53 protein-coding genes (1 of these 53 running past the window's edge) are annotated in these 57671 nt (G+C 31.2%); 26 read left to right on the top strand and 27 right to left on the bottom strand.

What is annotated here, in order from left to right; genetic code table 11:
- Nucleotides 1-1131 precede the first annotated feature (1131 nt).
- Nucleotides 1132-2049: a RimK family alpha-L-glutamate ligase gene (locus Q4517_RS08375; protein WP_303508076.1), complete on the top strand. Its 918-nt coding sequence runs from the start codon at nucleotides 1132-1134 to the stop codon at nucleotides 2047-2049.
- A complete protein-coding gene (locus Q4517_RS08380) occupies nucleotides 2033-2719 on the top strand; it encodes a hypothetical protein (RefSeq protein WP_303508077.1) in 687 nt (228 codons plus the stop codon). Before Q4517_RS08375 ends, Q4517_RS08380 begins: the two co-directional genes overlap by 17 nt.
- 77 nt (nucleotides 2720-2796) lie before the next feature.
- Here the strand turns inward: Q4517_RS08380 and Q4517_RS08385 are convergent, their stop codons facing one another.
- Complete coding sequence (locus Q4517_RS08385; RefSeq protein ID WP_303508078.1) at nucleotides 2797-3645, bottom strand: outer membrane beta-barrel protein; 849 nt, start codon at nucleotides 3643-3645, stop codon at nucleotides 2797-2799.
- A gap of 134 nt (nucleotides 3646-3779) precedes the next feature.
- Here Q4517_RS08385 and Q4517_RS08390 point away from each other — a divergent pair, with 134 nt between their 5' ends.
- The 5 genes from Q4517_RS08390 (at nucleotide 3780) to nhaA (ending at nucleotide 9653) form a co-directional block, all read left to right on the top strand.
- A complete protein-coding gene (locus Q4517_RS08390; RefSeq protein WP_303508079.1) occupies nucleotides 3780-4961 on the top strand; it encodes a THUMP-like domain-containing protein in 1182 nt (393 codons plus the stop codon).
- 162 nt (nucleotides 4962-5123) lie between these two features.
- Nucleotides 5124-5924 (top strand): formate dehydrogenase accessory sulfurtransferase FdhD, encoded by an 801-nt coding sequence (gene fdhD, locus Q4517_RS08395; RefSeq protein ID WP_303508080.1) that lies wholly within the window; start codon nucleotides 5124-5126, stop codon nucleotides 5922-5924.
- Between the two features lie 116 nt (nucleotides 5925-6040).
- Nucleotides 6041-6673, top strand: a complete 633-nt coding sequence (locus tag Q4517_RS08400; protein ID WP_303508081.1) for a hypothetical protein — start codon at nucleotides 6041-6043, stop codon at nucleotides 6671-6673.
- A 10-nt stretch (nucleotides 6674-6683) separates the two neighbouring features.
- Nucleotides 6684-8207 (top strand): hypothetical protein, encoded by a 1524-nt coding sequence (locus Q4517_RS08405; RefSeq protein WP_303508082.1) that lies wholly within the window; start codon nucleotides 6684-6686, stop codon nucleotides 8205-8207.
- Between the two features lie 111 nt (nucleotides 8208-8318).
- Nucleotides 8319-9653 (top strand): Na+/H+ antiporter NhaA, encoded by a 1335-nt coding sequence (nhaA, locus tag Q4517_RS08410; protein WP_303508083.1) that lies wholly within the window; start codon nucleotides 8319-8321, stop codon nucleotides 9651-9653.
- A 12-nt stretch (nucleotides 9654-9665) separates the two neighbouring features.
- Here the strand turns inward: nhaA and recG are convergent, their stop codons facing one another.
- Nucleotides 9666-11777 (bottom strand): ATP-dependent DNA helicase RecG, encoded by a 2112-nt coding sequence (gene recG / locus Q4517_RS08415; RefSeq protein ID WP_303508084.1) that lies wholly within the window; start codon nucleotides 11775-11777, stop codon nucleotides 9666-9668.
- Between the two features lie 61 nt (nucleotides 11778-11838).
- Between recG and Q4517_RS08420 the strand changes: the two genes are divergently transcribed.
- A complete protein-coding gene (locus tag Q4517_RS08420) occupies nucleotides 11839-13050 on the top strand; it encodes an RsmB/NOP family class I SAM-dependent RNA methyltransferase (protein ID WP_303508085.1) in 1212 nt (403 codons plus the stop codon).
- Nucleotides 13051-13308: 258 nt separating this feature from the next.
- Here Q4517_RS08420 and Q4517_RS08425 read toward each other — a convergent pair whose 3' ends face one another.
- Nucleotides 13309-17637 (bottom strand): glycosyl hydrolase family 18 protein, encoded by a 4329-nt coding sequence (locus Q4517_RS08425; protein WP_303508086.1) that lies wholly within the window; start codon nucleotides 17635-17637, stop codon nucleotides 13309-13311.
- 266 nt (nucleotides 17638-17903) lie between these two features.
- Between Q4517_RS08425 and Q4517_RS08430 the strand changes: the two genes are divergently transcribed.
- A complete protein-coding gene (locus Q4517_RS08430) occupies nucleotides 17904-18335 on the top strand; it encodes a hypothetical protein (RefSeq protein WP_303508087.1) in 432 nt (143 codons plus the stop codon).
- Nucleotides 18336-18387: 52 nt separating this feature from the next.
- Here the strand turns inward: Q4517_RS08430 and Q4517_RS08435 are convergent, their stop codons facing one another.
- From Q4517_RS08435 to Q4517_RS08450, 4 genes are read right to left on the bottom strand one after another with little or no spacing between them, the layout of a single operon-like run.
- Entirely contained in the window at nucleotides 18388-18849 is a 462-nt protein-coding gene (locus tag Q4517_RS08435; protein WP_303508088.1) for a MaoC family dehydratase, read from the bottom strand.
- Between the two features lie 5 nt (nucleotides 18850-18854).
- Complete coding sequence (locus tag Q4517_RS08440) at nucleotides 18855-19475, bottom strand: trimeric intracellular cation channel family protein (protein ID WP_303508089.1); 621 nt, start codon at nucleotides 19473-19475, stop codon at nucleotides 18855-18857.
- Complete coding sequence (locus Q4517_RS08445) at nucleotides 19476-20594, bottom strand: DEAD/DEAH box helicase (RefSeq protein WP_303508090.1); 1119 nt, start codon at nucleotides 20592-20594, stop codon at nucleotides 19476-19478.
- Between the two features lie 35 nt (nucleotides 20595-20629).
- A complete protein-coding gene (locus Q4517_RS08450) occupies nucleotides 20630-21016 on the bottom strand; it encodes a thioesterase family protein (protein WP_303508091.1) in 387 nt (128 codons plus the stop codon).
- An 89-nt stretch (nucleotides 21017-21105) separates the two neighbouring features.
- On the opposite strand from Q4517_RS08450, the gene Q4517_RS08455 reads away from it, so the two are divergent.
- Nucleotides 21106-22443 (top strand): MATE family efflux transporter, encoded by a 1338-nt coding sequence (locus Q4517_RS08455; protein ID WP_303508092.1) that lies wholly within the window; start codon nucleotides 21106-21108, stop codon nucleotides 22441-22443.
- On the opposite strand, the gene Q4517_RS08460 is transcribed toward Q4517_RS08455, so the two are convergent.
- Entirely contained in the window at nucleotides 22440-23114 is a 675-nt protein-coding gene (locus Q4517_RS08460; protein WP_303508093.1) for a DUF2461 domain-containing protein, read from the bottom strand. The genes Q4517_RS08455 and Q4517_RS08460 overlap by 4 nt on opposite strands.
- A gap of 84 nt (nucleotides 23115-23198) precedes the next feature.
- Complete coding sequence (gene ychF, locus Q4517_RS08465; protein WP_303508094.1) at nucleotides 23199-24290, bottom strand: redox-regulated ATPase YchF; 1092 nt, start codon at nucleotides 24288-24290, stop codon at nucleotides 23199-23201.
- Nucleotides 24291-24470: 180 nt separating this feature from the next.
- Here ychF and Q4517_RS08470 point away from each other — a divergent pair, with 180 nt between their 5' ends.
- On the top strand, nucleotides 24471-27158 hold the full coding sequence (locus Q4517_RS08470) for a TonB-dependent receptor (protein WP_303508095.1): 2688 nt from the start codon (nucleotides 24471-24473) through the stop codon (nucleotides 27156-27158).
- 79 nt (nucleotides 27159-27237) lie between these two features.
- On the opposite strand, the gene Q4517_RS08475 is transcribed toward Q4517_RS08470, so the two are convergent.
- Nucleotides 27238-27588 carry a 4Fe-4S dicluster domain-containing protein gene (locus Q4517_RS08475; RefSeq protein WP_115901653.1) on the bottom strand — a complete coding sequence of 117 codons (351 nt, stop codon included), beginning with the start codon at nucleotides 27586-27588 and terminating at the stop codon, nucleotides 27238-27240.
- A 70-nt stretch (nucleotides 27589-27658) separates the two neighbouring features.
- Between Q4517_RS08475 and Q4517_RS08480 the strand changes: the two genes are divergently transcribed.
- Genes Q4517_RS08480 through Q4517_RS08530 form a run of 11 tightly spaced genes read left to right on the top strand, consistent with a single transcriptional unit; the run spans nucleotide 27659 to nucleotide 37493 of the window.
- The gene (locus Q4517_RS08480; protein WP_303508096.1) at nucleotides 27659-28720 is read left to right on the top strand and encodes an acyl-CoA reductase; all 1062 of its coding nucleotides are present in this window, start codon (nucleotides 27659-27661) and stop codon (nucleotides 28718-28720) included.
- A gap of 52 nt (nucleotides 28721-28772) precedes the next feature.
- Nucleotides 28773-29837: a 3-phosphoserine/phosphohydroxythreonine transaminase gene (gene serC / locus Q4517_RS08485; RefSeq protein WP_303508097.1), complete on the top strand. Its 1065-nt coding sequence runs from the start codon at nucleotides 28773-28775 to the stop codon at nucleotides 29835-29837.
- Nucleotides 29838-29886: 49 nt separating this feature from the next.
- Nucleotides 29887-30840, top strand: coding sequence for an NAD(P)-dependent oxidoreductase (locus Q4517_RS08490; protein ID WP_303508098.1), 954 nt, complete (start codon nucleotides 29887-29889; stop codon nucleotides 30838-30840).
- A gap of 3 nt (nucleotides 30841-30843) precedes the next feature.
- Nucleotides 30844-32082 (top strand): DUF1015 domain-containing protein, encoded by a 1239-nt coding sequence (locus tag Q4517_RS08495; RefSeq protein ID WP_303508099.1) that lies wholly within the window; start codon nucleotides 30844-30846, stop codon nucleotides 32080-32082.
- Nucleotides 32083-32106: 24 nt separating this feature from the next.
- Nucleotides 32107-32775, top strand: a complete 669-nt coding sequence (locus tag Q4517_RS08500) for a YggS family pyridoxal phosphate-dependent enzyme (RefSeq protein ID WP_303508100.1) — start codon at nucleotides 32107-32109, stop codon at nucleotides 32773-32775.
- Between the two features lie 33 nt (nucleotides 32776-32808).
- Nucleotides 32809-33906 carry an exonuclease domain-containing protein gene (locus tag Q4517_RS08505; protein ID WP_115901647.1) on the top strand — a complete coding sequence of 366 codons (1098 nt, stop codon included), beginning with the start codon at nucleotides 32809-32811 and terminating at the stop codon, nucleotides 33904-33906.
- 31 nt (nucleotides 33907-33937) lie between these two features.
- Nucleotides 33938-34753 carry an ion transporter gene (locus tag Q4517_RS08510; RefSeq protein ID WP_303508101.1) on the top strand — a complete coding sequence of 272 codons (816 nt, stop codon included), beginning with the start codon at nucleotides 33938-33940 and terminating at the stop codon, nucleotides 34751-34753.
- Entirely contained in the window at nucleotides 34754-35662 is a 909-nt protein-coding gene (gene miaA, locus Q4517_RS08515; protein WP_303508102.1) for a tRNA (adenosine(37)-N6)-dimethylallyltransferase MiaA, read from the top strand. It begins immediately after the preceding gene.
- Between the two features lie 58 nt (nucleotides 35663-35720).
- Entirely contained in the window at nucleotides 35721-36224 is a 504-nt protein-coding gene (locus Q4517_RS08520; protein ID WP_303508103.1) for an OmpH family outer membrane protein, read from the top strand.
- A gap of 7 nt (nucleotides 36225-36231) precedes the next feature.
- Nucleotides 36232-37053 carry a DUF1853 family protein gene (locus Q4517_RS08525; protein ID WP_303508104.1) on the top strand — a complete coding sequence of 274 codons (822 nt, stop codon included), beginning with the start codon at nucleotides 36232-36234 and terminating at the stop codon, nucleotides 37051-37053.
- Between the two features lie 41 nt (nucleotides 37054-37094).
- Entirely contained in the window at nucleotides 37095-37493 is a 399-nt protein-coding gene (locus Q4517_RS08530; RefSeq protein WP_303508105.1) for a hypothetical protein, read from the top strand.
- A 71-nt stretch (nucleotides 37494-37564) separates the two neighbouring features.
- On the opposite strand, the gene yiaA is transcribed toward Q4517_RS08530, so the two are convergent.
- Nucleotides 37565-38056 (bottom strand): inner membrane protein YiaA, encoded by a 492-nt coding sequence (gene yiaA, locus Q4517_RS08535; RefSeq protein ID WP_303508106.1) that lies wholly within the window; start codon nucleotides 38054-38056, stop codon nucleotides 37565-37567.
- Between the two features lie 150 nt (nucleotides 38057-38206).
- Between yiaA and Q4517_RS08540 the strand changes: the two genes are divergently transcribed.
- Nucleotides 38207-39730 (top strand): hypothetical protein, encoded by a 1524-nt coding sequence (locus Q4517_RS08540; RefSeq protein ID WP_303508107.1) that lies wholly within the window; start codon nucleotides 38207-38209, stop codon nucleotides 39728-39730.
- A gap of 52 nt (nucleotides 39731-39782) precedes the next feature.
- Here the strand turns inward: Q4517_RS08540 and Q4517_RS08545 are convergent, their stop codons facing one another.
- From Q4517_RS08545 to Q4517_RS08560, 4 genes are all read right to left on the bottom strand, one after another.
- Nucleotides 39783-40706 (bottom strand): EamA family transporter, encoded by a 924-nt coding sequence (locus Q4517_RS08545; RefSeq protein ID WP_303508108.1) that lies wholly within the window; start codon nucleotides 40704-40706, stop codon nucleotides 39783-39785.
- A gap of 118 nt (nucleotides 40707-40824) precedes the next feature.
- The gene (locus Q4517_RS08550) at nucleotides 40825-41499 is read right to left on the bottom strand and encodes a type 1 glutamine amidotransferase domain-containing protein (protein ID WP_303508109.1); all 675 of its coding nucleotides are present in this window, start codon (nucleotides 41497-41499) and stop codon (nucleotides 40825-40827) included.
- Between the two features lie 77 nt (nucleotides 41500-41576).
- Nucleotides 41577-42146 carry a Crp/Fnr family transcriptional regulator gene (locus Q4517_RS08555; RefSeq protein ID WP_303508110.1) on the bottom strand — a complete coding sequence of 190 codons (570 nt, stop codon included), beginning with the start codon at nucleotides 42144-42146 and terminating at the stop codon, nucleotides 41577-41579.
- A gap of 10 nt (nucleotides 42147-42156) precedes the next feature.
- On the bottom strand, nucleotides 42157-43311 hold the full coding sequence (locus Q4517_RS08560) for an SAM-dependent methyltransferase (protein WP_303508111.1): 1155 nt from the start codon (nucleotides 43309-43311) through the stop codon (nucleotides 42157-42159).
- Nucleotides 43312-43545: 234 nt separating this feature from the next.
- Here Q4517_RS08560 and Q4517_RS08565 point away from each other — a divergent pair, with 234 nt between their 5' ends.
- Both Q4517_RS08565 and Q4517_RS08570 read left to right on the top strand, forming a co-directional pair.
- Nucleotides 43546-44052 carry an amidohydrolase family protein gene (locus tag Q4517_RS08565; protein WP_303508112.1) on the top strand — a complete coding sequence of 169 codons (507 nt, stop codon included), beginning with the start codon at nucleotides 43546-43548 and terminating at the stop codon, nucleotides 44050-44052.
- An 87-nt stretch (nucleotides 44053-44139) separates the two neighbouring features.
- Nucleotides 44140-44829: an amidohydrolase family protein gene (locus tag Q4517_RS08570; protein WP_303508184.1), complete on the top strand. Its 690-nt coding sequence runs from the start codon at nucleotides 44140-44142 to the stop codon at nucleotides 44827-44829.
- 78 nt (nucleotides 44830-44907) lie between these two features.
- Here the strand turns inward: Q4517_RS08570 and hisIE are convergent, their stop codons facing one another.
- The 11 genes from hisIE to Q4517_RS08625 form a co-directional block, all read right to left on the bottom strand.
- Nucleotides 44908-45492, bottom strand: coding sequence for a bifunctional phosphoribosyl-AMP cyclohydrolase/phosphoribosyl-ATP diphosphatase HisIE (gene hisIE, locus Q4517_RS08575; protein ID WP_303508113.1), 585 nt, complete (start codon nucleotides 45490-45492; stop codon nucleotides 44908-44910).
- On the bottom strand, nucleotides 45489-46241 hold the full coding sequence (hisF, locus tag Q4517_RS08580) for an imidazole glycerol phosphate synthase subunit HisF (protein ID WP_303508114.1): 753 nt from the start codon (nucleotides 46239-46241) through the stop codon (nucleotides 45489-45491). The genes hisIE and hisF overlap by 4 nt, the downstream gene beginning before the upstream one ends.
- A gap of 3 nt (nucleotides 46242-46244) precedes the next feature.
- A complete protein-coding gene (gene hisA, locus Q4517_RS08585; RefSeq protein WP_303508115.1) occupies nucleotides 46245-46961 on the bottom strand; it encodes a 1-(5-phosphoribosyl)-5-[(5-phosphoribosylamino)methylideneamino]imidazole-4-carboxamide isomerase in 717 nt (238 codons plus the stop codon).
- Nucleotides 46962-46973: 12 nt separating this feature from the next.
- Nucleotides 46974-47555: an imidazole glycerol phosphate synthase subunit HisH gene (gene hisH / locus Q4517_RS08590; RefSeq protein ID WP_303508116.1), complete on the bottom strand. Its 582-nt coding sequence runs from the start codon at nucleotides 47553-47555 to the stop codon at nucleotides 46974-46976.
- 84 nt (nucleotides 47556-47639) lie between these two features.
- The gene (gene hisB / locus Q4517_RS08595) at nucleotides 47640-48773 is read right to left on the bottom strand and encodes a bifunctional histidinol-phosphatase/imidazoleglycerol-phosphate dehydratase HisB (protein WP_303508117.1); all 1134 of its coding nucleotides are present in this window, start codon (nucleotides 48771-48773) and stop codon (nucleotides 47640-47642) included.
- A 12-nt stretch (nucleotides 48774-48785) separates the two neighbouring features.
- Complete coding sequence (gene hisC / locus Q4517_RS08600; protein WP_303508118.1) at nucleotides 48786-49850, bottom strand: histidinol-phosphate transaminase; 1065 nt, start codon at nucleotides 49848-49850, stop codon at nucleotides 48786-48788.
- 64 nt (nucleotides 49851-49914) lie between these two features.
- On the bottom strand, nucleotides 49915-51201 hold the full coding sequence (gene hisD, locus Q4517_RS08605; protein WP_303508119.1) for a histidinol dehydrogenase: 1287 nt from the start codon (nucleotides 51199-51201) through the stop codon (nucleotides 49915-49917).
- Nucleotides 51202-51287: 86 nt separating this feature from the next.
- The gene (hisG, locus tag Q4517_RS08610) at nucleotides 51288-52145 is read right to left on the bottom strand and encodes an ATP phosphoribosyltransferase (RefSeq protein WP_303508120.1); all 858 of its coding nucleotides are present in this window, start codon (nucleotides 52143-52145) and stop codon (nucleotides 51288-51290) included.
- 308 nt (nucleotides 52146-52453) lie between these two features.
- Nucleotides 52454-54223, bottom strand: a complete 1770-nt coding sequence (gene typA / locus Q4517_RS08615; protein ID WP_303508121.1) for a translational GTPase TypA — start codon at nucleotides 54221-54223, stop codon at nucleotides 52454-52456.
- 203 nt (nucleotides 54224-54426) lie between these two features.
- Nucleotides 54427-54735: an LETM1 domain-containing protein gene (locus Q4517_RS08620; RefSeq protein WP_303508122.1), complete on the bottom strand. Its 309-nt coding sequence runs from the start codon at nucleotides 54733-54735 to the stop codon at nucleotides 54427-54429.
- Nucleotides 54735-55901, bottom strand: a complete 1167-nt coding sequence (locus Q4517_RS08625; RefSeq protein ID WP_303508186.1) for a proline dehydrogenase family protein — start codon at nucleotides 55899-55901, stop codon at nucleotides 54735-54737. Before Q4517_RS08625 ends, Q4517_RS08620 begins: the two co-directional genes overlap by 1 nt.
- 102 nt (nucleotides 55902-56003) lie before the next feature.
- Between Q4517_RS08625 and aroB the strand changes: the two genes are divergently transcribed.
- Entirely contained in the window at nucleotides 56004-57062 is a 1059-nt protein-coding gene (gene aroB, locus Q4517_RS08630; RefSeq protein WP_303508123.1) for a 3-dehydroquinate synthase, read from the top strand.
- Between the two features lie 22 nt (nucleotides 57063-57084).
- On the opposite strand, the gene Q4517_RS08635 is transcribed toward aroB, so the two are convergent.
- On the bottom strand, nucleotides 57085-57671 hold the 3' portion of the coding sequence (locus Q4517_RS08635; RefSeq protein ID WP_303508124.1) for a patatin-like phospholipase family protein. Its footprint extends 208 nt past the window's final position; 587 of the gene's 795 nt are visible here — the last part of the coding sequence; its start codon lies off the right edge, out of view; it ends in the stop codon at nucleotides 57085-57087.

The following is a 57671-nucleotide window of genomic DNA, read 5'->3' on the forward strand; positions in this document are numbered from 1 at the left end:
TAAATTCTTCATCAAATCTGACCTAAATAATAATTATTTATCGAAATTAGAGGTGTCCTAAAAAGGGGAAGCCTACACATTAACATCGTAGAGGAACATTTGAGAAGAAAAAAATCAAAAGAAATTTGAGATAGAAACTTCGCTTTTACCAAAGCAAAGTTACATAACGCAGAACATTATAGTACAAATTCATTATCGTAAATTGGATAGCTATAATTCTCTATTATGTAAAATATCCCAGAAAGTCTTGAAAGCTCAATAAACATTAGTTTGGGGGTGTTTTAACATTCGTCAACAAGTGTTAATTATAATTCCATAAAATCTCGTATTTGGTATTATTCAATAATATTTTTTAAATACGTTATTCTAATAAACATTTGAACTATAATAATTTGTAGCTATAATTCGACATTATGTTAAATTGCCTCTTGCAAAAAACGCTCGATTGTTTTTTAAAAATAATTATGCTGTCGCAGTAATTTTTTTAAACACAATTTTCCAACGCTTACAGCCGCACAAAAGCTAATTTTTGGAATTCTTCAAAATTTGTAATATCAATTAAAATTGTGCTGTAATTTTTTTCCAATAACATTTTCGTCAACTTTCCACAAGAGCATAAATTTTATGAAATCGAGTTTTTACGAGATTCACGAACTCCTTTAAAATTTTAAAAATTAATTAAAAAAGTGAATAAAAATAAAATTCTATGCACTTGTTCTATCAAGAACTATTATTAAACTTCTTTTATTTTGTACTTCAAATATTATGTTAAATAGGTAACCACATTGTTACTATTAATCTTTCTTATTTTCTTTTTTTCCTTGATGAAAAAAGAAACAAAAAAATCAAGACTTACACATAATTTTGGAAACAATTACGGTTCGTTTCTCTATATTTTAGGATAGATTTGAACTTAAAAATATTATTTTTAGAAGTGTTTTATAATTGAGAAACTTAATAATAAGTATTGTTAGCTCCCTAAAATATTACGTTCCTCTCTCCTATTGTTTTGCCAAATATTCCTAATAAAAGTTTAAAAGAAGGTATACAAGCACCTAACCACATACTAGAGTATTATAATACGCATAAATAAGCAGTTTATAATTTTAAAAATAACATTACATTGCATATATGAAAAAATACGATGTTATTATCCTTACAGATAAAAGATATGTAAATCCTGAAAAACTTGATAGCTATATTCAAAATATATTAGATGAAGATAATTATGTGAAAGTAGCACTTGAAAACCAAGGCTTAAAAGCAATTCGCCTCTCATGGGATGATGCCATTTTTGATTGGTCTACAACAAAGTATGTTTTATTTAGAAGCACATGGGATTACTTTGATCGGTTTCCTGAGTTTTCAACATGGTTAAATACTGTTAGCAATCAAACAACATTGTTAAACTCAGAAAAAATTATCCGTTGGAATATTGATAAGCATTATTTACAAGATTTACAGCAAAATGGGGTACATATTTGCGAATCCTACTTTATAGAAAAAGAGACTCAATTCACATTAGAAGAACTTTCACAAAAGTATAACTTAACAGAGTTTGTTTTAAAACCTTGTGTTTCTGGAGCAGCGAGACACACTTATAAAATTAATTCAAAAAATATTACTGAATACGAAACCGTATTTTCAGATTTAATAACCAATGAAGCTATGATTATACAGCCTTTTCAGTATAAAATTGTTGAAAAGGGAGAAATTTCGTTGATGGTTATGAATGGTAAATTTACACATGCAGTTTTAAAAGTAGCAAAGCCAGGAGACTTTAGAGTACAAGATGATTTTGGAGGTTCAGTTTATAACTACATACCTACTAAAGAAGAAATCGCTTTTGCCGAAAATGCCGTTAAAGCTTGTGTAGAACTTCCTATTTATGCACGTGTTGATATTTTTACTGATAATAATGGTAAATTAGCTATTGCTGAATTAGAGCTAATTGAGCCAGAGCTTTGGTTTAGAAATTATCCTGCTGCTGCAGATGAACTAGCTAAAGGAATTAAACAATTAATCAACAAAAATGAAAAAGTTATTTAAAATACTAGGTATATTATTACTAATTGGAGCTATTGTATTAGCAATTTTTTATTTTAGAAATAACGAAAATTTACCTAAAGGAGAACAAGGACCTAAAGCAGATGCTTTAGCCACTAAAATGCTTAAAGCATTAAATTATGAAGCCTATAAAAACACACGATTTATAGAGTGGAGCTTTAGAGGGAAACATTTTTATAAGTGGAATAAGAAAGAAGATATTGTAGAAGTATCTTGGGATGTTAATAAAGTAACACTATACACTAAGGAACCAGAAAAAAGTATTGTTTTAGTTGATGGGAAAAAAGTAAAAAATAAAGAAATACTTCAAAAAGCCATAGACTACTTTAACAATGATAGTTTTTGGTTAATAGCTCCTTACAAAGTTTTTGAAAACGGAATTGAACGTAGAATTGTACAATATAAAGGCAAAGACGCTTTATTAGTTACTTATACCACAGGAGGCTCAACACCAGGTGATTCCTATTTATGGGTTTTAGATGAGAATGGTAAACCTACTAGCTATAAAATGTGGGTTTCTATAATTCCTACTGGCGGCATGGAGGCTACATGGAGTGATTGGGTAACAACTGAATCTGGAGCAATACTACCAACAAAACATGAAATGCCAGTTGGTACTCTAGATATGGGAGATGTAAAGGCTTATAATTAGAGTTACCATAACTTTTTTATAAACAATAAAAAAGAGCAGCAATTTTGCTGCTCTTTTGATTCTATATAAAATAAAAATTATTTACCGAAATAGAAAGTTGCTCCAATATTAATTCCAAAAGAAGAATAAGGAACTTTTTGTGATAATTGCTTTTCTCCAGCTGGATTTGCACCTAAAGGTAACTCATCAACATACTCTATATTCTTGTTAAATACAGCAGCTAAAGGATTATATTGAGCGTTAGGGTGATTAGCGAAAATAGCTTTTACTTGCTCTATAGATCTTGCTTCTCCATTAACATTTGCTGAAAATTCAGTAATTTCTGAAGTATCTCTAGTAACACTAATTCCCATGTATTCTAATTCTGCAAAAAGAGACACTTTATCACTTAAATCATACTTGTATCCAACAGCACCAATAAACCCTAAAGGTAAACGCCCTTTATAATCTTGTGTATAATCAACGTTAAGCATTTCTGTTTGAGATAATGCCATGTTTATTTTTCCATCAGATTCAGTTTTTCCTCCTACCTTAATTAAGGCTCCAAAACGTCCATAAATGTTATTAGTAAATTTATAAACTAACGAGGCAGATGCTCCATAAGCTTTACCTCTAGCTTCAATATTTATATATTGAGCTTGTGTAGGTAAATCAACTAAAAGAGAAGTTTGATCTGCCCCATTTAAGTATCCAACACCAATTTCAACACCAAAAGTGTCATTAAAAAAATACCCTCCTCTTAATTGAGTATGTAGTCCTTCACCATAACTACCGTAAGTGTTCTCTACTCCAGATGCAGTAGTTTCAGTACCAAAACGCACACCAGCACTAGAAATTGAATACCCTCCTGCTGCAGAAACATAAAACTGAGCACTTACACTCATTGTTGCTAAAATCATAGCAAGCATTAATATACTTTTTTTCATAATAAATTATTTGTTAACTTTAAATTAATAATTAAGTAAACAAACCTAATGAAAATATAGGATTAACAAAACTTTATAACTGTTAAATTATTAGTATTATTGTAGTAAAAAGCATTAAAAAAAACACTTCTTTTTTGAATAAAAATATTTTAAATCCTGAGGTTCAGGATTGTATTAATCAGAACCTAACATCCAATATAGAACAATTAATTTTTAAAGGAAGTCCCTTTATAGATATTTCTGTACAAGAATTAGCCAATCAAATCGTAGCTAAACAAAAATCAGAAAAAAAATTACCTACTTGGTTTCAAACAAAAAACATTTATTATCCTCCTAAATTAAGCATTGAACAAACTTCTTCTGAAATAACAGCTGAGTACAAGTCTAAATTAATTGATGGGGATTCAATAATTGATATTACTGGAGGCTTTGGTGTTGATTGCCATGCTTTTTCAAAACAGTTTAAAAAGGTTGTGCACTGTGAACTAAATGAAGAACTTTCAGAAATTGTTTCGTACAATTATGAGCAAATGAAGGTTTCAAATATTAAAACTGTAGCTACAAACGGGTTAGAGTATCTAGAAAATACTTCTGAAAAATTCGATTGTATTTATATTGATCCTTCTCGAAGAAATGATACAAAAGGAAAGGTTTTTTTGTTGAGAGATTGCTCACCAAACGTACCTGAAAACTTAGATTTTTTATTTGAAAAAGCGAACACAATTCTTATTAAAAATTCACCTATTTTAGACATCACATCAACTATAAACGAACTAAAATTTGTAAAAGAAATTCATGTTATAGCAGTTAATAACGAAGTAAAAGAACTACTTTTCTTACTAAAAAAAGAGATTAAAGTATTTATTGAAGTAAAAACATGTAATGTACTGAAAAACAAGAAGCAAAAATTTAATTTTCATCTAGATAGTGGTTTTAAATTTGAATATCATCCACCGCTAAAATATCTTTATGAACCCAATGCTGCTATTTTAAAGTCTGGAGGATTTAATGAAGTAGCAAGCCAACAAAAAGTAGGCAAATTACATCAACATTCTCACCTCTATACTTCAGAAAATTTAATTGAAGATTTCCCTGGAAGAATTTTTAAAATTAAGAATGTATTTGCCTACAATAAAAAAAGAATAAAAAAGCAAATAACAGAATCTAAGGCAAACATTACAACACGTAATTTTCCGAAAACTGTGGCTCAGATTAGAAAAGAAACAAAATTTAAAGACGGAGGAAACACTTATTTGTTTTTTACTACAAACCTAAACAACGAATTAATAGTTATTGACTGCACAAAAAGTGATTAATATTTATACTATTATTTGTAATTTACCGTTTATCTAGTTGATAGAAGCCCCTATCGAAAAGTATGTTTTATTGTTTAGGGGCGATAAAACATACTAAAAGCCTTGATCTTAATATCAGGGCTTTTCTTTTTACTTGCTTTTTTGCATACATTTGTTTTTATCATGAAACAAACAGAAAGCTACCAATCAATTAAACTCTCTAATAACTCTTTAGAGAAGTTTGATGATACTCTTGTAGTAGAAGCCCCACTACAAATAAACATTAACAAAGAGCCATATACAGTAGTTATGAGAACTCCTGGGAACGATGAAGAATTAGTAAGAGGTTTGTTATATGCAGAAGATATATACAAAAAAAAAGATGGAGTAAAAGTAGATATAATCAAAACTGATAAAGACTTTTCTACAGTTATAAACATGGAAATTCTAAAAGAAAAATTAGGGAAAGGATACTTAAATAAACGCACTCTTTTATCGGTTTCTTCGTGCGGAATCTGTGGAAAAAAGGAATTAAAAGATTTAAAAGTTAAAGGAAAAACTTTAAAAAGTAACTCTAACGAAATAATTGAAGATATAGTTGAAGCTACATCATATATGTTTATGGAAATGAGTAATAAGCAAATTATTTTTAAATCTACAGGAGGCAGTCATGCTTGTGCTATTTTTAATAGCAATAAAAAACTATTAACCATTAAAGAAGATATTGGTCGTCATAATGCTGTAGATAAATGTGTTGGTGATTTAATCAGTCAAAACAAGCTAAAAGAAGCTAATTATATGTTAGTTAGTGGAAGAGTTTCTTATGAAATAGTATCTAAAGCTTTCTTAGCTAAAATCCCGATAATAATAGCAGTTTCTGCTTGTTCATCTTTGGCAGTAGATTTCGCAAAAGAATTTGGAATTTTCCTTATCGGTTTTAGTAGAAATAATAAAATGACAATCTATTCTACACCTCACGGATAATATTTTTTTCATAAGAAATAATTGTCTTCAGAGCCTATTATCCTCTTTAAAACTCACGAATTAAAAAAGATTTGTATTTTAGTGCTTTTAATAATTACTAACCAATCCATATACTTATGCCTTTTATAGAAGAAGATAAGTTTAAGTTAATGCAAGAAGACTTAGACAACGCTAAATTAAAAAGAGAAGAAGCAGAAAGCGAATTAAGTAGCACACAAGAAGAATTAGCTGCGGTAAAAAAGAGCTCGAAAACTCTGCCTATTTTCTTAGGGCTTCTGTTAGGTCTTGCTTTAGGGGCTGCATATTATTTTTACGCAAATGGAGGTAGTAGTGCTATAAATAACGTAGATATAGAAGCTGTAAAAAAGAAAGAAGCCTACAGAGTATTGGACAGCATCAATAGAGCTCAAGCTAGAGCCGCTAGAAGTGATGAAGAACCTGATAACAACAGCATATCGTCTGATATAAATACTGAAACAGTGGCAGATGAAGTAGCAGAAAACACTACAGGGGAAACAATCTATTCAGTACAAATAGGAATCCTTTCAGAAAATAAATATCCTTTATTGTCATCAGAAGTTATCCCATCAACAGTTACAACAAATGATGGTTATTTTAAATACTCTTTAGGTTTGTATACTACTTTAGATGAAGCTAAAGGTTTACAAAAAGAATTAATTAAAATTGGATTCAATGATGCTTTCGTTGCTTCATACATAAACGGAGAACGCCAAAAAATACATAATTAAATAATATTTAATGCTTAACATTATTTTTAAAAGAGCACTCGTAGTAAGTTTACTAATGAGTGTTCATTTTTTTTACGCACAAATAAATACCATTCCTGAAAGAAAAACACAGTTTGGTTTTGGTCAAATTGATTTCTTATCAATTAAAATGCCTGAAGGAGAACAAAATATGGACTACACAGGGCTTCATTACAACCTCAAACTAAATGATTGGAGTTATGCAGGAGTTGGGTTATATGGAGCTGTAGGAGGTATTAGAGGAGGTTTTTTTACGTTAGGTGTAAATGCTGGAATTCAACAAAAAATAACCGATAAACTTTTTATTGATGCTGGAATTCATTTTGGTGGTGGTGGTGGTGCATCTGCCCCTGATGGCGGAGGAGCATTTATACTTCCTCATCTTAATTTAGGATATGATTTTAAACATTTTTCTGCAACTGCAGGATACAGTTATGTCGACTTTTTTGATGAAGGTACCATTAACAGTAGTCAATTCAATGTAGCCGTACAAATTCCTCTTTCTTTTAAGATAGCAAATTTTAAAGATAGAGAAAGTACTTTTTCTGTAGAAGATTTAAAAAACACTTCTTGGAATGCCTTAAGTAATCGAATTTCATTGTTAGTTCATCTGAATAACGCTAAGGTAACTAAAGGGTCTTATAAAGGAAATACAATACGTTTAGCAGGATTTGAATTAAATTCCTATCTTACAGATAACTTTTTCTTTTTTGTTAAAGCTGATGGTGCTTATCACGGAATTAAAGCTGGTTACATGGATATTTTCTTGGGTGGAGGTTATCATTTGTCAATGAATAAAAATCGCACAAACATTTTAGCTAAATTTGGAGTAGGTGCTGGTGGCGGTGGCGGCGTAGATAGCAAAGGAGGTTTTTTAATTTATCCAGACATCTCTTTAGAGCAAAAACTATTTGATAACGTGTATGCATCAATCAATAAAGGATACTTGATGAGTCCTGATTCTCATTTCGTTTCTTCAACTTTTGGTCTAGGATTAAAGTATTATGTGGATAGAGATGGAGTTTTATCAGATGAAAGAGAATTTTCAGAAGGAAAATTTAAAGGGTTTGATGCTATTATTAAACAAGATTTATATTTGAATGCTGCTAGAGATGGTGGGTTTGATCAAAACATGCATCAAATATCATTACAGTTAAACTTTTTCTTAAACAAGTATTTATATGCGGCAGGTCAAACTTCTTTTGCTAACTTTGGAGGTGCAGGAGCTTATGCAGAAGGAATTGTGGGATTAGGAGTTCAAACAAACGACTTCTTTAAAGGAGGAACCTCTCTTTTTGCACAAGTTTTAGGAGGTGCAGCTGGTGGCGGAGGTATTAGTACAGGACAAGGATTAATTATTAAACCTAGTGTTGGGATTAATCAAAAACTTACTAATAACCTAAATTTAAGATTAGGAGCTGGTTATGTAAAAGCAAGAGGAGGAAAATTAAGTAACACTCAATTAAATTTGGGAATTTCGTATCGTTTTTCCTTCTTAAGTGTTAAAAAGTTTTAAAAATTTAACTTTTCATTAAAGTTTGATGAATTATCTTCGCTATCTGAAATAAGAAAATTAATATCTTTACTTTTTATCCTTAAAAAAGTAAGTTACAATCTATATATAAACATGAATAAAAAGAGAATAATATCTCCCTTTAAAAAATTTTTAAAAACTGAAAGTGCTAGTGGAATTTTATTATTGGTAGCAACTTTAATAGCTCTTATTTGGGCAAACTCTCCTTTTAGAGACAGTTATAGTGCTTTATGGGAGTATAAAATAGGTTTTAAATCTGAACATCTTGAGTTATATAAACCTTTAATACTCTGGATTAACGATGGTTTAATGGCTGTATTCTTCTTTTTAATTGGGTTAGAGATTAAAAGAGAATTTTTAATAGGTGAATTAAATACTACAAAAAAACTAGCATTCCCTCTTTTTGGAGCAGTAGGCGGAATGTTATTCCCTGTTTTGTTTTTTATTCTTTTAAATGAAGACCCAGAAACGGCGCATGGTTGGGGGGTTCCAATGGCTACTGATATTGCCTTTTCTCTAGCTGTTTTAAATACTTTAGGTAAAAGAGTGCCTCTTAGTTTAAAAATCTTTTTAACTGCTTTTGCTATTGTTGATGATATAGGAGCTGTTTTAGTAATTGCATTATTTTATAGTGCTAGTATAGATATTACCTTAATATCTATTGCTATAGCTTTATTAGCTTTCCTTTATTTTATTGCACACAGAGGTTTTTACTCTCATTACATAACCTTTATGTTTGGTGCAGTTATTTGGGTTTTGTTTTTAAAAGCAGGAATACACCCAACTGTAGCAGGTATATTAATGGCCTTTGCTGTACCTATTAGACAAAAAGCACATACCACTGAGTTTTTGGCTAATTTGTCTCAGATAATGGATAATATTAAAAAAGCGAAGACTTTGCCTACACCAATATTGTCAAAAGAGCAAATTGATGAAATAGACAATTTAGATCACTGGATAGAAGACTATCAATCTCCTCTTCAACTTTTAGAACATAAATTACATGGTATAGTTGCATATGCAATTATTCCAATTTTTGCTTTAGCTAATGCAGGAGTATCAATACTAGATAGTGATGCACATTTAGACTCTTCCTTAATAATACATATAGCTTTATGTTTAGTTCTAGGAAATAGTATAGGTATTACTACAATTATTACCACTGTTAAAAAGCTTAAAATAATAGAGGTTCCTAAAGATATTAATACACGACATATTATAGGAGTATCCTTTTTAGCCGGAATTGGATTCACTATGGCAATATTCATTGCTAGTTTAGCTTTTGCTAAGAGCCCTGAGTTCTTAGGATCTGCTAAAATAGGTGTTTTATTAGGGTCTCTTGTTTCAGCAATAATTGGATATTTGATATTGAGATATAATAAAACTGATAATACTATTATTGAGAAAGAAGAATTAAGTACTAGTTAATAGTACTTAATTCTAACTTATGTTACTCCAAATTCCACTTGTTTTTTTAAGCTTTTCATAAGATTTTAGCAAGCTGGAATTTTTTGTTTTTGATAAATTAGGATCTTCTTGTAGTAAGTTTATAGCTGCTTTTCGAGCTATATGTAATATTGGACTATCTTTAACAACATCTGCTATTTTAAGATTTAAAACACCGCTTTGCTGTGTTCCCATAATATTTCCTGGACCACGAAGTTTTAAATCCACTTCCGCTATTTTAAACCCGTCTGTAGTTTCTACCATCGTTTGTAATCGAGTTTTTCCATCAGAAGACAATTTATAACTCGATAATAAAATACAATAACTCTGTTCAGCTCCACGCCCTACTCTACCTCGTAATTGATGCAACTGACTCAAGCCAAAGCGTTCTGCACTTTCAATTACCATTACAGAAGCATTAGGTACGTTCACTCCTACTTCAATCACTGTAGTAGCTACCATAATTTGAGTATCCCCTCTAGCAAAACGTTCCATTTCATAATCTTTATCTGCAGGTTTCATTTGCCCATGAACAATGCTTATTTGATATTTAGGAGAAGGGAACTCTCGAGAAATACTTTCGTATCCATCCATTAAATCTTTGTAGTCCATAGCTTCCGATTCTTGGATTAACGGATATACTACATAAGCTTGTCGTCCTTTAGTTATTTCATTTTTCAAGAATTTAAAAACTCCCAAACGATTGCTATCATAACGATGTACAGTTTTAATCTCTTTACGACCAGGAGGCAGTTCATCAATTACAGAAATATCTAAATCTCCATAAACGGACATAGCCAATGTTCTTGGTATAGGTGTTGCAGTCATCACCAAAATATGTGGAGGGACTGCTCTTCCATCAGAAGGACTCTTTTCCCATAGCTTTTTTCTCTGCGCTACTCCAAAACGATGTTGCTCATCGATAATAGCAATACCTAGATTTTTAAATTGTACTTTATCTTCTAAAATAGCATGTGTTCCTATCAGGATATGTAGCGAACCATCCTCTAAACTTTCATGAATTTCTCTACGCTTTTTTGTTTTGGTAGACCCTGTTAATAATTCAACTTTAATATCAGTTTTCTCTAATAGCTCTATTATTCCGTTATAATGCTGTGTTGCAAGAATTTCGGTTGGAGCCATAATTGTGGCTTGATGTCCATTATCAATAGCTAACAACATAGTCAATAACGCTACAATCGTTTTTCCAGAGCCTACATCACCTTGTAATAATCGATTCATATGTGCTCCAGAGCCTACGTCTTTACGAATTTCTTTCAGTACTCGTTTTTGAGCCCCTGTTAAGTCAAAAGGCAAGTGATTATTATAAAATTTGGTAAACTCCTCTCCTACTTGCTCAAAAACAAATCCTTTTAGTTTTGATTTTCGAATAAGTTTCTTCTGTAATAATTGTAATTGAATAAAGAATAACTCCTCAAACTTCAACCTGTATTGTGCTTTGGCTAATAATTCTTGATTTTTAGGAAAGTGAATATTTAATAACGAATCTTTTTTACCTAAAAACTGATGCTTTTCAATAAAATAATAAGGAAAAGTTTCTTCAACATTAGTATATGCTTGCTGAAACAAGTTTTGAATCATCGTACGCATGACCTTGTTACTTATTCCTTTAGTGCTTAGTTTTTCAGTAGAAGGGTATACTGGTTGCATAGCCATTTGTAGCTTGCTTTTGTATTCTTTTACCGTTTCCATTTCTGGATGCGGCATATTAGGAGTACCATTATACCAATTCAATTTTCCATAAATAACATACGGAACATTTACTTTTAAACTATCTTTTATCCATTTGGCACCTTTAAACCAAACTAATTCCATGGTACCTGTAGCGTCAGAAAAAGTAGCCACTAACCTACTACCTCTTTTTTGTTTTACGGTTTTTACGCCTGTAATCTTACCTACTATTTGTACTTCAGCGGAGTTTTGTTGCAACTGATTAATCGTATAAAACTGTGTTTTATCGATATATCTAAACGGAAAAAGGTGCAATAAATCGTTACAAGTTTTAATACCTAACTCGGTAAATAACAACTCTGCTCTAGCAACACTAATTCCTTTTATATATGTTACGGGGTTATTTAAATTCATTAAGAACGAAAATACAAAAAGCCATTAAAATCAACTATCTTTGCACTCTTAAATTCATCAAATGAGATTACATAGAAATTTAACGTACGCTGTTATTGATAGTTTACGTGATATATTTAACGAAGGTGTATATGCTGATAAAGCTGTAGAGAAAGCTTTAAAGAGAGATAAACGTTGGGGAGCACGCGATAGAAAGTTTGTTGCTGAAACGATATATGATATTGTTAGATGGCAACGCTTATATGCTGAAATTGCGAATGTAAAAGTACCATATGCACGTCCTGATTTATGGCGTTTGTTTGTTGTTTGGTGTGTGTTAAGAGGAATTAAATTACCTGATTGGAATCAAATAGAAGCTACTCCTACAAGAAGAATTAAAGGTAAATTTGATGAGTTATCTAAAATTAGAAAATTTAGAGAATCAATTCCTGATTGGATTGATGAAGTTGGAGTACAAGAATTGGGAGAAGAAGTTTGGACAAAAGAAATCGCTGCTTTAAATAAAAAAGCTGAAGTTATTTTACGCACAAATACTTTAAATGTAACAAAAGAGCATTTACAAAAAGATTTAAAAACAGAAGGAATTGATACTGAATTTATCAAAGGTTATGATGATGCCTTACGTTTGGTAGAACGTGCTAATGTATTTAAAACTGAAGCTTTTCATAAAGGTTTCTTTGAAGTGCAAGATGCATCTTCTCAGTTAGTTGCAGCTTATTTAGATGTTGAACCAGGTATGAAAGTAGTAGATACATGTGCTGGTGCTGGTGGTAAAACGTTACACTTAGCTTCTTTAATGAAAAATAAAGGACAAATTATAGCAATGGATATTTACGAAAGTAAATTAAAAAAACTAAAAGTTCGTGCTCGAAGAAACGGCGCTCATAATATTGATACTCGTGTAATAGACTCTACCAAAGTAATAAAGAAGTTACAAGGTAAAGCTGATAGAGTTTTAATCGATGCTCCATGTTCTGGTTTGGGAGTAATTAGAAGAAACCCAGACAGTAAGTGGAAATTGCAACCTGAGTTTTTAGATAAAATTCGTGGTACACAACAAGAAGTATTACAACAATACTCTAAAGTGGTAAAACCAGGAGGTAAACTAGTGTACGCTACATGTTCTGTATTACCGTCTGAAAACCAACAACAAATAGAATTCTTTTTAGCTTCTGATGCTGGAAAAGATTTTAAGTTTGTTAAAGACGAAAAAGTATTATCACATAAATCTGGTTTCGACGGGTTTTATATGGCGCTTCTAGAAAGAAAATAAGTACCTAAAATATATTATATTAAAAAAGGCTCGGGATAATATCTCGAGCCTTTCCTTTCAATCAACTATTAAAAACTAACTAATCACTAAACATTACTTGTTAAGTAATTATATGCTTATATGACGATTCTTTTTCTTAATAGTTACACTCTTTTAATACCTTTAACATTATTTTATGAATGTTATTATTCTTAAAAACCTTTTATAACTATGTGAAAGTTATGTGAGGTTCTTATCTAGGTATTATAAGCCAATTTTTTAATTCGCTTTAATGAATTTTCCTAAATGCTGTTTTGTGCCTTTTTTTAGTGTATAATAATACAGACCGTTTTTCAAAAACTCAATATTTAAAGGTTTTTTAGTTGTTTTTGAGTTGATTTTAATTGTTAAGACCTCTTTTCCAGTTGCATTAAAAATTTGCAACCCATAATCAACTAGGTTTTCTTGTTCAAAGCCTTCTTTTGTGAAAAACTCAAACGTTATTACATCTTTAACAATAGGATTAGGGTATGCCGTAACTAAACTTTCAGTTAATACTTCACTTTCTTTAATTGCTTTACCAGATAGTCCTAAATTATCTAAATAAGCTCTATGACTAGAAGAAAAAACAGCGTTATTCGCTACATCCCAATTAATGGACCAGGTCATTAAACCTCTAAATTCTGGATATGTAGTACTTGTTGTATAGGTTCTATTAGGATATGAGACTCCTTTTATTAGATAATCTAATGCCTGTTGTACAACAGTTTCTGATGTATAACCACTACCAGCAGCTCTTGGTTCAGCAGGTAACCCTATCGCTACTTGATTTGCTCTTAAACCAGGGAAATTTAAGCCGGTTTGAGCAACTTTAAATCCAGTTATTAGCATTTCTGCCATAGCTACATGAAAATCTGTAGTAGCTGGCTGGTATATTTTACCGTCTCTTCCAAACATTGAACCTGTGTTGTAATGTTGCACGTGAATATAATCCATTTGATTTCGTAAGGCATGTATTACTGGTAAATAAGCTCCAAATACTCCAGAATAATTACCATATGCTCCTTGTACATAAGCCGTTTCTGGTGCCATACTTAAGGTAAATTTACTAGCTCCAACATTATTAATAACTCCTTTAGTACCTTCTATAAGATTAATGATTTTTGGTGTTGTAGGATTTCTAAAGTCTGTATCACCAGGGTCTAGAGATAGAGAGCTTCCTTCTAAGTCAATATCTAAACCATCAAATCCATAGGTGTTAATAATACTAGTCATTGAACTCACAAACTGATTCTTTTCGGTATTGTTATTTAACTCTACATGAGCGTTAGCTCCTCCTATTGATATTAACACCTTTTGCCCTCTTCCTTGTAAGATTCTTACATCATTTTTAAACTCCTCTATATTCCCATTATAAATTTCAAAAGGAGTAAATTTCATCTCTGATTTACTACCTGATTTAGGCTCTGCAAATGCCACACAAATAACATCCCAATCTTTTGAAACATCTCTTAGTTTAGGAATTGTAGAACCATTGTTAAAATTGTGCCAATAGCCTACTAAAATCTTATTTGAAATAGGTGGATTCACACCATCTGTTACAACCACTAAAGAAGATATAGTTGAGTTATTCTCATTATCATAAGCTTTTGCTGTTAGAGAATAACTTCCTGCTTGTGCATTTGTTATTGTATATGTATATGGAGCAGCAGTATCTTCTCCTAATTTAGTTGAACCATTATAAAACACTACTTTACTTATAGCTTCATCATCTGTTGCAGTTGCTTTTACTTCAATAGAGTTCCCTACAGCATATATAGCACCGTTTTGAGGAGATGTTATACTAATTTTAGGGTTGCTTCCTGTTACTTCACAACTACTTACCTTAGACCAAGCATCTTTCCAATAAGTTCCTGTTCCTGGTGCATATGCCCATGCTGCTGACGAAGAGCACCAACCAGCGATATTACATTTATATTTGTTTCCTTCATTCTGTACTTCTTGATTTTGATTATATGAAGTTCCTGCAATGTAATTAGGTACATTATTACAACCTTGACCATCACCACCTGTACTATCTTTTTCAATACTTATTTGCACTGCTACAGAAGTTGTTGATGCATTTTTATCATCAGTAGCTTTAGCTGTTAAAGAATAACTTCCTACTTGTGCATTTGATATAGTAAAGTTATAAGGGGTTGTTGTGTCTTCTCCTAGTTTTATACTCTCATTAAAAAACTCAACTTTATTTACACTTCCATCGTCATCAAAAGCATCGGCTGTTATTTCAATATTACTTCCTTCTTTAAAAGTACTATTACTAACAGGAGAGGTTATATTTATTGTTGGTGCAATATTATCTCCGCCTCCAGTTCCCGAACAATCTTTTACTTTTTTCCAAGGTTGACCATCTCCTGTATGCGTATCAGGTGCATTGTTTTTTGTCCACCACTTAGCTTGATAGTTAACATTTTTATACTTTACATTTTCTCCTCCATTATAAGTTGTTGTTGCCGACCAATCTGCAATACCGCTACAGTTGTCAATCGTATCTGCAGTAACCTTAACTGTTCTTACAGAAGAGGTACTACTTAATCCTTTATCGTCAGTAGCCTTCGCCGTTAAGGTATAAGTTCCTATTGAAGTATTAACTATACTATAACTATAAGGGTTTGTTAAATCTTCACCCAATTTAGTTGTTCCATTAAAAAACTCAACTTTACTTATAGTCCCATCTACATCACTTGCATTAGCAATTATCTCAATAGTTTGTCCTTCTTCAAAAACAGTATTATCTACTGGTGAGACTAAAATAACTGTAGGAGGTTTGTTTGAGTTCGCTTCGTTTACGACAATTGATATTATTGAAGACGTGGTTGAACCATTATCATTATCTGTTGCCTTAGCTGTTAATTTATGAGTTGTTACAGAAGCATTTTCCCACGTATACTCATAAGGAAAAGTAGTGTCTTCTCCTAATTTAGTATTACCGTTAAAAAACTCTACTTTACTAATAACTCCATCACTATCTGTAGCGTCAGCTTTGATGATAATAATATCACCTTCATTATAAATTGCATTATTAGAAGGGGCAGTAATATTAATTACAGGTAATTTATTTTCTCCTGTATTACCGTTGGCAAAAACCTCATTAATCTTGTTTACCAAAGGAGATTTTACATTAGACCATCGTTTTAGTTTCGTTCCAAAAGAAGTAGCTGTACCGCTTATTTCTAAATCTCCATAAACCGTCCAAATAATAGTACCACCAAGTTGATTATCATTAATAAACTGTGCTTTAATACCTATAGATTCTTCATCATCATAACTTAAAAAGAAATTTCCTTTTACTAAGTATGGTACTTTTGCTTCATTATCCCACTTTCTTGTCCATCCACTATTAGGAGCTAATGCCTTTTGTTTTATAAAAAAATAGTTTGGTGTACCATCATATACTTCTTGTTTCCAGTTTGTATAATCTGAGGCTGTTTGTATAGGACCATCTGGTTGAATAGTTACTGCTCTTTTTACTGTTTTTACATTCAAATCGGCAGTACCTTCAGTTATTACTCCTCTTCCGTAAAAAGGAGCACCAAAACATATTTTATTTTTCGGTACTCCTTTTTCTTCAAGTTTTTGCAGTGTTGATTGCCAATTAAAAAAAGACACCTCTGCATTTGAGTATGGATATATGGGTGCATTATGTCCTGACTTATTTGACCAACCACCATTCATATCGTAGGTCATCATATTAAAATAGTCCATATTATTAGACAACTTACTCCAATTAAATCCTTCCAGCTTTCTTGGGTCAGCAGACATCGCTGCTGTAATTAACTTATCTGGTCCAATAGCTGCTCTAATTTCTTGCACAAGTGTTTCGAAGTTTGCGAAGTCAGCTTGTGACCCAGTAAAATTCATACCAGAATAAGGCCCTGGATATTCCCAATCTAAATCTATACCGTCAAATCCAGTAGCTATAAGTTTTTTACAGTCTTCTATAAATCTCGCTCTTTTAATGGGGTCAGCAGCCATTTCTGGAAAATGCTTACACATACTCCATCCTCCAATAGATGCCATTACCTTAACACCTTTTGTATGTGCTAGCTCAAGTAAGCCAGGAGCACCATCTTCTTTGTGTAAAGGTATCGGTAATTGTCCGCTCAAGCCCCATGTAGGTTGTGTCCAAGAGCTTCCGTTTAGTGTTACTTGAAAACCTTGTGCTTCTGCTCTTTTCTTTGCGGCTTCATTTATATGTTGAATTGGGTCAATTTCTCCAAAGAGAATATGCATATCCCAACTACTATAAATATCTTTCATAAAAATATCGTTTGGGAGTTGCACAGTTCCTGCTTGATAAATTTGTTTATTTCTATGATCACCACTGTGTAGTGATCCGTCGTTGGCAACACCAAAAAAAGAGTAATTCAAAATTGTATATTTTGAGTAATCAATGTTTAAATGAGTTAGGGCCCCTGGCCCGGGGACTCCTGCCGATGTTGTCTTCCATGCATCCCAGTTTGTTATATATCCTATAACTTGTTTTTGATGGTTTGCTGTTGTTGCAGTTCCGCCTGTGTTTACTTGGGAGAACACAAATGATGTCATTAAGAAAAAAACTATTAATAGTTTTTTTCTTACAAATACGAAGGGTGTCATATGTCTTAGTTTTAAGTTATTCACCTAAAAAATAGATAGATAAAACTTAAAATACAAAAAAAATAGACTAACAACCATAAAACAGAAACTTAAAACACTTTTCCTTCTACTAGAGTTTAAACATATATCTTTAAGGGCATAAATTATTTATAAACCTTTACTTTTTTATATTTTATGTGTAGTTTTATACGATAACTAACTAAAAACTTTCTTTTATGACAGATTCAAACAAACCCACCACACTTTTTTGGATTATTGGTGTTGCAGCCTTAGTTTGGAATGGACTAGGCGTTATGTCTTATATTGGTCAAGCTTATATGACTGATGAAGTTAAAGCTGCTTTACCTGAAGCTGAAAGAGCTTTGTATGAAAATGTTCCTACTTGGGTTACTGCTACTTTTGCTATTGCTGTTTTTGCTGGATTACTAGGTAGTACTTTTTTACTAATGAGAAAAAAGTTAGCGAGACCTATGTTTTTAATTTCGCTAATTGCTATTATTATTCAAATGTCGTATAACTTGTTTATGAGTAGAGCAACTGAAGTATATGGCCCTGGAAGTGTTATAATGCCTATAATGGTAATTGTTATAGGTGTGTTTTTGTTGATGTATACTAAAAAAACAATAGCGAAAGGCTGGTTATCATAGTACTAAGATAATACAACAATTTAAAAGCTGTTTTGAAAAAGGCAGCTTTATTTTATTCAAATAGAACAAAAATAAATTCGGCAACACAAGCAGGTTTTTCTTGTCCCTTTATTTCTATTGTACAATCAAAAGTTAACTTTTTACCACTTTGAAAATCTTCTATTTGCTTAATAGAACTGATTAAACGTAATTCACTATTTACCGGTACAGGATTTGGGAAACGAACTTTGTTCAATCCGTAATTTAATCCCATAGTTACACTTTTTACTTCAAATTGTTTGGAAATTAGTTCCGATAACATAGAAACAGACATAAATCCATGTGCTATTGTTGTTTTTGTTGGAGAATATTTAGCTGCTTTTTCCTCATCGATATGAATCCACTGTTTATCGAGTGTCGCATTCGCAAAATCATTGATCATTTGTTGGGTTACAGTATACCACTCACCCACTGGTAATTGCTTTCCTTCTATACTAGAAAGTTCTTTTAAATTTTCAACAATTAATTTTTTCATATTTTTTATTTATTAAAAATGTCCTTTTTAATTCGTGGAAGTTCTAGTTTATATTGTACCGCAATTGTTCTTACAAGAATAATTATTCCAGCAGAAATAACAAATAGCAAATCTTCATTAATATTTAAAGGGTATAAAAGTAAGTATACAATTCCTCCTGCCAAACAAGCTGACGCATAGATTTCTCTATGAAAAATTAATGGAATCTCATTCGTTAATACATCTCTAATTACACCTCCCATTACTGCGGAAGACATTCCCATTACTAAAGCTACAAAAGGGTGTAAATTAAAATTTATTCCTTTTTCAACGCCTATAAGTGTAAATACGCTAATACCTATTGTATCAAACAAGAACATGGTACGTCGTAACGGAGCTATTTTACTTCTAAAGAAAAAAGTAACCACGACAGCTATTAATATCGTCCAGATATAATTAATATCTCCAATCCAATTTATAGGGTGCGCATTAATAAGTACATCTCTTGTCATCCCACCTCCTACAGCGGTAACAAAAGCTATAATAATGACTCCAAAAACATCAAACTTTTTTCTAATAGCAACCAATGCTCCACTAATGGCAAAGGCAAAAGTTCCGGCAATGTCTATGGCATAAATAATATCCATTTATATTGATATTTCAGAAAATTGTATTTGTAACGTTCTTTCAACTTCAGCTAAACGATTTCTTTCATTTTGAAGAATTAATGCTAATGAAACTCCTCTTTTCCCTGCTCTTGCTGTTCTTCCACTTCGGTGTGTATAATATTCTAACTGCTCTGGTAATTGATGGTGAATAACAAAAGCTAAGTTTTGAACATCGATTCCCCTCGCAGAAACATCTGTAGATACTAATACTTGTAGATTTTCATTTTTAAAAGCACGCATTACTTTATCACGCTCTTTTTGCTGCATATCGCCTTCTAAAGCTTCTACCGAAAACCCTTCTTCTTGTAATTCTTTTGTTAGTTTTTGAGCTCCTGCTTTAGTTCTTGAGAAAATAATACCTCTTTCAGTATGTCTTTTTTCTAAAAACTTAACAATAACATCTGTTTTTTCAGGAATCGTAGTTGTTACAAACTGATGCGTAATGTTGGTATTCACCAATACATTTTTATTTACTTCAACTTGCTTTGCTGAAGCGTTCATGTATTTTTTTATAATACTTCGAATTTCATTAGGCATTGTTGCCGAAAACAACCATGTTTTACGAGTACCTGAAGTATATTTTAAAATACGATTTAATTCTAATTTAAACCCCATGCTTAGCATTTCATCAGCTTCATCCAATACTAAGGTCTTAATATTTTTTAAATCTACCTCTCCTCTTTCAATTAAATCAATCAAACGCCCTGGAGTTGCTACAATAATATGCGTGGTTCTTTTTAAATTGTTGATTTGACGTTCAATCTTTTCACCACCGTAAACAGCTTCTACAAAAATTTTATCATCAACATATTTTGTAAACTTAAATAGTTGTTTCTTTATCTGTTGTACTAATTCTCTTGTAGGTGATAAAATTAACGCTTGTACATTGTCTTTTGAAGCATCTATTTTATGCAAAATAGGTAGACCATAAGCAGCTGTTTTACCTGTTCCTGTTTGTGCTAATCCTATAAAATCTGAATTATTTTCAAGTAAATAAGGTATGGTTTCTTGTTGTACTTCAGTAGGAGTTGTTATTCCTAACTCTTTCAATCCCTTAACATATTCTTTTCTTACTCCTAATGCGGTAAATGTTGTCATTCTATAAATTTATAAGTGCAAAGATATTGTTTCTTTTACGGTAACAATAAGTTTGTTACTTCTTTCGTTATTCTTTTAGGTTTTTTGGTATTAGCATCTAACAAACAAAAAGTAGTTTGAGATTTTACTAATAAAGTTTCACCTCTGTATATTTCAAAATGACGAACAGATCTTATTCCTTCTGTTTTTCCTACCCAAGTTCTAAGTGTTACTTCATCTCCTAATACTGCTTGATTTTTATAATCTATTTCATGCTTAATAACAAACCACACATAATCAATATTCTTAACATTCTTAGAAAGTTCTTTCCAATGAGCATCTGAAATGTTTTGCATCCATTGTACATATACCACATTGTTTACATGGTTATATTCGTCTATTTCTTCTGGAGTTACAAGATGTTTTTGTTCAAATAAATTCATACCACAAACTTACAGGATTGATGTTAATTATTACTTAAATATAACCTGCTTTTTGTTTTCGATGAATAATTCACACTAATTTAGTCAGCATGAATAAAATCGCTAACGACTTAGGTACTAAAAGTATTAGTCAACTTATTTTAAAACAAGCTATTCCTGCTTCTATCGGAATTTTAGTGATGTCGATTAATATGATTGTTGATACTATTTTTGTTGGTAGATGGATTGGTGTACTCGCTATTGCTGCAATTACTGTAGTATTACCCATTGCTTTTTTAATTTCATCTATTGGTATGGGAGTTGGAATTGGAGGAAGCTCTATTATTTCTAGAGCGTTAGGAGCTAATAAAGAAAATAAAGCTTTTGAGGTTTTTGGAAATCAAATTTCATTAACTATTGTGTTATCTATTCTATTTGTGTTTGTAGGAACATTTTTCAGTACTCCTATTTTACAACTTTTTGGTGCGAATGGAAACATTATATCACCTGCAACTGAGTATTTTGACGTAATTGTTTGGGGAGTTCCATTTTTAGCTTTTGCAATGATGGGAAACCCTGTTGTAAGAGCTGTAGGAAAACCTAATTATACGATGCTTACGATGTTATTCCCTGCAATTGCTAATATTTTATTAGATATTATTTTCATTAAGTTTATGAATTTAGGAATGTATGGAGCTGGTTTAGCAACCTCTATTTCGTATGCTGTAAGTGGATTATTCATTTTATGGTTTTTTATTTCAAAAAGAACTGAACTAAAAATAATCCCGAAGTATTTTAAATTGAATTTTTCTATTGTAAAAGAGGTTGTGTCTTTAGGAGGAATAACTATAGTAAGACAAGGAACAATAAGTATATTAACTATAGTCTTAAACTATTCTCTTTTTAAGTATGGAGGTGAAATTTCAATTGCGGTCTATGGTATTATTAATAGGGTTATGTTGTTTGCTTTATTTCCTGTTTTAGGAGTTACGCAAGGTTTTTTACCTATTGCGGGGTATAACTATGGGGCTAATAATACAAAAAGAGTAAAAGAAACTATAAAAACATCTATACTTTTTGGTACAGGAATAGCTATTTTAATTTTTATTCTGATAATGCTATTTCCTAATGAACTAGTTGGTGTCTTTACAGAAGACGAAAAGCTATTAAACCTTACCCCTAGTGCATTAATTATAGCTTTTTTAGCAACGCCTGTAATAACCACTCAATTAATTGGGTCTGCCTACTTTCAAGCAGCAGGTAAAGCGTTACCAGCACTGTTATTAACACTCTTAAAACAAGGATTTTTTTTAATCCCTTTAGTGTATATACTTCCTAAATTCTATGGTGTAAATGGTGTTTGGATGTCTTTTCCTATAGCTGATGTTTTATCTACTGTACTTACCTATGCTTATTTAAAAAGAGAAGTTAGATTACACCTAAATTAATCTAAAATACTTTCTCCATTTAAGTTCGTGGTTAACACATCACTCATGTAATTAAAAAACGGACGTAAAGCTTTAAAAGCATCATCTACTTTTGTTAAAAAGTCTGGTGCTAACACTTCTTTATCAGAAAAACGCTGAATAGCTATATAACCTTTTTTACGAATCAAATCGATATCTGGATGCTGTTTATCAAACCCTTTAGGAGCAGTTTTAAGCTCATCTCCTTCTAGTTTACCTCCAAAATGTTGTACGTAGCTCTTTTCTTTTAAAATTTCTCTAATTTCAGAAGCGTCTACTTCAAATTCCTTTCGAATACGTAAAAGATCTTCTTTATTAGGCTCCCAAAATCCGCCAGCAACAAAACTATCGCCTGGAGAAATATGTAAATAGTACCCTCCCCTTAATGCTGGTTTCTTTCTATGAAAAGAACCTCCAAAATGTGTCTTATAAGGTGTTTTATCTTTTGAAAAACGGACATCTCTATATATTCTAAACAACTTAAACTTATCAATCTCATCATGCTTGTTTAGGTTTTCTTCAATCGTTTTATAAACAGCTTTTGCGTTATTTTGAGCTTCTGTAAATCGAAGTTTGTGTTCTGCAAACCACTCTCGATTGTTGTTTTCTTTTAAGTCTTTTAAAAATTGAAATGTTTGTTTTTCTATCTGCATAGTAAATAAGCGGTTTAGAATTTCTAAGGTACAAAAAAACTCCACTAATTTTTAGTGGAGTTTTTGCTTTATTTTTCAAAAAAGTTACACGTTAAATCTAAAATGCATGATATCACCATCTTTAACTATGTACTCTTTTCCTTCTACTCTCATTTTACCAGCTTCTTTTACTTTAGCCTCACTACCAAATGCTACATAATCATCATAACTAATTGTTTCAGCACGAATAAATCCTTTTTCAAAGTCTGTATGAATAACCCCTGCTGCTTGTGGTGCAGTTGCTCCTACAGGAACTGTCCAAGCTCTCACTTCTTTAACTCCAGCTGTAAAATAGGTTTGTAAATCTAATAATTTATAAGCTGAACGAACTAAACGAGAAACTCCTGCTTCTTCTAGTCCTATATCTGCTAAGAACATTTGACGTTCTTCATAATCATCTAACTCTGTAATATCTGCCTCAGTTCCCACTGCCAATACAATAACTTCAGCGTTTTCATGTACTACAGCTTCTTTTACCTTATCTACATAAGAATTTCCTGAAACCGCTGAATTTTCATCAACATTACAAACGTATAGAACTGGTTTTGCAGTAATGAACTGTAGTGGTTTTACAAATTCCTCTTCTTTTTCTGTAAATTCAATAGAGCGAACAGATTTTCCTTCTAATAATGTTTCTTCAACTTTTAATAGAATTTCTAATTCTACTTGCGCCTCCTTATTACCTGTTTTAGCTGTTCTTTTTACACGCTCCAAACGTTTTTGAACGGTCTCTAAATCTTTTAACTGAAGTTCTATATCGATAGTTTCCTTATCTCTTATAGGATCAATAGAACCATCTACGTGTACTATATTATCGTTATCAAAACAACGTAATACATGTAAAATAGCATCTGTTTCGCGAATATTTGCCAAGAATTGGTTACCTAAACCTTCTCCTTTACTAGCTCCTTTTACCAAACCAGCAATATCTACAATCTCTACAGTTGCAGGTAAAACTCTTTCAGGATTTACTAATTCTTCTAGCTTTTCTAAACGAGTATCTGGCACGTTTACTACTCCTAAATTAGGTTCAATGGTACAAAACGGAAAGTTTGCACTCTGCGCTTTTGCGTTAGATAAACAGTTAAATAAGGTTGATTTCCCTACGTTTGGTAATCCTACAATTCCAGCTTTCATTCTATTGTTTTATTGAAATTTTGCGAGTGCAAATATAGTGCTTTGCTTTCTAAATTTTCTAATTATTTAAGATTCATTTAAGTTAGTTTATAGCTCTTTAATTTATGATTTTAACATTTTTTTAAGACTTAGGTTGATTTTTTACTATTTTTAAGAAATTAACTTAAAAAATATTTTCACATGAAAAAACGTACCCTTCTTATTATTTACCTATTTTTTGGTGGACTTTACTTGTTAAATGCTCAAACATTAATTAGAGGAACAGTAAAAGATATAAATAACGAACCTTTGCCAGGAGCTAACATTGTAGAAAAAGGAACCTCTAACGGTACGTCTACAGATTTTAACGGCGAATTCTCTCTTACTGTTAATACAGATGGAACTTTAATAGTTAGTTTTTCAGGTTTTGAAACACAAGAAATTCCTATTAATGGAAAAACTAATTTTAATATTGTTTTAAAAGAAGGTTTAGAATTAGATGAAGTTGTTATTGTAGGATCTAGAAACCCTAAAAGAACTGCTATTGACACACCAGTACCTGTTGATATAATTGATGTAGGAGATTTAGCAACAAAAAATGGTAAAGTAGAAGTAAATGATATATTACAGTATGCAGCTCCGTCATTTAATGCTACTAAGCAATCAGGATCAGATGGTGCTGACCATGTAGTACCCGCTTCCTTACGAGGTTTAGGTCCAGACCAAACTTTGGTACTTATCAACGGTAAAAGACGCCATCAATCATCATTAGTTAATATTTTTGGAACACGTGGACGCGGAAATTCAGGAACTGATTTAAATGCAATTCCTGCTGCTGCGATTAAAAGAATTGAAGTTCTAAGAGATGGAGCGTCTGCTCAGTATGGTTCTGACGCTATTGCAGGAGTTATTAATATTGTTTTAAAAGATAATACCGACGGCGTTTCAGGAAGTATTGGTTATGGAGTTTATAGCACAGCAATAGGAAGTGGATGGGCTGAAGCTACAGGAGAAACTTTATACAATGTTGAAGGAAAAAACAGATTAGATGGAGAAGACAAAAGTTTTGATGGTGGAACTTTTAAACTAGATTTAAACTACGGAGCTAAATTGAATGATAAAGGAGGTTTTGTAAACTTTACTACCGAATTGTTGTCAAAAGAAAGAACATTGAGACCTGGTTTTTCTTGGCGAAAAGGATATGGTAGCGCTGCTATAGATGGATTCAATTTTATGGTAAATGCTAGTTTACCTATAAATGACAATACCGAAGTATATGTTTTTGGAGGAAGGAATTATAGAGATACCGACGCTTATGCTTTTTCTAGAGACAGCTTTGATGATGGTGATAATAGAAGTGTTCCTAGTATACATCCAAATGGTTTTACTCCTAGAATTACTTCAAATATTACTGATATTTCAGTGTCTACAGGCATAAAACATAAACTGGAAAACGGTTGGGAGATTGATTTCAACAATACGTATGGAGAAAATAAGTTCCATTATTTTATTAAAGATTCTAATAATGCTTCATTAAAAGACGCTTCTCCTACCGATTTTAATGCAGGAGGTCATAGTTTATCACAAAATACTACTGGATTAGACTTTTCTAAATATTTAGAAAACTTACTAAGCGGAGTTAATCTAGCTTTTGGATTAGAGTATAGAACAGAAAATTTTATCATTTTTTCAGGTGAAGAAGCTTCTTATGGACTGTATGATGACAACGGAATTTTATTAACAAACCCTGCAGTTCAACCTGTTGCTGTAGATAGTAATGGAGATGAACTATCTGGTGGTTCTCAAGGGTTTCCTGGATATGGCCCAGATAACGAAGTAAACCGTTCAAGAAGTAATGTAGGTATCTATTTTGATTCTGAATTTAACTTTACAGAAAAATTCTTAGTAGGTGCAGCTGTTCGTTATGAAGATTACAGTGATTTTGGTAGTACATTCAATTTTAAGTTAGCTTCAAGATTTAAAGCTAGTGATAACTTAACCTTAAGAGGTTCTGTATCTTCTGGCTTTAGAGCACCGTCCTTAGCTCAATTATATTATAATTTAAAGTTCACCAATATTGTTAACGGAGAATCACTTCCATCATTATTATCTGCTAATAATAGTACAGTAACTAGAGCTTTCGGAATAGAACAATTAAAAGAAGAAACAGCATTCAATGCTAGTTTAGGATTTACTTATAAAATTGGTGGATTCACTGCAACGATAGATGCGTATTCTATAACAGTTGATGATCGCATTATTTTAACAGATAACTTTGATGCTTCAGGATTAAATTTAGGTGTAGATGCAGCACAATTCTTTGCAAACGGTGTTGATACAAAAACGCAAGGATTAGATATCGTTTTAAACTATAAAAAATCTTTTGAGGACCATAGAATTGATGTAGGATTGGTAGGAAACTTTAACGATACTAAAATTGAAAAGATAAAGAACGGAAACTTAAACAAATTTACTTTCTTTAGTCCTTTTTCTGAAGCTTATTTAAAAGCGGCAGCTCCAGATCACAAATTCGGTTTAAACCTTGGATACGGCTATAAAAAACTAGATATTGCTTTAAATTTCACAAAATTTAGCGAAGTTCAGTTGCAAGATTTTCAATGGGTAGATACACCAGCAACAACCCAAGCAGAAGCTGATGCCTTATACCCTGTGGCTACTGATGTTTATAAAAGTAAAATTATCACCGATTTAAGTTTAAGTTATGCTTTTACGGATAAAATAACCTTTACAATTGGAGGGAATAATATTTTTAACATATACCCTACTCCACAATTTGACGGATGGACTGATCAGGGAGGGTTAGCTGATTCTGTTCAAATGGGATCAGACGGTGCTTACTTTTTTACTAGACTAGGATTTAAACTTTAATACACTTTTTATAAAAACAAAAATCCTGAAAATATTCTCAGGATTTTTTTATTTCATATCTCCAAAAATTTGGAACTTTTTAATCGTTATGCATAAAACGTTGTTTAGCTAATAACTCTTCTTCTGTTTCTACATTATCTTCATCAGGAACACAACAATCAACAGGGCAAACAGCAGCACATTGTGGCTCTTCATGAAAACCTTTACATTCAGTACACTTATCAACAACTATGTAGTAAATTTCATCCGAAATTGGCTCTTGATCTTCATCTGCATTAGCAGATTTACCATTCGGTAAAACCACATTTCCTGTTAAATCAGTTCCATCAGCATACTTCCAGTCATCCGCACCTTCATAAATAGCTGTGTTTGGGCATTCAGGTTCGCAAGCCCCGCAGTTTATACATTCATCAGTTATTATAATTGCCATAATTAATCTCTTTCAGTTTTGTAACTTTGCATTTGCAAAAATAGTTCCAATTTAATTTAGAACCAAATAAATGGATAGTATAAAAAGTAGAATTAACGCTTTTCATAAACTAGGAGAATTTTTAAGTCAATTTTCTCAAGAAAAAATAGAGAACAAAGAACATATAGAACATAATGAGTTATTTTTTGATGGATTTAAACATCAATTAAAAATAGCAGGAGAAAATAACACTTGGTTTACTAGAGAAAACCTATTGTTTTCTATTAAAAACTGGACAAAAGCACTTACTTCAGAAAACTTAACTAAATGGATAGCTAACGAAAATTTAGGTAACAACGAGCCTAAATTAGTTGCTGTTATCATGGCTGGAAACATTCCGCTAGTAGGCTTTCATGACTTTTTATCGGTTCTAATTTCTGGGCATTCAGTATTAGTTAAGCAATCGTCTAACGATAACCATTTATTGCCTTTTTTAGCAAAATATTTAGAATATATTGAGCCTGAATTAAAAGGAAAAATTACGTTTACTGAAGAAAAACTAACAGGTTTTGATGCGGTAATAGCCACTGGTAGTAATAATACAGCACGTTATTTTGAATACTACTTTAAAGATAAACCTAGTATTATAAGAAGAAACAGAAATTCTGTGGCTGTTCTAACAGGAAACGAATCAGAAGAACAATTACAAAATTTAAGCGAAGATGTTTTTCGTTATTTTGGATTAGGTTGTCGTTCTGTTTCTAAAGTATTTATTCCGAAGAACTATAATTTTGATGCTTTTTTCAACGGAATGTATCAACAACATGAAATTATTAACAATACCAAATACGCTAACAATTACGATTACAACAAAGCGGTGTATTTAATGAGTGAATTTGATATTCTAGAAAACGGTTTTTTAATGATTAAGGAAGATAAAAGCTACGCCTCTCCTATTGCCTCTGTTTTTTATGAGTACTATGATAATATTGATGATTTAAAAATTAAACTGTGGGAAGATAGAGAACAAATTCAGTGTATTGTAGCCAATAACTTTATTGAAAATGAAGTAGCTTTCGGACAAACACAACATCCAAAGTTATGGGACTATGCTGATGGCGTAAATACACTAGATTTTTTATCTAAAATATAAAAGAGTCTCTATATAAATTTGCACCTTTGTGTAGCAAAACACAACAACACAAATGAAAAAACATAACTTTAGTGCAGGGCCTTGTATTTTACCCGAAGAGGTACTAAAAAAAGCATCAGAAGCCGTTATCAATTTCAATAATGATAACCTGTCATTAATCGAAATATCGCACAGAAGTAAACCTTTTGTTGATGTAATTGAAAACGCAAGAAGTTTAGTTTTAGAATTATTAGGATTAGAAAACAAAGGTTATAAAGCATTGTTTTTACAAGGGGGAGCCAGTATGCAGTTTTTAATGGTTGCGTATAATTTGCTAAATAAAAAAGCAGCCTACTTAAATACAGGAACTTGGAGTGATAAAGCCATAAAAGAAGCTAAATTATTTGGTGAATTGGTAGAGGTTGCTTCTTCAAAAGATCAAAACTTCAACTACATTCCTCAATCATATAAAGTTCCAACAGATGTAGATTATTTCCATTGTACTAGTAATAACACTATTTACGGAACGCAAATGAAGAGTTTCCCTGAAACTTCAGTTCCTATGGTATGTGATATGAGTTCTGATATTTTTTCACGTCAATTAGATTTTTCAAAATTTGATTTGATTTACGCAGGAGCTCAAAAAAACATGGGACCAGCTGGTACAACTTTAGTGGTTGTAAAGGAAGATATTTTAGGGAAAGTAGAACGTCAAATACCTTCAATATTAAACTATCAGATAATCATTGATAAAGAAAGTATGTTTAATACACCTCCTGTATTTGCAGTATATACTTCTATGTTAACATTAGAATGGTTAAAAGATTTAGGAGGTATCGAATTCATTGAAAAGGTGAATAAAAAGAAATCAGCTTTATTATATAGTGAAATAGATAGAAACCCTTTATTTAAAGGAGTTGCTGCTACAGAAGATCGCAGCCATATGAACGCTACATTTACTTTAATGGATGAAAACTTACAAGCCAAGTTTGATAAAATGTGGCAAGAAGCTAACATTAATGGATTGAGTGGTCATAGAAGTGTTGGTGGTTACCGTGCAAGTATGTATAACGCTTTACCCCTATACAGTGTTCAAGCTTTAGTAGATGTAATGCAAGAATTAGAAAGAATTAGTTAGATACAACGTCATTATTTACAATGACATTTATATATAATATTTAAGAACGATGAAGATATTAGTGAACGAAGGAATTTCCGTTGGTGGAATGCAGGCTTTAGAAAACAAAGGTTTTGAAGTTATAAACACAAAAGTTGCTCAAGAACAATTAGAGAACTATATAAACGATCATACTATTGATGCTATTGTTGTAGGAAATACTACACAAATACGTCAAGAATTAATCGATGCATGTCCAAGTATAAAGCTTATTGCTTGTCCTGGAACAGAAATGGACAATATCGATGTAGAGTATGCTATTAATAATGGAGTTCATTTAGTAAATAGTGAAGATGCTTCGGCAACTTCAATTGCTGAATTGGTATTTGCTCATTTATTTGGGATGGTTCGTTTTTTACACCAATCAAACCGTGAAATGCCTTTAGAAGGAGATATGCGTTTTAATGCCTTAAAAAAGCAATACTCACAAGGAACAGAATTAAGAGGTAAAACATTGGGGATTATTGGGTTTGATACGGTAGGACAAGAAGTAGCAAAAACCGCTCTGGCTCTAGGTATGGAAGTAATTGCAACCGATGTTGAAATAGACAATGCAACTATCACAATTCCTTTTTTCGATGGACAATTAGTAGATTTCTTTATTGAAACAGAAACTGTAGATAATTTATTATCAAAATCAGATTTTATAACGCTACACTTGCCTCCGCAAGATGGATACGTTATAGAAACTTCTTTGTTTGATAAAATGAAAGATGGAGTAGGAATCATTAATACGTCTCACGGTAGTGTTTTAAATGAAGTTGATTTAGTTGAAGCTATAGAAAACGGAAAGGTTAAATATGCTGGTTTAGATGTTTTTGAAAGCCAACCAAGACCTGAAATCCAATTATTAATGAATCCTGAAATATCGATGACACCTCATATTGGAGCTTCAACAATTGAAGCACAAAATAGAACTGGGGTCGAATTAGCTAATAAAATCATCGAATTACTAAGCGAATAATATATGGCTATTGTAAAACCATTTAAAGCTGTTAGAGCTACACGTGATAAAGTTGCTTTAGTATCTTCTAAATCTTATGAAATTTATACACCTGCAGAAATCGGAGCTAAACTTGATTTTAATCCGTATACTTTTTTACATGTAATCAACCCAGGTTATAAATATCACAAACAAGATATAACAGGAGAACAGCGTTTTAAATTGGTACATAATCGCTACTTAGAATTCAAAGAAAACAAGGTTTTTAAACAAGATGAAGCTCCTGCTTATTATGTTTATCAAAAAAGAACACCTAATGATAACTTCTGTGGGATAATTGCAGCTACTTCTGTTGAAGATTATAATAATGAAGTAATTAAAAAGCACGAAGACACTCTAAAAGAACGTGAATTATTATTTGAAAATTACCTAAAAAACACAGGCTTTAATGCAGAACCTGTACTACTCACCTACCCTGATAATGATGTGATTAATTCAATCATAGAAAAATATCAGAAAGATAGAGCTGAGTACGAGTTTTCAACATCGGATAAAGACTTACATTTTTTATGGGTTATACACGATAAAAATGATGTGGAACAGATAGCAAAAGCTTTTAAAGAGGTTAATACGCTATATATTGCTGATGGACATCATCGCTCAACATCTTCTTGTTTATTAGCTCAAGGTTTAGCTAAAAGCAACCCTGAACATACAGGAAAAGAAGATTATAACTTTTTTATGAGTTATCTGTTACCAGAGAGTCAGCTAAAAATTTACGAGTTTAATAGGTTCATCAAAGACTTAAATGGATTAACTCCTGAAGGACTTTTAATGGAGTTAGATACTTATTTTAGAATTGAAAACCGTGGACAAGAATTATACAGACCTAAAGAGAAGCATCATTTTAGTATGTATTTGAATGGAGAATTTTACGCATTATACTTACGTAAGTCAGCTTATGAATTTACCGATTGTTTGAGTGAATTAGATGCTTATATTTTATATACAACTGTTTTAGAGCCCATTTTAGGAATAAATGATATTAGAAATGCTTCTAAAATTGTATATTCTCAAGATAAATCTGACGGATTGGAACTAAAAACAAAGGTAGATAGCGGAGAGTTTAAAGTTTCTTTTGGAATGTTACCTACTAATATTCAAGAACTAAAAACCATTGTTGATGCTGGTTTAATGATGCCACCAAAAACTACGTACATAGAACCAAAATTAAGAAGTGCTTTAACTATTTATGAGTTTTAGTTCAATGTTTGACACACAATTATTATGATTACAGGAATTAAGGAAAATCTTCAAAAAATAAAATCAACACTACCAGAAAGCGTAACATTAGTTGCTGTTTCTAAAACCAAACCTATCACTGATTTACAAGAAGCCTATGATGCTGGTCAACGGGTATTTGGTGAAAATAAAACTCAAGAAATGGTAGCTAAATACGATGAATTACCTAAAGACATAAAATGGCATATGATTGGTCATTTACAACGTAATAAGGTAAAGTATATGGCCCATTTTGTTGATTTAATTCATGGGGTAGACAGCTTCAAAACATTGAAAGAAATAAACAAACAAGCTAAAAAGCATAATAGAGTTATCAATTGTTTGTTACAAGCTCGAATTGCTAAAGAAGACACCAAGTTTGGGTTACCATTTACTGATATTGAAGATATTTTAGCTTCAGATGAATTCAAAGAGTTAGAAAATGTAAAAATTGTAGGCCTAATGGGTATGGCTACCTTTACAGACAACCAAAAGCAATTGCAAGATGAATTTTCATCATTAGCTAGTTTCTTCAATAAGAATCAGGAAAAATACTCAGATTTATCAATCCTTTCAATGGGAATGAGTGGGGATTATAAATTAGCCATTAAAAATGGTAGTACTATGGTACGAATAGGAAGCTCTATTTTTGGAGTTAGAAATTATATTGCTTAGATTTACATAAGTCAGCTTAAAAAAGGGAGAGATTTGTACGCTATTTTAGACATTGAAACTACTGGAGGAAAATATAACGAAGAAGGAATTACAGAAATTGCTATCTATAAATATGATGGACATCAAATTGTAGATCAATTCATTAGTTTAGTAAATCCAGAAAAGGAAATTCAAGAATTTGTTGTAAAACTTACTGGTATTAATAACAAAATGTTGCGAAATGCACCTAAATTTTATGAAATAGCGAAAAGAATTGTTGAAATAACTCAAGATTGTTTTATTGTAGCACACAATGCTAATTTTGATTACCGTATTCTTCGTACCGAATTTGACCGATTAGGGTATGCATACAAACGAAATACACTTTGTACAGTTAGTTTAAGCAAAAAACTAATTCCTGAGTCACCATCTCATAGCCTTGGTAAATTATGTAAATTCTTGGGAATCCCAATGTCTGATCGCCATAGAGCAACGGGCGATGCATTAGCCACTATACAACTATTCAAACTGTTAATAGATAAAGATGTTGAGAAAAAAATTATTCAACAATCTATAAAGTATTTTGACAATAGACACGAAAAATTTCGTTTTCAAAGAATATTAGATAGTTTACCTGAAAAGGAAGGTATATTTTATGTACATAATAATGAGGGAACTATCATTTTTATTGGTAGAGGTAAAAATGTTAAACAAGAAACAAACAAGCTCTTTTTAAAAGAAACCAGAAAAGCTTTAAAAGTAATAAAAAGAGTAACCAAAGTTTCTTATGAAGAAACAGGAAATATGCTTTTTACTCGTTTAAAATACCATTTAGAGCTTGAAAAATTAAGACCTAAATATAACATCATAAGAAAAAGAAAAATTACAGATAAGAATTTTAATCACGATGATATGCTTATTATTGATAAAGGCAGAACACCTGAAGAGCATGCTGTAATTTTAATTGAAAAAAACGAAGTTGTAGGATATACCTATACCAATCTTGCTTTTCAAGAAAACCAAATACCTATTTTAAAATCTATGCTAACTCCTATTGAAAACAAAGAGTTGGCTAAAACAATAATTAAAAACTATTTACTAAAAAATAAAGTGTCTAAAATAGTACGATTACAAGTTGAAAATAATTTATAATATTGCTGTAAAACGTTAAAAATCTGATCTTTTGGATAAAAAAACACTTAATTGGAAAAATAAATTACATGAAGTAATCTATGAAGCAGATACCCCTGCTGGTAAACTATTTGATATCGTTTTATTATTTTCAATTTTAGCAAGTATTATATTAGTAATGCTTGAAAGTGTAGAAAGCTTTGATAATAAGCATCATGATTTCTTATATATTTCTGAATGGATCATTACTTTCTTTTTTTCCATTGAATACATCCTTCGAATTATTTCAATAAAAAAGCCAACAAAATATATTTTCAGTTTTTACGGTATTATAGACTTACTGTCTACTATCCCTATGTACTTAACCTTCTTTTTTGTTGGTACCCATAGTAGTTTAATAGCCTTGAGAGCATTACGCCTATTAAGAGTTTTTAGAATTTTAAAAGTATCTAGATATATTGGTGAGTCAAATCAATTAATAAAAGCATTAAACGCTAGTAAAGCTAAAATTGGAGTATTCCTTTATTTCGTATTAATTATCTGTATAATTTTAGGCTCAATAATGTATTTTATTGAAGGTGCAGATAATGGTTTTACGAGTATTCCTAGAAGTATTTATTGGTCAATAGTAACACTTACCACCGTTGGTTATGGAGATATTGCTCCTCAAACCGCTTTAGGGCAGTTTATTGCGAGTATTACCGTAATTATTGGGTATGCTATTATTGCAATTCCTACAGGAATAGTAAGTTCTGAAATGACTAAAAAGAAAGTACACCTAAATACACAATCCTGCCCAAATTGCTCATATGAAGGACATAAAGATGAAGCAGAATTTTGTTATCATTGCGGAACAAAACTGAACTAAATGTCACAAAAAAATACGTTGATTACAATTGTTGGAGCTACGGCTATTGGTAAAACAGCACTTAGTATTAAATTAGCACAACACTTTAAATGTGATATTATTTCGTGTGATTCTCGTCAATTTTATAAAGAGATGACTATAGGAACTGCTGTCCCTGACTCTGAAGAGCTAGCAGCTGCACCGCATCACTTTATCCAAAATAGAAGTGTTTTTGAAGATTATTCAGTAGGTCAGTTTGAAAAAGACGCATTGGCTAAACTAGAAGAATTGTTCACCAAAAAACCTATCCAAATCATGGTAGGTGGAAGTGGTTTATATGTAGATGCTGTTTTAAAAGGTTTAGATTATTTTCCTCATGTAAATCCACAAATAAGAATTGATTTAACTACCGAATTAGAGCATAAAGGAATAGAATATCTTCAAAAGAGATTAAAAGAATTTGATATTGAAGCTTATAATACGATTGCTATTGATAACCCACATCGATTAATCCGTGCTTTAGAAATTTGTATTGGCACCCAAAAAACATATAGTTCTTTTAAAAACAAACCAAAAACTCCTCGTAATTTTCAATCCATCAAAATAGGATTAACGGCAGATAGAGAAATTATGTACGACCGTATTAATCGTCGCGTATATATTATGATTGAAAAAGGTTTGATAGAAGAAGCTGAAAAGCTACATCCTCATAAAAACCTAAACGCACTACAAACGGTAGGATACAGAGAATTATTTGAATATTTTGAAGGTAACTTTACTAAAGAATTCGCTATTGAGGAAATTAAGAAGAACTCAAGAAGGTTTGCCAAACGACAAGGAACATGGTTTCGTAAAGATTCAAACATTTTATGGTTTGATTTTCAAGAAGATGTTCAAAATATTATAAAAACTATTGAAAATAAACTTTAACGCTTTTTAAGAACACTAAAAAAATCACTTTTTTATATTTGTCAAAAAACAGAAATACATGAAACTAAAAATCACTTTTATACTTGCTTTATTTTTTATTGGATTTTCAAATGCTCAAACCAAGGTTGGAACGGTAAACAGCGAGTTAATCATTGGTAAAATGCCACAAATGAAAGGAGTTTTACAACGAGTAGAAAACTACGGTAAAAAACTAGACTCTAGTTTTCAAATAAAAGCTACAGAATACAAAACTAAAGTAGATTCTTTTAAGGCTGAAGAAAAGCTAATGACGGAAGAGGATAAGAAAACTAGAATTCAAGAATTAAGAACCCTTGAACAAGAAATGGGAAAATTTCGTCAAAATGGAACTACTATGATGCAAGTACAAAGAGAGCAGAGTTTACGACCTTTATATAAAAAGCTAAGAGAAGTAATTGCTGAAGTGGCTAAAGCAAACGGATATACTCAAATTTTAACTACGACTGGAAACGAATTTGGATACATCGATGAACGCTTTGATATCACTCAATTAGTATTAGATAAACTAGGAATTAAAGAGTAATTCTTTTATGTATCAAAAACAAAAAGATTTACAATTACAGTACGAAGGATTTTTTAAAACACCTTTTCTATGGTATGGAAAAGGTGTTTTTGATTTAGAGCAATACCCTACTTTAACTACCCAAACAACTTCTTTTAATCAAGAAATCACACAGAAACTACGTTTGGGTAAATTGGTGGAACGTTTTGTTTCTCTTGAACTAAGTCAAGATAAAACTGTATCAATCCTTGCTGAAAACATTCAAATTCAACGAGAAAAGATAACTGTTGGTGAGTTAGATTGTTTACTCTTGAAAAACGAAAACCCAATTCACTTAGAAATTATTTATAAATTCTATTTATATGATGCTTCTGTTGGAAATTCTGAAATTGAACATTGGATTGGACCAAATAGACGAGATTCTCTTATACAAAAATTAACCAAACTTCAAGAAAAACAATTACCTCTACTCTACTCCCATTATACTAAAAGTTACCTAGATGAATTAAAATTAAATGTTGATGAAATAGTACAACAAGTATATTTTAAAGCACAATTATTTGTTCCTTTAAGAAACTTTGGTAAAAACTTCAAGCAGATTAATAATGAGTGTATTTATGGTTTTTATATCTATCTGAAAGAATTACCACAATTTTCCGACTGTAAATTCTACATTCCCAATAAACATAACTGGTTAGTAAATCCACATTCAAATATTGACTGGTTAACTTTTGAAACCTTTCAAAATAAACTTTCACAATTTTTAAATGAAGAAAACGCTCCTCTTTGTTGGCTAAAAAAACCAAACGGCGAACTTTTTAAGTTTTTTGTAGTTTGGTGGAATAATTAGTGTATTTCAAATCCCTAATTAAATTTACTGACTAAAAAACTATGAAATTTTTCAAATTCTCTTTTTTACTCCTATTCACTTTAATCACATTTACATCTTGTTTTGAAGTTGAAGAAGACATACCCTCCTGTATTGATGTCGACATAGCTTTTGAAGATGATAATTATAAATTAAAAGCTAAAATCTATACAAGTAACTATATAGAAATTGAAATGATAAATGAATGTGATTTAGATATAAGAGTAACTGGAATAAAAGTTGAAGGTCAACATTATGAAGACTTTCATATTAGTGGTTTATCAATAGGTACAAGTATTACAAAAAACACTTACTTTGATGTTATTTTTACTCCAACACAATTAGGTGCTAGAAAAGGAATCATTGTAATAAGGCACGAGGTGGGAGAATTGGTAATTAACTTACCAGGTGAAGGAACATAGTTTTTAACTTTTAATAAAATAGAACGCTTAGAAATGATTTTCTAAGCGTTCTATTTTATTGTAAATTAAGACTATTCGCTATCTTCTTTTTCTTCTGTTTTATTTATATACTCTATATCTCTAGTATTTTTTTGTACAGAAATTGCTGCATAAACACTTAAAGAAAAAGACATTGCATAAAATCCTTTTTCACTTAATAATAAGTTTGCATTCCATAATCCAACTACGAGTAAAACGATGGAAGCAATAGTTGTAAACCAACTAATACTATAATAAATCTCTGTTACTTTTATTCCTTCTAACCTATCTCTAACAGATTTTTGAACAGATATTACTGAGAATAACGCGAATAATAAAACCGTAAAATAATAACCTTTTTCATTAAGTTCCATTTCTACATTCCATAAACCAATACAATAAGAAGAAATACCTATTAATAATGCTACCCATGATGCACCAATGTAGGCTGAAGTTGGCTTTTGGTTGTATCCTTTTAATGTTTTCTTTTTTTCTTTCTTTGTTTTCTTGTTTTGATCTAATGACCATTCTGATTGATTATTCATAACTTTTAGTTTTTAATTATGCTTCAAAAATGCTTCATTTTGAATGATTAAGAAAAACATTATCAATAAAAAACTAACGATATAATTTATATTTTAAATTTAATAATAACTATATTTACTACTAAAAATACAATTATACATAACGATTAAATGAATCAACTTCACAGTATAATCTCTTCTTTTTCTATAGAAGAACAGCAACGTTTTATGTTATTTTTAGAAAAAAGGAACAAAAGAGTAGATACCAAAAACATTCAATTGTTTAAAATAGCTCAAAAAGGAGAAACTTCTACAAAGCTTATTTGCGAAGAATTATACGGTGCTCAAAAAAAAGAAGCTTTTTATACGCTTAAGCAACGTTTGTATGAATCATTAATTGATTTTATAGCCAATAATAAAATCCAAGGAGAAAATTCAGTAGATATGCTTTTGATTAAGTATATTTTAGCTGCTAGAGATTTTTTACTTTATAAAAACAACAAAGCAGCTTATAAAATTTTAGATAAAGCAGAAGTAATTGCAAAGGAATATCAACTCTTTCCTATTTTAAATGAAATATATCATACCAAAATTCAGTATGCACATACTATTCATACTATCAATTTTAATGAAACCGTTGTTTACTTCAAAGAAAATCAAAGGAATCTTTTTTTAGAAGAAGAACTAAACATTATATATGCAAAAGTTAGGCATACATTAAAAACAAGTACACATAAACATAGTTTAGATTTTCAATCACTAATTAATATGCTCTTTAAAGAGCATCAAATTAACATAAAACAAGATTTATCTTTTAAATCTCTTTATCAACTGATTTCTATCGTTAATATTTCAGCTTTTATACATAAAGATTATTTAAGAACTGAGGTCTTTTTAACCGATACTTATCGTCTACTGAATGAAAAAAAAGGAAAAGAAAAACAGGTTTTCTATCATATTAGGGTTTTGTATTTAATTGCTAATACTCTTTTTAGAAATAAAAAATTCAAAGAATCATTAGAGTATTTAAATAGTATGCATTCTTATATGTTACAGAATAAAAAAAAGTATTTTAATAGTTTTTATTTGAATTACATATTGCTCTCAGCATTAAATTATAACTACACTAACAATCAAAAGACAGCTATTAAACTCCTAGAAACAGTTTTAAAAAAGAAACACTCTGATGTAAAAACTATGCTAGAAATAAAATTAAGTTTAATTACTTTTTATTTTCAGAGCAATGAGTTTAAGAAAGCTTTACAACTATACACTAAATTGAATCACTCAGATCAATGGTATATCGATAAAGCTGGAATTGAATGGACTGTAAAAAAGAGTTTAATTGAAATTCTATTACATTTAGAATTACAAAATATAGATTTATTTGAATCTAGATTATTAAGTTTTAAACGAAAACATATTCAGTTTTTATTAGATATTAATCAAGAAAGAGTAATCACGTTTTTAAAATTAGTTGAGCAGTATTATAAAAACCCAGACATAGTAACTACTTCTGATTTTTTCAATTTAGTAGAGAATTCATTTGTTTTTATTGGAGCTAAACAAGAAGATATTTTTGTAATGAGTTTCTATGCTTGGTTAAAAAGTAAAATGACTAAACAACCTATTTATGACGTTACTACAGCTTTAATAAAAGAAGTACAACTTCAAAGGCCACACCAAAAAATTTAATTTTTTAATATTAGAGAACAACTCTTTCTTTAAGAATATAAAGTTAAACTTCTTATACTTTTTGTGGTTTACTGGTTACTTTAAGTTTAGATATTCGTTTTCTTGATGTAATAAAATAAACTCCTGATAATAATACAATAGATGCTATTACCGATTGTGTTGTTAAGGTTTCATCTAAAAAATACCACCCTAAAAATAAGGCTACAACTGGATTTACATACGCTGATGTTGATACTTTTTCTGTTGGAACAATTTTTAATAAATAATTAAAAGATGTAAAAGCAACAATACTTCCAAAGACAATTAATAAAAACATAGCTCCTTGCGCTTTAAAGGACCAATCTATCGGAGAAGACCAAGTTTCTTTTAATAACAATGAGCCTATAAAGAGAAAAAATCCTGCAAAAAGCATTTGATAACCTGTACTTACAAAAAAGTTTTTAGGAAGCGTAGCTTTGGCCACAAAAACACTACCGTAACTCCAACTTAATACGCATGAAAAAATCATAAAGATTCCTATTAGCATATCTTTTGAAGTAGTTATTTCATTTTGACTTACCAACAAGTACATTCCTATGATTCCCAAAATAACTCCAATAATTGATTGTCGTTGCATCTTTTTTCCATCAATTAAACGTAGTAGTAATAAAACGAATAAAGGCTGTGTTGCAGCTAATAAAGCCCCAAAACCACTATCTACAAACTTTAATGCCCAAACAAACATTCCATTTCCATATACTAAAAAGAGGAAACCTGCTATCGCAGAGTTTAAAAGTTGTTTCTTAGTTACTTTAATCGATCTTTTTAAAAGCTTAGCAATTAACATAATTAACACTCCCGATATAGAGAATCGAATAGCTGCTAATAATAGAGGAGAAACCTCGGTAACAACAATTTTATTTAGTAAATAAGTTGATCCCCAAATGATATAAATGGCAATAAAAGCAGCTATAATTAGTGGTTTAGATTTTTTCATTTTATCTGTATTCTAATAAGCTAAAAGTACGATAAAACCTTTTTGCTTGTTCTTGAAAAAGAAAAAAATCGGTTAAAATATTCTTAACCGATTTTTCTAAAAAAGTTATTATTGATAATTATATTTTAGCTAATATTTTTTCAGCTACTAATTCTGATGATGCTGGGTTTTGTCCGGTGATTAAATTTCCATCTTCAATTACGTACTCTTCCCAATCTCCTGCTTTACTATAGATTCCTCCCTTATTTTTTAATTCATCTTCTACTAAAAACGGTACAATTGAAGTTAATTGCACTGCATCTTCTTCTGTATTAGAAAAACCAGTTACTTTTTTACCTTTCACCAAAGACTCTCTATTAAATTTAGCGTCTTTTAATACAATAGGCGCATGACAAACAGCTCCTACTGGCTTATTATTTGTATAAAAAGCTTCTATTAAAGCAACAGAATCTTTGTTTTCAGCTAAATCCCATAAAGGTCCATGTCCTCCAGGGTAAAAAATTGCATCATAATCACCTTCTTTAACTTCACTCAATTTCATTGTGTTTGCTAATACAGCTTGAAGTTCTTCATCTTTATTAAAACGATGTGTAGCTGGTGTTTGAAAATCTGGTTCGTTACTTTTTGGATCAATTGGTGGTTGTCCTCCTTTTGGAGATGCTAAAGTTACTTCCACTCCTTTATCCTTTAACAAATAATAAGGTGCGGCAAATTCTTCAATCCAAAATCCTGTTTTTTCTCCTGTATTTCCTAGTTCTTCATGACTAGTAAGTACAAATACTACTTTTTTCATATTATTTCTATTTTTAAGTTACCTCAAAATTAGTATATGAAAGGTGAAAAAAAATTGATGTATGGTAATAAAGACCTTTATAAAGCTTCTTTTCGTATTCTACTTAAACTTTCTGTTGTTATTCCTAGGTACGATGCTAAATGGTAATTTTTAATTTGCTGCTCTATATTTGGGTAGGTTTGTAAAAATAAATGATACCTTTCTTTAGCTGATAATACTAAGTTGTTTAAAATTCTTTTTTGAAATCGTACTGTTGAACGTTCTAACTTTTTTCTAAAAAAATGTTCTATTTTGGGTACTTTTTCATAGGTATTATCCAAATCCTTCTTAGCCACTTTTAACACAGTAGCATTTGTAATACACTCAATAGAAAGTACAGATTCTGATTCAGAAAAATAACCTATGTAATCACTAATCCACCAGTCGTTAATAGCAAATTGTATCGTATGCTCTTTTCCTTTAGTATCCAAAAAAAAAGTTCGTAAACAACCTTTTACTACATAATATTGGTAGTATACTTTTTCATTCGTTTGTAATATGGTATCGCCTTTTTTATACGTTACCTCCGAAAAAATACTCTCAACTACTTTTAACTCTTCATTTTCTAGCTGAAGATTTTTAAATACATTACTAACAGATGTAATCATTATAAAAACATTATAGCAACCCTTCTAAATAGTGTTGCTCAATTTGATAAGCTTCTTTTAAATCTGAAATTTTAGCTTCAATACGTTTTTTATCTACTTTTTTAGATGATTTAGCACCAATTAGCATTACATTTTTACGCGTGTGCTCATTGCTTATAAACTCAAAAACCTTGGTAGTATAATTGTTTTTCTCTAAAATTAAAGCACGAATGGTATCGGTAACCATTTCAAACTGACGTTCCTTAAAAATTCCATATTTTAATAAGGGACTCTCCTGCTCTTTTCCTTTTACTTGCTGGCGGATTTGTTTATGACAACACGGAGCGCAAACAATCAATTCTGCTTTTGAAACCAAACCTTTGTAAATAGCATCATCGGTCGCCGTATCACAAGCATGTAAAGCAATTAAAATATCTATTTTATTGTTATCGTACTCCTGAATTGGTTGTGCTACAAAAAGCAATCCTTTAAAATCACAATTTTTGGCAATATCATTACAATAATCAACTAAACTCTGGCGTAACTCAATACCTGTTACACTGGCAGTATATCCTTTTTGATTGACCAAGTAATCGTACAAAGCAAAAGTTAAATAGCCTTTTCCTGAGCCCATATCTACAATATTGATATGCTTAGGTAATTTAACTGATTGTATTTGAGCTTCAATAATTTCTAAATACTTATTAATTTGGCGGTATTTATCCGCCATTTTAGGAATTACTTTTCCTTCTTTATCCGTTACTCCTAAATGATATAAATATTCGCTATTTTCAGCTCTTTTTTCTTTAGGCTTATCGTGGGTTTCAGGTAATTTATTCTTAAAACTAGGCTGTGTAGTTTTATAACTTATTTTTTTCTTTTTAGAAATAAACACCAACAAATCATTTTCTAGCGTAAACAATGTTGTCGCTCTAAACTTTTCTGAAAGTAAATCGGTAAGCTCTTCAATACTTTCTTCAAACGAATAGTTTTTTGTTTGATCATTTGTTTTATATCGATATAAAAACTGAAAACAAACGTCTCCTTTCAACGTTATCTGGCGAACGTATACATTCGATAATTCATCACTTTTACGAATTGGTTTACTTAAAGTTAATTTTACAAAATTATTTTTTTGTATGCTGTTTTGAAACTCGATAAACAATTGATGTAAGGCTTCTTTCATACTACAAAAATAGACAATCAATTATTAATAATCCTTTCATTTCTTATCATCTGTAACATTTTTTATTCTAAGACGTTTACAAGAAAACTAAGCTTCATGAAACACCTAAAAATTAGCACTTTATTATTACTCTTAATAATATCATTTTTATTACTTAACTGTGCAAAAAACAGCAAACCGGAAACTAAAAAAGATAGTAATACATACGTTATAAAAAACGTCAATGTAATACCGATGACAGAAAATAATAACGTTATTGAAAACGCAACAGTAGTAATTCACAATAACAAAATAAAGTCTATAAATGATTCTATTTCTTCTGAAGCAACAATTATTCATGGGAAAGATAAATGGCTTATTCCAGGGCTAATTGATATGCACGTACATACGCTGAGCAATGGTAGTTTTTCTCAAGGATATGCAACTAGAGGTTCTACAGTTAACTTTAACACACAGAACTTAATGATTCCATACATAGCAAACGGAGTTACTACAGTATTTGAATTAAGTGGAAGGCTTGGGCACTTCGCACAAAGAGATAAAATAATGGAAAAAAGTGTTATTGGCCCACGTATGGCAATAGCCGCTGTAATTGATGGAGAAGGAAATGAAATTAAAGCCACAACTCCTTTAGAAGGACGACAATCGGTTAGAAATGCCAAAGGTTTAGGATATAGATTTATAAAGATTTATACCTGGTTAAACGAAAAAACTTTTAAAGCTGTTATTGATGAAGCTTAAAAACAGGATATAAAAGTTGTTGGGCACATTCCTACAGCTTTTGAAGGAAAACCTGCTGAATATTTATTTATACCACATTTCGGACTCATAGCACATGCCGAAGAATTATCGAAACAGACGAAGAATTATAGTTATGAAAAAGCGCAAGAATTTGCTCGTTTAGCCAAAGAAAATAATACTTGGTTAATTCCGAACTTATCAAACATGGACTGGATTTCAAAACAGGCTGAATCATTAGAAAGTATTCAAAACTTACCAAGTTTAAAGTATGTACATCCTCTTATGAAAAGTAAGTGGTTAAACTCGAATCGTTATTATGGAGCTTCTCCCAAATTAATTGAATTCTACAATAAACAAAAAGATTTTCATGCACAGATTGTAAAAGCTTTTAAAGAAGAAGGTGTGCCTATGCTTGCAGGAACAGATGCCGGTATTTCTGGAATCGTTTGGGGCTTTTCTCTTCATGATGAATTAGAGTTATTAGTAGATGCTGGATTAACAAATGAGGAAGCCTTAGCTTCTGCAACAAGTTTACCTGCTGAATGGCTAGAAATCGGTGATAAGATAGGGACTATTGAAACAGGGAAATTTGCTGATTTAATTTTACTAGATAAAAATCCTTTAACAGATATTAATAACACTCGTACTATATCTGGTATGTTTGTTGATGGAAAATGGCTTGATAAAACTAAAATCGATACTATACTTGAAAAGGTAGCTAATTGGAATGATGCCAACAAAGAAAAATTTCAATGGAAAAACAGGAAGGAGTTATAGTTCTATAAGTAATGATATATAATATTACAAACCAGATATAGTTCTTATACCTGGTTTGTAATATACTAACCAACTTAATCAATTTCTACTTTTTAAAACTTTTTCAATATCAGTAATCGTAAAACCTTTAGCTTTTAGTAAGATTAAATAGTGATATAATAAATCGGCAGCCTCGTTTTTAAATAATTCATCATTGTTGTCTTTCGCTTCAATAACTACTTCTACAGCCTCCTCTCCTACTTTTTGAGCCACTTTGTTAATTCCTCTTTTGTAGAGTTTATTAGTATAAGACGTTTCAACATTATTATCTATTCTGTCAGAAATGATACTTTCTAATGAATACAAAAAACCTTTAGGTGTTTCCTCACCAAAGCAAGAAGTTGTTCCTTTATGACAAGTAGGTCCTTCGGGAGTAGCTTTAATCAACAAAGTATCATTATCACAATCTACCTCAATATCTTTTACCCATAAAAAGTTTCCTGATTCCTCACCTTTTGTCCAAAGTCTATTTTTACTTCGGCTATAAAAAGTAACTTTTCCTTCTTTTTGCGTTTTAGTAAAGGCTTCTTTATTCATATACCCTAACATTAGTACTTGCAATGTGGTATTATTTTGTATTACTACTGGAACCAATCCATTTCCTTTTGAAAAATCTATATTCATCGTATAGCTATGTTTTGTTTTTTTAATTCGTTTTTTAGTACAGGTACCGGTATTTCACCAAAGTGAAAGATACTAGCAGCCAATCCTGCACTGGCTTCTGTTTTTGTAAAAACTTCTATAAAGTGCTCTACCTTTCCTGCTCCTCCTGAAGCTATTACAGGAATATTTACAGTTTTGCTTACCGTGTTAGTTACTTCAATATCAAATCCGTTTTTGGTACCATCACTATTCATAGAGGTTAATAAAATTTCACCAGCTCCTAATTTTTCTACCTCTTTTGCCCAACTCACAGTTTCTAATTCGGTTTCAAAAGTGCCTCCTTTGGTAAATACTTTCCAATTACCATTTACATTTTTAGTATCAATGGCAACCACAACAAACTGACTTCCGAATCGGTTTTTTAAATCGGTTATTAATTGCAGATTTTTAACTGCAGAAGAATTAATACTTACTTTATCTGCCCCTGCTTGGATTAAAGCTACGGCATCTTCTACAGTACTGATTCCGCCTCCAACAGTAAATGGAATATTAATCTCTCGTGCAATTGTTTTTACTAATGTAACTAAGGTTTTTCTATTTTCTAAAGTAGCTGTAATATCTAAAAACACTAATTCATCCGCTCCTTGTTTTACATATTGTTTTGCTAATTCTACTGGATCTCCAGCATCTTTAATATCTATAAAATTGACCCCTTTAACCGTTCTTCCATTTTTTATATCCAAACATGGAATAATTCTTTTCTTTAACATGTCTTAGCTTATAAACTCTTGTAATTCTTTTAAACTTATATTTCCTTCATAAATGGCTTTACCTACAATGGCTCCTTCACAACCAATTTCTTTTAATCGATGTAAGTCATTGATATTGGCTACTCCTCCACTTGCTATTAAATTCACTGAGGTTTTGCTTAAAATTTCTAAATATAAATCTAAAGATGCACCTTGTAACATTCCGTCTTTAGTTACATCGGTACAAATAGTGTTAGTAATGCCTATTTCTTCATATTCATTTATAAAATCAATAACATCAACTTCTGAGGTTTGTAACCAACCATTAGTCGCAATTTTTCTATCTTTACAATCAGCTCCCAAAATTATTTTACCCTTTCCATATTTAGTAAGCCATCCAATAAATGTATCTGGATTTTTTACAGCTATGCTTCCTCCTGTTATTTGGTTTGCACCACTTTCAAATGCAATTCGAGCATCTTCACTTGACTTTAGACCTCCTCCAAAATCAATTTTTAAATTCGTTTTCGTTGCTATTTGTTCTAATACTTTGTGATTTATAATTCGACTAGATTTTGCGCCATCTAAATCAACAACATGTAAGTATTCTATTCCGTTTGCCTCAAATTCTTTAGCTACTTCTAACGGACTTTCATTATATATTTTTTTGGTATCATAATCGCCCTTAGTCAAGCGAACACATTTTCCTTCTATAATATCTATTGCGGGTATAATTCTCATTTTAATTTCTTTTTATAACTCTAAAAAATTCTTCAATAACTGCTCTCCAACATCTGCTGATTTTTCTGGATGAAATTGCATCGCATAAAAATTATCTTTCTGCATAACGGTACTGAACGGAAGAATATAATCGCAGATTGCCAGTGTGTTTTTAGATACTTCTGCATAATATCCATGAACATAGTATACATCGTCTTCTAAAGCTATGTTTGTAAACAGTTCAGATGATTTTAATTCAGAAAAGTTATTCCATCCCATATGTGGGACTTTTTCTTTTGGAGGAAATTGTTTTGTACACGTATCAAAAATACCTAAACATTCGGTACCTCCTTCTTCAGAAGATTGACACATTAACTGTAATCCTAGACAAATTCCTAGTACAGGTTGTTTTAGGGAAACAATTAACTCATCAATATTTCTTTCTTTTAAGTATTGCATTGCTGAACTTGCTTCTCCAACCCCAGGAAATATTACTTTATCTGCCAATTGTATTTCTTCTGGATTATCAGTTATAATACTTTCGTATCCCAAGCGAGTTAGCGCATTTTGTACCGATCGTATATTTCCAGCATTGTATTTTATAATAGCTATCATGTTTTAATTATGAGTAATGAATTTTTAATTACAAATTATTTTCTCAGATTATTGAGTAATTCATAATTTTTAATTCGTAATTAATTATAGAACTCCTTTTGTTGATGGTAAAATCATTTTGTCAACATCTCTTTTTATAGCCACTTTTATAGCTTTGGCAAAAGCTTTAAAAATGGCTTCTATTTTGTGATGTTCATTTGTTCCTTCTGCTTTGATATTCAAATTACATTTAGCACCATCGGTAAACGATTTAAAAAAGTGGAAAAACATTTCTGTTGGCATTTTCCCTATCATTTCTCGTTTAAAATTTGCCTCCCAAACTAACCAGTTTCTTCCACCAAAATCAATGGCTATTTGTGCTAAGCAATCATCCATAGGTAAACAAAACCCATAACGTTCAATCCCTAGTTTATTTCCCAATGCTTTATAAAATACTTCTCCTAATGCTATCGCTGTATCTTCAATGGTGTGGTGTTCATCTACGTCTAAATCACCTGTTACTTGGATGTTCAAATCCATTTGACCATGACGTGCTATTTGATCTAACATATGATCGAAAAAAGCAATACCCGTATCAATCGTACTTTTCCCTTTTCCATCTAAATTTACTTCTATTTTTATTTGAGTTTCATTGGTATTTCTTTCAATAGAAGCAGAACGTTCTTCCAACTTTAAAAACTCATAAATCGTGTTCCAATTGTTACTCTCTAAAGCTATAAAACCATCTAGTTCCTCTCTTTTTACAGTAATTTCATCAGTTCCTAAATTCGTTTCATCATTGATGTAAATTCCTTGAGCTCCCAAGTTTTTAGCAAGTTCTATATCGGTTAAACGGTCACCAATCACAAAAGAGTTTTTCAAATCGTACTCTTTAGAAAAATATTTTGTCAATAAACCTGTTTTTGGTTTTCTCGTAGGTTGGTTGTCTTTAGCAAAAGTTCTGTCAATGATTTCTTCTACGAACTCAATACCTTCTTCTTTTAAGGTATTCATCACAAAGTTATGTACTGGCCAAAACGTATTTTCTGGATATACTTCCGTTCCTAATCCATCTTGGTTCGTGACTAACACTAATTCAAAGTCGAGTTCTTTGGCTATTTTACTCAATCCTTGAAAAACCTTTGGGTAGAATTGTAATTTCTCAAACGAATCTGTTTGTTCATCTGCTGGTTCTTTAATTAAGGTACCATCTCTATCTATAAATAATATTTTTTTCATCGTTTTTTAAATTTAAAATGAATTTTCAACTTCATCAGGTGTAACACTCAATTCCTCTAATGCTGCCATTAATTTTTTGTTTTCTTTCTCACTTCCTACCGTAATTCGTATGCAATTATTTACCAAACTATTCCTGTTTCTAGTTATAATTTTTTGAGCTACTAACGAGTTATACAATTTATTAGCGTTTGTAACCTCAATTAGTATAAAATTAGCTTCAGAAAGATATATCTTTTTTACTAATTCAATTTCTTGCAGCTGTTTTTCTAGTTTTTCCTTTTCATTGAGAATGATATTTTTCTCAATCTCAAACTGTGCTAAGTTATCTAGCTTATTAAGCACAGCTTCTTGATTTAAAGCACTGATATTGTAGGGTGGCTTCACTTTGTTGTATATATCAATGATTTCTTTACCAGCATACGCTGCTCCAACTCTAACACCTGCTAATCCCCAAGCCTTACTGAAGGTTTGACTTATAATTAAATTAGGGTAATTTTTTAATTGATTTATAAAAGATTCTTTAGAGCTAAAATCAATATAAGCTTCATCAATAATTACAATTCCTTTAAATTTACTAAGAATAAACTCAATTGTTTCATCTTCAAAACAGTTACCTGTTGGGTTATTTGGTGAACAAATGAATATTATTTTTAAATTTTCATCTTCTAAGTAAGGTTCTAAAGCACCTATATTTATCTGAAAATCTTGATTTAAAGCTAATTCAATCAATTCAATATCATTAATAGCTGCGGAAACATTATACATTCCATAAGAGGGTGTAAAAGTTAAGGCTTTGTCTTTCCCCGGATTACAAAATATTCTAAATGCTAAATCGATTACTTCATCACTTCCATTTCCTATAAAAATTTGATTCTCATTTACATCTTTAACCTCAGACAATCGTTTTTTAATTGCTATTTGTTGCGGATCTGGATAGCGATTCAAAACACCAAATGGATTCTCATTGGCATCTAGATACACTTCAGCAACACCTTTAAATTCATCTCTAGCAGAAGAATAAGCTTTTAATTGTTGAATGTTTGTGCGTACTATCTTATTTAAGTTTATTTTTTTCATTGTTAACTATTTTGAGGTGTTACTCAATAAGGTTAAGGTTTCTCACATACGTTCGAAATGACGCTTAGTTATTTAATGAGCTTAATCGGACTGTAATGGCATTTTTGTGCGCTTGTAAGCCTTCTGCTTCTGCCATTAATTCTATAGCTTCACCTATATTTTCTATTCCTTCTTTAGATACTTCTTGAAAAGTAATTTTCTTTACAAAACTGTCTAACGAAACTCCGCTATAGTTTTTTGCATAACCGTTAGTTGGCAAGGTGTGATTAGTGCCACTAGCATAATCACCTGCACTTTCACAACTGTAATTCCCTAAGAATACTGAACCAGCATTTACAATTCCTTCGATATATTCAGAAGCTTTTTCTGATGCTATAATTAAGTGCTCTGGAGCATATTCATTACTAAAACCTATACATTCTTCTTTAGAATTTAAAACAACTGCAAAACTGTTCCCTATTGCTTTTTTAGCTAATTCTTTTCTAGGCAATTCTTCTATTTGTTTGTTTAGTTCTGTTATAACATTTTGAGCAACTTTTCCAGAAGTAGTGGCTAAAATAGCTTGACTATCTGCTCCGTGTTCTGCTTGTGATAATAAATCGGAAGCTACAAAAACAGGGTTTGATGTTTCATCTGCAATTACAAGTACTTCACTCGGACCTGCAGGCATATCAATAGCTACCCCTTGTTGTTGTACCAGTTCTTTTGCTTTGGTTACAAACTGATTTCCTGGTCCTAATATTTTATATACTTGAGGAACGGTTTCTGTTCCGTTCGCCATCGCTCCAATAGCTTGAGCTCCTCCAATTTTAAAAATTTTAGTTACTCCTACCAAAGAAGCAGTGTATAAAATAGCTGGGTTAATTTTACCTTCCTTACTTGTTGGCGTACATAGTACTATTTCTTTACAACCAGCAATTTTTGCTGGAATACCTAACATTAAAATCGTAGAAAATAACGGTGCAGAACCTCCTGGAATATACAAACCTATTTTTTCTACTGCTACACTTTTTCTCCAACAAGTAACACCTTTTGTAGTTGTTATTTTTTTAGGTGCTTCCTTTTGAGAGTTGTGAAATGTTTCAATATTAGATTTTGCTAACTGTATGGCTAATTTTAATTCTTCTGAAACTAAGTTTTGTGCTTCTTCTAACTCTTTTTTAGAAACTTCTAACTCGGTTAACAACACTCCATCAAATAATTGTGTATATTTTTTTAAGGCTTTATCTTTATTAAGCTTTACATCATTTAATATTGTTTGTACCGTTTCTTGTAAACTGTTTTCGCTTAAAGTAGCTCTTTTACACAATGAATTCCAAGTTTCTATTGTTGGGTTTTTTATAATTTTCATCTGTTTATTTTTATTGTTTTAACTATCATCCTTCTTCTGTAATCGGCACAGATATGGGAATTAAATCCTTGACTATCGCCCTGTGATTAAATAACCATTTTTTCTATTGGACACACCAAAATACCTTCAGCTCCATTGCTTTTTAATTCATCTATAATTTCCCAAAATTGATTTTTATTTAATACTGAGTGTACAGAACTCCACCCCTCTTCAGCTAAAGGAAGTACTGTTGGGCTACGCATTCCTGGTAAAATATCAATGATTTTGTCTAGTTTTTCATTCGGAGCATTTAGTAACACGTATCTTGATTGTCTTGCTTTTAATACTGATTGAAGCCTAAATTGTAATTTGTTAAGTATTGCTTGTTGTTTTTCTTGAATCTTAGGTGAAACTGCCAATACAGCTTCCGATTTTAATAGAACTTCTACTTCTTTTAAGTTGTTTTTAAATAAAGTTGAACCACTAGATACAATATCACAGATTCCGTCTGCTAAACCAATATTTGGGGCTATTTCTACAGAACCGTTAATAATATGTAATTGTGATTTTATGTTATTTTCTTCTAGAAATTTTAAAACTGTGTTTGGATATGAAGTTGCTATTTTTTTATTCTGAAAGTAGTTTATTCCTGTATATTCTTCATTTTTTGGGACTGCTAAGGATACTTTACATTTTGAAAAACCTAATTTTTCAATAAATTGAATTTCTTCCCCTTTTTCAATTAGTAAGTTCTCACCAATGATAGCTGCATCCACAACTCCATCTTTTAGATATTGTGGAATATCTCCATTTCTTAGATAAAAAACCTCTAATGGAAAATTGTTTGCTGAAGCTTTTAATTGATCTTTACCATTATCGATAGAAATTCCACAGTCTTTAAGAATTTGTAGAGACTCTTGGTTGAGTCTTCCTGATTTTTGTATGGCTATTTTTAATTTACTCATTTTAGTTTTGAATGGGTTTGAGTAAATCGTTTTGAGAAGATTTTTTCCTGGCGCCTTGGAAATAAAAAACCCGTTTGATTTACTCAAACGGGTTTAAAATATATTTTGTTTTTATTCAATACATTTTCAGTTCGCTTGAGTGCAAATATGAAAATGATGATGATGTAATTGAATAAAACTCATGTCTTTTATTTTGTTACTGCAAATATTTGTTATTTATTTTTAATTATGCAAGTTATTTTTAATAAAAATAAAAAACCACCTAAAACTAGGTGGTTCTTCTTATATTTTCTTTTAGAAATATTCTATTATCTAAAATCAATTTTACGCATACGTAAGCTTTCAGGAGTTACTTCTAAATACTCATCAGCTCTAATATACTCCATACATTCTTCTAAAGAAAAATCGATTTTTGGAGCAATTTTAACACTATCATCGTTTCCTGATGAACGTACATTTGTTAATTTTTTCCCTTTAATTAGGTTAACAGCCATATCATCTGACTTTGAATTTTCTCCAACTACCTGACCTTTGTAAATCTCTTGGTTAGGATCAATAAAGAAACGTCCTCTATCTTGTAAACGGTCAATTGCATAAGCAGTTGCTTTACCTGTTTCAGAAGAAATAATAGCTCCTTTTAATTCCTCAGCAAACTCTCCTTTATATGGCCCGTATTCGCTAAATCTATGGTTTATAATTGCTTGACCTGCAGTTGCTGTTAATATTTTATTACGTAAACCAATTAATCCTCTAGATGGAATAGTAAATTCTAAGTGTTGTAAATCTCCTTTTGGTTCCATTACTAATAAGTCTCCTTTACGTAAAGAAACTAAGTTAATTGCTTTAGAGGCTACATCTTCTGGAACATCAATTGATAATGTTTCGTATGGTTCACTCTTAACGCCATCAATATCTTTTAAAATTACTTGAGGACGACCTACTTGTAATTCATATCCTTCACGACGCATCGTTTCTATCAATACTGATAAGTGTAATACTCCACGCCCGAAAACGTTGAATTTATCTTCAGTATCCGTTTCATCAACACGTAACGCTAAATTCTTCTCCATCTCCTTAAATAAACGATCACGTAAGTGACGAGAAGTAACAAATTTACCTTCTTTACCAAAGAACGGAGAATTGTTAATTGTAAATAACATACTCATGGTAGGTTGATCCACTTCAATTCTTGGTAAAGCTTCTGGATTTTCTAAATCAGCGATTGTATCACCTATTTCAAAATCATCAATACCAGTAATAGCACAAATATCTCCACTACGTACTTTATCAGTCTCTGCTTTACCCATTCCTTCAAAAACGTGTAACTCTTTGATTCGCACTTTTTTCGTCGATCCATCTGCTTTACAAAGCATATAGTCTTGGTTCTTTTCTAAGTCTCCACGGTATACACGTCCAATAGCTATTCTTCCTTTAAAAGAAGAGTAATCTAATGATGTAATTTGCATTTGAGGAGAACCTTCACGGTAAGGTGCTTCAGGAATAGTCTCGATAACAGCATCTAATAAATCGATGATATCTTCTTTTGGCTCTTGCCAATCCGTACTCATCCAACCATTTTTAGCTGAACCATAAATAGTTGTAAAGTCTAATTGATCTTCATTTGCTTCTAAAGCAAACATTAAATCGAATACTTTTTCATGTACTAAATCTGGTGTACAGTTTTCTTTGTCTACCTTATTTACTACTACGATAGGAGTTAACCCTAATTCGATTGCTTTTCCTAATACGAAACGTGTTTGAGGCATTGGTCCTTCAAAAGCATCAACCAATAATAAAACTCCATCTGCCATTTTTAATACACGTTCTACTTCACCACCAAAGTCGGCGTGCCCAGGAGTATCAATTACATTAATTTTAACTCCTTTATAGTTTACTGATACATTTTTAGATAAAATGGTAATACCACGTTCACGTTCTAAGTCGTTGTTATCTAATAATAAATCAGTACGTTCTTTACGCTCATCTAAAATTTTAGCTTGATCTATAATTTTGTCTACCAAGGTTGTCTTTCCGTGGTCAACGTGTGCTATAATAGCAATATTTCTTATTGATTGCATTCGTGCTTATTTTGAAGCTGCAAAAGTAGTGTTTTATTGTTTACGATTTACGAAATTTTATTTATGAATTCGTAATGTTTCATTTAAAGCATTATAAAAACATCATTTTATGTGATTTTCTCATCCTTTAAATGAACTTCGGGAGTCTTAACTTTCTATCTTGTTTGGATAAAGAACTTAATTTATTGAAAGCTAACTAAAAATTATTCAGGTTTACTTTCTTCTAATTCCTCATCATCTGCTCTAAAAGCACTTGGTAAAATATCAGGAATTAATTTTATAAGTAAAGGCAAAAGTAATGCTCCTCCTGGCAGCATAAACACTGTAAAGGCAGGAATTGCTTTACAAATATCAAGTGTTTGTTCTTTTACTTTTGCCTTTTCTTCGTCTGTTAATGATGTAGTTAGAGATTTTCTCACAAGAAAAAGAAGCTCCCTACTTTCTTGGAGCTCTTTAGCTAATCTTTTTTTATTTTTATAGATAGCTTCTTTTATTTCATCAACTGTATTCATTAAAGCTTTCTACGTGCTTTTTCAGTTTTAAGTAAGTTTAATTCTCTTGAAGTTTGTCCTGCAACTGAAGTATTTTCTTCTGCTCTACGTATTAAATATGGCATCACATCACGAACGGGTCCAAAAGGAACGTATTTTGCAACATTATATCCTTCTTTAGCTAAATTAAAACTAATATGATCACTCATTCCATATAATTGACCAAACCACATACGCTTATCGTTAGCTGTAATATTGTGTTCTTTGGCTAAATCCATCAATAAGTATGAGCTTTCTTCATTATGAGTTCCTGCAAAAATTGCCATGTTCTTGTGATTCATCATATAACGAACAGCTTCGTTATAATTGTCGTCAGTTGCTTGTTTATCTACACAAATAGGAGATTCATAACCATTTTCTTTGGCTCTTTCTCGCTCTTTTTCCATATAAGCACCACGAACAACTTTCATTCCGATATGATATCCTTTTTGATGTGCTCTTTTGTGTAAATTTCGAAGATACTCCATACGATCATGACGGTACATTTGCAATGTATTGAAAACGATGGCTTTTTCTTTATTGTAGATTTCCATTAATTCTTCAATTAAATCATCAGCCGCATCTTGCATCCAACTTTCTTCTGCATCTATTAATAACGGAACATCTTTTATTTTTGCTGCTTTACACACAATGTGAAAACGTTCTACAACTCTATCCCACTCTACTTTTTCTTCTGAAGTTAATTCTTTTCCTTCTGTTAATTTTTGATATAAAGCAAAACGACCAAAACCAGTTGGTTTAAAAACAGCATAAGGAATGGATTGCTTTTCTTCAGCAAAATTAATCGTTTTTAACGTCATTTTTAAAGCGTCATCAAACTGCGTTTCATCTTCTTTACCTTCTACTGAATAATCTAAAATACTATGTACGTTACCTTGCTCGTACATTTTTTCGATATTTGGTAAGCAATCATCTTCACTTACTCCTCCACAAAAATGATCAAAAACTGTTGAACGAATTAACCCTTCAACTGGTAAATGTGCTTTTAAAGCAAAGTTTGTTACCGCTGTACCTATTCGAACCATCGGTTGGCTCTGAATCATTTTAAACAAAAAATATGCACGTTCTAACTCTGAGTCAGATTTTAATTTAAAAGCAGTTTCTGTATTATCAAAAAGTCTCATTATCGAGGTAATATTATATCTTTATTTGTTGAGACAAATATAATTGAGTAGACTGATATATTTTAATTTTTTCTATTTAATTTCGCCTTATATTTTTTTGTTATTATGACCACAATTAACGCAGCAACATACCCTATTCATTTTAATGAAAAAGGCTATAATGAATTAACTTCTTTAATTTCTAGTAAAAACTACTCTTCAGTTTTTATTTTAGTGGATGACAATACTTTAAATTGTTGTTACCCTCTATTCATGCAGTTATTTACTACAGATAAACCAATAGAGGTTATTCAAATTGATGCTGGTGAGATTCATAAAAACATGGAAACTTGTATGGGGGTATGGAATGTAATGACTGAATTGGGTGCTGACAGGAAAAGTTTATTAATTACTTTAGGTGGTGGTGTAATTACTGATTTGGGTGGTTTTGTTGCTTCTACATTTAAGCGTGGAATTGACTTTGTAAATATTCCTACTACTTTGTTGAGTATGGTAGATGCTTCTGTTGGTGGTAAAACAGGTGTTGATTTAGGTGTTTTAAAAAATCAAATTGGTGTATTTGCAAACCCAGAATTAATTATTATTGATCCTGAATATTTACATACAGTTACCGCTAGAGAAATTCGTTCTGGTACTGCGGAAATCATTAAATATGGAATGACACACGACATTCAATTATTTAACGAAATTAAAGATAACGATAAACTTAATATTATTGACTTGATTCATCGTTCGATAGAAATTAAAAATGAAGTTGTTTTAGATGATCCTAAAGAACAAGGTATTCGTAAGGTTTTAAATTGGGGGCATACTATTGGTCATGGTGTAGAATCATATTTTTTAGAAGCCCCTGAAAAAGAAACTTTAACACATGGTGAGGCGATTGCTATTGGAATGGTTTGTGAAGCTTACTTATCTTCAAAAGTTTTAAACTTCCCAGAAGATAAAGTGTCTGAAATAAAAGAAGCTATTATTAAAATATATGGTAAAGTTACGTTATCTGAAGAAGATTTTCAACCAATTCTTGAATTGATGAAACATGATAAAAAGAATGTTGGTGGAGAAATTAACTTTGTTCTCCTGAACGATTATGAAGATTATAAAATTAACGCTAAGGCTTCTGATGAGTTAATCAAAGAGAGTTTACAGTTTTATAATTCATAAAGAGTTTTTACCCCTCTTTTCTTTATTTTAGTCTTCCGTTTATATATTTTTTAGCTGTTTCGTAAATAGCATCTACTTCTTTTGTGCTAAATCCACTGTATTCTCCTAGAGGAAAACAAATAGTAGCGTATGTTTTAAAAAACTTATGCTCTTCAGAGGATAACATCAGTAGTTTAGATGTATGGGCTAAAACTTTTAAGGTGGTATTCAACTCTTCGCTTGTTTTTTCTGAAGGATACACCACATAACTTCCAATAATGGGATATTCTGAATCTTTAAATGGTGTAGTTGGAAAGTTATCTATAATTCCACCATCAGAGTAAAGCATATCATCTATCCTTACAGGGTTGAATAAGCCAGGTAATGCACATGAGGCTAATACTGGTTTTAGCAAATCACCTTCATGAAAATACTGAGTGGTTCCTCTATTTAAATTAGTTGTGGAAACCGTTAAGGGTATCTTTAACTCTTCAAATGTGGGTTTAATTTTGTCTTCTATTAATCTTGCATAATTAGAAGAATTAAAAATACCTGGTTTAGCTATTGTTATCCAAGAAAATTGAAATATCTCAGTCGTTTTAAAAAAGTTTAATATTTCTTTTGGTCTCA

It is taken from the genome of Tenacibaculum sp. 1_MG-2023 (assembly GCF_030547425.1).
GTDB lineage: Bacteria > Bacteroidota > Bacteroidia > Flavobacteriales > Flavobacteriaceae > Polaribacter.

Excerpts from the sequence above, each read along its gene's own strand:
- Q4517_RS08400 (WP_303508081.1), top strand. The coding sequence starts at position 6,041 with ATGCCTTTTATAGAAGAAGATAAGTTTAAGTTAATGCAAGAAGACTTA.
- Q4517_RS08380 (WP_303508077.1), top strand. The coding sequence starts at position 2,033 with ATGAAAAAGTTATTTAAAATACTAGGTATATTATTACTAATTGGAGCT.
- nhaA (WP_303508083.1), top strand. The coding sequence starts at position 8,319 with ATGAATAAAAAGAGAATAATATCTCCCTTTAAAAAATTTTTAAAAACT.
- hisB (WP_303508117.1), bottom strand. The coding sequence starts at position 48,773 with ATGAAAAAAATATTATTTATAGATAGAGATGGTACCTTAATTAAAGAA.
- hisD (WP_303508119.1), bottom strand. The coding sequence starts at position 51,201 with ATGAAAATTATAAAAAACCCAACAATAGAAACTTGGAATTCATTGTGT.
- Q4517_RS08455 (WP_303508092.1), top strand. The coding sequence starts at position 21,106 with ATGAATAAAATCGCTAACGACTTAGGTACTAAAAGTATTAGTCAACTT.
- Q4517_RS08520 (WP_303508103.1), top strand. The coding sequence starts at position 35,721 with ATGAAACTAAAAATCACTTTTATACTTGCTTTATTTTTTATTGGATTT.
- Q4517_RS08470 (WP_303508095.1), top strand. The coding sequence starts at position 24,471 with ATGAAAAAACGTACCCTTCTTATTATTTACCTATTTTTTGGTGGACTT.
- Q4517_RS08430 (WP_303508087.1), top strand. The coding sequence starts at position 17,904 with ATGACAGATTCAAACAAACCCACCACACTTTTTTGGATTATTGGTGTT.
- hisC (WP_303508118.1), bottom strand. The coding sequence starts at position 49,850 with ATGAAAAAAATAAACTTAAATAAGATAGTACGCACAAACATTCAACAA.
- aroB (WP_303508123.1), top strand. The coding sequence starts at position 56,004 with ATGACCACAATTAACGCAGCAACATACCCTATTCATTTTAATGAAAAA.
- Q4517_RS08555 (WP_303508110.1), bottom strand. The coding sequence starts at position 42,146 with ATGATTACATCTGTTAGTAATGTATTTAAAAATCTTCAGCTAGAAAAT.
- Q4517_RS08445 (WP_303508090.1), bottom strand. The coding sequence starts at position 20,594 with ATGACAACATTTACCGCATTAGGAGTAAGAAAAGAATATGTTAAGGGA.
- Q4517_RS08450 (WP_303508091.1), bottom strand. The coding sequence starts at position 21,016 with ATGAATTTATTTGAACAAAAACATCTTGTAACTCCAGAAGAAATAGAC.
- hisF (WP_303508114.1), bottom strand. The coding sequence starts at position 46,241 with ATGTTAAAGAAAAGAATTATTCCATGTTTGGATATAAAAAATGGAAGA.
- Q4517_RS08425 (WP_303508086.1), bottom strand. The coding sequence starts at position 17,637 with ATGACATCATTTGTGTTCTCCCAAGTAAACACAGGCGGAACTGCAACA.
- hisH (WP_303508116.1), bottom strand. The coding sequence starts at position 47,555 with ATGATAGCTATTATAAAATACAATGCTGGAAATATACGATCGGTACAA.
- Q4517_RS08540 (WP_303508107.1), top strand. The coding sequence starts at position 38,207 with ATGAATCAACTTCACAGTATAATCTCTTCTTTTTCTATAGAAGAACAG.
- hisG (WP_303508120.1), bottom strand. The coding sequence starts at position 52,145 with ATGAGTAAATTAAAAATAGCCATACAAAAATCAGGAAGACTCAACCAA.
- Q4517_RS08525 (WP_303508104.1), top strand. The coding sequence starts at position 36,232 with ATGTATCAAAAACAAAAAGATTTACAATTACAGTACGAAGGATTTTTT.
- Q4517_RS08530 (WP_303508105.1), top strand. The coding sequence starts at position 37,095 with ATGAAATTTTTCAAATTCTCTTTTTTACTCCTATTCACTTTAATCACA.
- hisIE (WP_303508113.1), bottom strand. The coding sequence starts at position 45,492 with ATGAATATAGATTTTTCAAAAGGAAATGGATTGGTTCCAGTAGTAATA.
- Q4517_RS08385 (WP_303508078.1), bottom strand. The coding sequence starts at position 3,645 with ATGAAAAAAAGTATATTAATGCTTGCTATGATTTTAGCAACAATGAGT.
- Q4517_RS08375 (WP_303508076.1), top strand. The coding sequence starts at position 1,132 with ATGAAAAAATACGATGTTATTATCCTTACAGATAAAAGATATGTAAAT.
- Q4517_RS08545 (WP_303508108.1), bottom strand. The coding sequence starts at position 40,706 with ATGAAAAAATCTAAACCACTAATTATAGCTGCTTTTATTGCCATTTAT.
- Q4517_RS08620 (WP_303508122.1), bottom strand. The coding sequence starts at position 54,735 with ATGAATACAGTTGATGAAATAAAAGAAGCTATCTATAAAAATAAAAAA.
- hisA (WP_303508115.1), bottom strand. The coding sequence starts at position 46,961 with ATGAGAATTATACCCGCAATAGATATTATAGAAGGAAAATGTGTTCGC.
- Q4517_RS08495 (WP_303508099.1), top strand. The coding sequence starts at position 30,844 with ATGGCTATTGTAAAACCATTTAAAGCTGTTAGAGCTACACGTGATAAA.
- yiaA (WP_303508106.1), bottom strand. The coding sequence starts at position 38,056 with ATGAATAATCAATCAGAATGGTCATTAGATCAAAACAAGAAAACAAAG.
- Q4517_RS08435 (WP_303508088.1), bottom strand. The coding sequence starts at position 18,849 with ATGAAAAAATTAATTGTTGAAAATTTAAAAGAACTTTCTAGTATAGAA.
- Q4517_RS08490 (WP_303508098.1), top strand. The coding sequence starts at position 29,887 with ATGAAGATATTAGTGAACGAAGGAATTTCCGTTGGTGGAATGCAGGCT.
- Q4517_RS08500 (WP_303508100.1), top strand. The coding sequence starts at position 32,107 with ATGATTACAGGAATTAAGGAAAATCTTCAAAAAATAAAATCAACACTA.
- fdhD (WP_303508080.1), top strand. The coding sequence starts at position 5,124 with ATGAAACAAACAGAAAGCTACCAATCAATTAAACTCTCTAATAACTCT.
- recG (WP_303508084.1), bottom strand. The coding sequence starts at position 11,777 with ATGAATTTAAATAACCCCGTAACATATATAAAAGGAATTAGTGTTGCT.
- Q4517_RS08460 (WP_303508093.1), bottom strand. The coding sequence starts at position 23,114 with ATGCAGATAGAAAAACAAACATTTCAATTTTTAAAAGACTTAAAAGAA.
- typA (WP_303508121.1), bottom strand. The coding sequence starts at position 54,223 with ATGCAATCAATAAGAAATATTGCTATTATAGCACACGTTGACCACGGA.
- Q4517_RS08405 (WP_303508082.1), top strand. The coding sequence starts at position 6,684 with ATGCTTAACATTATTTTTAAAAGAGCACTCGTAGTAAGTTTACTAATG.
- ychF (WP_303508094.1), bottom strand. The coding sequence starts at position 24,290 with ATGAAAGCTGGAATTGTAGGATTACCAAACGTAGGGAAATCAACCTTA.
- Q4517_RS08560 (WP_303508111.1), bottom strand. The coding sequence starts at position 43,311 with ATGAAAGAAGCCTTACATCAATTGTTTATCGAGTTTCAAAACAGCATA.
- Q4517_RS08475 (WP_115901653.1), bottom strand. The coding sequence starts at position 27,588 with ATGGCAATTATAATAACTGATGAATGTATAAACTGCGGGGCTTGCGAA.
- Q4517_RS08550 (WP_303508109.1), bottom strand. The coding sequence starts at position 41,499 with ATGAAAAAAGTAGTATTTGTACTTACTAGTCATGAAGAACTAGGAAAT.
- miaA (WP_303508102.1), top strand. The coding sequence starts at position 34,754 with ATGTCACAAAAAAATACGTTGATTACAATTGTTGGAGCTACGGCTATT.
- Q4517_RS08480 (WP_303508096.1), top strand. The coding sequence starts at position 27,659 with ATGGATAGTATAAAAAGTAGAATTAACGCTTTTCATAAACTAGGAGAA.
- Q4517_RS08420 (WP_303508085.1), top strand. The coding sequence starts at position 11,839 with ATGAGATTACATAGAAATTTAACGTACGCTGTTATTGATAGTTTACGT.
- Q4517_RS08440 (WP_303508089.1), bottom strand. The coding sequence starts at position 19,475 with ATGGATATTATTTATGCCATAGACATTGCCGGAACTTTTGCCTTTGCC.
- serC (WP_303508097.1), top strand. The coding sequence starts at position 28,773 with ATGAAAAAACATAACTTTAGTGCAGGGCCTTGTATTTTACCCGAAGAG.
- Q4517_RS08565 (WP_303508112.1), top strand. The coding sequence starts at position 43,546 with ATGACAGAAAATAATAACGTTATTGAAAACGCAACAGTAGTAATTCAC.